At 69.6% G+C, this 56,402-nt stretch carries 53 protein-coding genes (2 of these 53 cut by a window edge); 30 read left to right on the forward strand and 23 right to left on the reverse strand.

All coding sequences use genetic code 11. The features are described from left to right. Both B0293_RS14315 and B0293_RS14320 read right to left on the reverse strand, forming a co-directional pair. Positions 1 to 249, reverse strand: the beginning of a protein-coding gene (locus B0293_RS14315; protein ID WP_005167350.1) for an ATP-binding protein. Its footprint begins 1,158 nt before the window's first position; 249 of the gene's 1,407 nt are visible here — the first part of the coding sequence; the start codon lies at positions 247 to 249; its stop codon lies beyond the left edge, outside the window. Continuing rightward, positions 246 to 980, reverse strand: a complete 735-nt coding sequence (locus B0293_RS14320; RefSeq protein WP_005167353.1) for a response regulator transcription factor — start codon at positions 978 to 980, stop codon at positions 246 to 248. Before B0293_RS14320 ends, B0293_RS14315 begins: the two co-directional genes overlap by 4 nt. 154 nt (positions 981 to 1,134) lie before the next feature. Here B0293_RS14320 and B0293_RS14325 point away from each other — a divergent pair, with 154 nt between their 5' ends. After that, positions 1,135 to 1,632: a M15 family metallopeptidase domain-containing protein gene (locus B0293_RS14325; RefSeq protein WP_005167355.1), complete on the forward strand. Its 498-nt coding sequence runs from the start codon at positions 1,135 to 1,137 to the stop codon at positions 1,630 to 1,632. Here the strand turns inward: B0293_RS14325 and B0293_RS14330 are convergent. Beyond that, a complete protein-coding gene (locus B0293_RS14330) occupies positions 1,622 to 2,623 on the reverse strand; it encodes a saccharopine dehydrogenase family protein (protein ID WP_005167358.1) in 1,002 nt (333 codons plus the stop codon). The two genes, B0293_RS14325 and B0293_RS14330, sit on opposite strands and share 11 nt — an antisense overlap. A gap of 101 nt (positions 2,624 to 2,724) precedes the next feature. Here B0293_RS14330 and B0293_RS14335 point away from each other — a divergent pair, with 101 nt between their 5' ends. Next, a complete protein-coding gene (locus tag B0293_RS14335) occupies positions 2,725 to 3,675 on the forward strand; it encodes a helix-turn-helix domain-containing protein (protein WP_209437368.1) in 951 nt (316 codons plus the stop codon). Here the strand turns inward: B0293_RS14335 and B0293_RS14340 are convergent. From B0293_RS14340 to B0293_RS14355, 4 genes are read right to left on the reverse strand one after another with little or no spacing between them, the layout of a single operon-like run. Then, positions 3,656 to 4,465: an SGNH/GDSL hydrolase family protein gene (locus B0293_RS14340; protein WP_005167362.1), complete on the reverse strand. Its 810-nt coding sequence runs from the start codon at positions 4,463 to 4,465 to the stop codon at positions 3,656 to 3,658. The two genes, B0293_RS14335 and B0293_RS14340, sit on opposite strands and share 20 nt — an antisense overlap. 10 nt (positions 4,466 to 4,475) lie before the next feature. Further along, positions 4,476 to 5,732 carry a carboxyl transferase domain-containing protein gene (locus B0293_RS14345; RefSeq protein WP_005167364.1) on the reverse strand — a complete coding sequence of 419 codons (1,257 nt, stop codon included), beginning with the start codon at positions 5,730 to 5,732 and terminating at the stop codon, positions 4,476 to 4,478. Further along, positions 5,725 to 7,140 carry an acyl-CoA synthetase gene (locus tag B0293_RS14350; protein WP_005167366.1) on the reverse strand — a complete coding sequence of 472 codons (1,416 nt, stop codon included), beginning with the start codon at positions 7,138 to 7,140 and terminating at the stop codon, positions 5,725 to 5,727. Before B0293_RS14350 ends, B0293_RS14345 begins: the two co-directional genes overlap by 8 nt. A gap of 11 nt (positions 7,141 to 7,151) precedes the next feature. Beyond that, the gene (locus B0293_RS14355; protein ID WP_005167368.1) at positions 7,152 to 8,429 is read right to left on the reverse strand and encodes an SLC13 family permease; all 1,278 of its coding nucleotides are present in this window, start codon (positions 8,427 to 8,429) and stop codon (positions 7,152 to 7,154) included. A gap of 158 nt (positions 8,430 to 8,587) precedes the next feature. Here B0293_RS14355 and B0293_RS14360 point away from each other — a divergent pair, with 158 nt between their 5' ends. After that, positions 8,588 to 9,292 carry a FadR/GntR family transcriptional regulator gene (locus tag B0293_RS14360; RefSeq protein WP_005167369.1) on the forward strand — a complete coding sequence of 235 codons (705 nt, stop codon included), beginning with the start codon at positions 8,588 to 8,590 and terminating at the stop codon, positions 9,290 to 9,292. Here B0293_RS14360 and B0293_RS14365 read toward each other — a convergent pair. Next, a complete protein-coding gene (locus B0293_RS14365) occupies positions 9,289 to 10,461 on the reverse strand; it encodes an aminotransferase-like domain-containing protein (protein ID WP_005167371.1) in 1,173 nt (390 codons plus the stop codon). The genes B0293_RS14360 and B0293_RS14365 overlap by 4 nt on opposite strands. A 111-nt stretch (positions 10,462 to 10,572) precedes the next feature. Between B0293_RS14365 and B0293_RS14370 the strand changes: the two genes are divergently transcribed. Next, positions 10,573 to 10,923 (forward strand): hypothetical protein, encoded by a 351-nt coding sequence (locus B0293_RS14370; protein ID WP_039919815.1) that lies wholly within the window; start codon positions 10,573 to 10,575, stop codon positions 10,921 to 10,923. Here the strand turns inward: B0293_RS14370 and B0293_RS14375 are convergent. Next, positions 10,920 to 12,143: an FAD-binding protein gene (locus tag B0293_RS14375; RefSeq protein WP_005167376.1), complete on the reverse strand. Its 1,224-nt coding sequence runs from the start codon at positions 12,141 to 12,143 to the stop codon at positions 10,920 to 10,922. The two genes, B0293_RS14370 and B0293_RS14375, sit on opposite strands and share 4 nt — an antisense overlap. Before the next feature lie 71 nt (positions 12,144 to 12,214). On the opposite strand from B0293_RS14375, the gene B0293_RS14380 reads away from it, so the two are divergent. Genes B0293_RS14380 through B0293_RS14390 form a run of 3 tightly spaced genes read left to right on the forward strand, consistent with a single transcriptional unit; the run spans position 12,215 to position 15,447 of the window. Continuing rightward, positions 12,215 to 13,453 (forward strand): SLC13 family permease, encoded by a 1,239-nt coding sequence (locus tag B0293_RS14380; RefSeq protein ID WP_039919817.1) that lies wholly within the window; start codon positions 12,215 to 12,217, stop codon positions 13,451 to 13,453. Positions 13,454 to 13,465: 12 nt separating this feature from the next. Further along, positions 13,466 to 14,239, forward strand: a complete 774-nt coding sequence (locus B0293_RS14385; protein ID WP_005167380.1) for an IclR family transcriptional regulator — start codon at positions 13,466 to 13,468, stop codon at positions 14,237 to 14,239. 32 nt (positions 14,240 to 14,271) lie between these two features. Further along, complete coding sequence (locus B0293_RS14390) at positions 14,272 to 15,447, forward strand: 4-hydroxybenzoate 3-monooxygenase (protein ID WP_005167382.1); 1,176 nt, start codon at positions 14,272 to 14,274, stop codon at positions 15,445 to 15,447. 12 nt (positions 15,448 to 15,459) lie between these two features. Here B0293_RS14390 and B0293_RS14395 read toward each other — a convergent pair whose 3' ends face one another. Both B0293_RS14395 and B0293_RS14405 read right to left on the reverse strand, forming a co-directional pair. Next, complete coding sequence (locus B0293_RS14395) at positions 15,460 to 15,945, reverse strand: hypothetical protein (RefSeq protein ID WP_005167384.1); 486 nt, start codon at positions 15,943 to 15,945, stop codon at positions 15,460 to 15,462. Between the two features lie 396 nt (positions 15,946 to 16,341). Next, on the reverse strand, positions 16,342 to 17,013 hold the full coding sequence (locus B0293_RS14405) for a nucleotidyltransferase family protein (protein WP_005167387.1): 672 nt from the start codon (positions 17,011 to 17,013) through the stop codon (positions 16,342 to 16,344). A 287-nt stretch (positions 17,014 to 17,300) separates the two neighbouring features. Between B0293_RS14405 and B0293_RS43530 the strand changes: the two genes are divergently transcribed. Further along, positions 17,301 to 17,684: a hypothetical protein gene (locus tag B0293_RS43530; RefSeq protein WP_158081883.1), complete on the forward strand. Its 384-nt coding sequence runs from the start codon at positions 17,301 to 17,303 to the stop codon at positions 17,682 to 17,684. A 65-nt stretch (positions 17,685 to 17,749) separates the two neighbouring features. Here B0293_RS43530 and B0293_RS14410 read toward each other — a convergent pair whose 3' ends face one another. Genes B0293_RS14410 through B0293_RS14420 form a run of 3 tightly spaced genes read right to left on the reverse strand, consistent with a single transcriptional unit; the run spans position 17,750 to position 21,626 of the window. Beyond that, the gene (locus B0293_RS14410) at positions 17,750 to 18,988 is read right to left on the reverse strand and encodes an HNH endonuclease signature motif containing protein (RefSeq protein ID WP_052014626.1); all 1,239 of its coding nucleotides are present in this window, start codon (positions 18,986 to 18,988) and stop codon (positions 17,750 to 17,752) included. A gap of 36 nt (positions 18,989 to 19,024) precedes the next feature. After that, on the reverse strand, positions 19,025 to 20,788 hold the full coding sequence (locus B0293_RS14415; protein ID WP_005167389.1) for a bifunctional sugar phosphate isomerase/epimerase/4-hydroxyphenylpyruvate dioxygenase family protein: 1,764 nt from the start codon (positions 20,786 to 20,788) through the stop codon (positions 19,025 to 19,027). Beyond that, a complete protein-coding gene (locus B0293_RS14420) occupies positions 20,778 to 21,626 on the reverse strand; it encodes a shikimate dehydrogenase (protein WP_005167390.1) in 849 nt (282 codons plus the stop codon). Before B0293_RS14420 ends, B0293_RS14415 begins: the two co-directional genes overlap by 11 nt. 115 nt (positions 21,627 to 21,741) lie before the next feature. Between B0293_RS14420 and B0293_RS14425 the strand changes: the two genes are divergently transcribed. Both B0293_RS14425 and B0293_RS14430 read left to right on the forward strand, forming a co-directional pair. Continuing rightward, positions 21,742 to 22,383 (forward strand): TetR/AcrR family transcriptional regulator, encoded by a 642-nt coding sequence (locus tag B0293_RS14425; RefSeq protein ID WP_005167391.1) that lies wholly within the window; start codon positions 21,742 to 21,744, stop codon positions 22,381 to 22,383. Positions 22,384 to 22,511: 128 nt separating this feature from the next. Continuing rightward, positions 22,512 to 23,867: an MFS transporter gene (locus B0293_RS14430; RefSeq protein ID WP_039919822.1), complete on the forward strand. Its 1,356-nt coding sequence runs from the start codon at positions 22,512 to 22,514 to the stop codon at positions 23,865 to 23,867. Here the strand turns inward: B0293_RS14430 and B0293_RS14435 are convergent. Beyond that, a complete protein-coding gene (locus B0293_RS14435) occupies positions 23,765 to 24,331 on the reverse strand; it encodes a TetR/AcrR family transcriptional regulator (RefSeq protein ID WP_245192160.1) in 567 nt (188 codons plus the stop codon). The genes B0293_RS14430 and B0293_RS14435 overlap by 103 nt on opposite strands. A gap of 80 nt (positions 24,332 to 24,411) precedes the next feature. On the opposite strand from B0293_RS14435, the gene B0293_RS14440 reads away from it, so the two are divergent. After that, a complete protein-coding gene (locus B0293_RS14440; protein ID WP_039919823.1) occupies positions 24,412 to 25,323 on the forward strand; it encodes an SDR family NAD(P)-dependent oxidoreductase in 912 nt (303 codons plus the stop codon). Here B0293_RS14440 and B0293_RS14445 read toward each other — a convergent pair. Together B0293_RS14445 and B0293_RS14450 are read right to left on the reverse strand one after the other, a co-directional pair. Next, positions 25,313 to 26,698 (reverse strand): PepSY-associated TM helix domain-containing protein, encoded by a 1,386-nt coding sequence (locus tag B0293_RS14445; RefSeq protein WP_005167395.1) that lies wholly within the window; start codon positions 26,696 to 26,698, stop codon positions 25,313 to 25,315. The two genes, B0293_RS14440 and B0293_RS14445, sit on opposite strands and share 11 nt — an antisense overlap. A 115-nt stretch (positions 26,699 to 26,813) precedes the next feature. Next, a complete protein-coding gene (locus B0293_RS14450; protein ID WP_052014627.1) occupies positions 26,814 to 27,359 on the reverse strand; it encodes a hypothetical protein in 546 nt (181 codons plus the stop codon). 58 nt (positions 27,360 to 27,417) lie between these two features. Between B0293_RS14450 and B0293_RS14455 the strand changes: the two genes are divergently transcribed. The 6 genes from B0293_RS14455 (at position 27,418) to B0293_RS14480 (ending at position 34,711) form a co-directional block, all read left to right on the forward strand. Then, on the forward strand, positions 27,418 to 28,620 hold the full coding sequence (locus tag B0293_RS14455; protein WP_005167398.1) for an MFS transporter: 1,203 nt from the start codon (positions 27,418 to 27,420) through the stop codon (positions 28,618 to 28,620). A gap of 32 nt (positions 28,621 to 28,652) precedes the next feature. Further along, on the forward strand, positions 28,653 to 29,657 hold the full coding sequence (locus tag B0293_RS14460; RefSeq protein ID WP_005167400.1) for a LacI family DNA-binding transcriptional regulator: 1,005 nt from the start codon (positions 28,653 to 28,655) through the stop codon (positions 29,655 to 29,657). 210 nt (positions 29,658 to 29,867) lie between these two features. Further along, a complete protein-coding gene (locus tag B0293_RS14465) occupies positions 29,868 to 31,247 on the forward strand; it encodes an ABC transporter substrate-binding protein (RefSeq protein ID WP_005167402.1) in 1,380 nt (459 codons plus the stop codon). Then, positions 31,225 to 32,199, forward strand: a complete 975-nt coding sequence (locus B0293_RS14470) for a carbohydrate ABC transporter permease (protein WP_005167404.1) — start codon at positions 31,225 to 31,227, stop codon at positions 32,197 to 32,199. The genes B0293_RS14465 and B0293_RS14470 overlap by 23 nt, the downstream gene beginning before the upstream one ends. Then, positions 32,196 to 33,065: a carbohydrate ABC transporter permease gene (locus tag B0293_RS14475; protein ID WP_005167406.1), complete on the forward strand. Its 870-nt coding sequence runs from the start codon at positions 32,196 to 32,198 to the stop codon at positions 33,063 to 33,065. Before B0293_RS14470 ends, B0293_RS14475 begins: the two co-directional genes overlap by 4 nt. A gap of 47 nt (positions 33,066 to 33,112) precedes the next feature. Continuing rightward, a complete protein-coding gene (locus B0293_RS14480) occupies positions 33,113 to 34,711 on the forward strand; it encodes a glycoside hydrolase family 13 protein (protein ID WP_005167407.1) in 1,599 nt (532 codons plus the stop codon). Here the strand turns inward: B0293_RS14480 and B0293_RS14485 are convergent, their stop codons facing one another. Further along, entirely contained in the window at positions 34,712 to 36,286 is a 1,575-nt protein-coding gene (locus B0293_RS14485) for a BTAD domain-containing putative transcriptional regulator (RefSeq protein WP_039919827.1), read from the reverse strand. A gap of 139 nt (positions 36,287 to 36,425) precedes the next feature. Between B0293_RS14485 and B0293_RS14490 the strand changes: the two genes are divergently transcribed. Next, positions 36,426 to 36,857, forward strand: coding sequence for an organic hydroperoxide resistance protein (locus B0293_RS14490; RefSeq protein ID WP_005167410.1), 432 nt, complete (start codon positions 36,426 to 36,428; stop codon positions 36,855 to 36,857). Between the two features lie 348 nt (positions 36,858 to 37,205). On the opposite strand, the gene B0293_RS14495 is transcribed toward B0293_RS14490, so the two are convergent. Then, a complete protein-coding gene (locus B0293_RS14495; RefSeq protein WP_005167412.1) occupies positions 37,206 to 39,908 on the reverse strand; it encodes a helix-turn-helix transcriptional regulator in 2,703 nt (900 codons plus the stop codon). 184 nt (positions 39,909 to 40,092) lie between these two features. Between B0293_RS14495 and B0293_RS14500 the strand changes: the two genes are divergently transcribed. The 4 genes from B0293_RS14500 (at position 40,093) to B0293_RS14515 (ending at position 44,980) form a co-directional block, all read left to right on the forward strand. Further along, positions 40,093 to 41,670: a tannase/feruloyl esterase family alpha/beta hydrolase gene (locus B0293_RS14500; RefSeq protein ID WP_005167414.1), complete on the forward strand. Its 1,578-nt coding sequence runs from the start codon at positions 40,093 to 40,095 to the stop codon at positions 41,668 to 41,670. A gap of 342 nt (positions 41,671 to 42,012) precedes the next feature. Then, positions 42,013 to 43,356 carry an alpha-lytic protease prodomain-containing protein gene (locus B0293_RS14505; protein ID WP_005167418.1) on the forward strand — a complete coding sequence of 448 codons (1,344 nt, stop codon included), beginning with the start codon at positions 42,013 to 42,015 and terminating at the stop codon, positions 43,354 to 43,356. Continuing rightward, a complete protein-coding gene (locus B0293_RS14510; protein WP_005167420.1) occupies positions 43,341 to 43,982 on the forward strand; it encodes a sigma-70 family RNA polymerase sigma factor in 642 nt (213 codons plus the stop codon). The genes B0293_RS14505 and B0293_RS14510 overlap by 16 nt, the downstream gene beginning before the upstream one ends. Before the next feature lie 41 nt (positions 43,983 to 44,023). Beyond that, a complete protein-coding gene (locus B0293_RS14515) occupies positions 44,024 to 44,980 on the forward strand; it encodes a LysR family transcriptional regulator (protein WP_039919833.1) in 957 nt (318 codons plus the stop codon). Here the strand turns inward: B0293_RS14515 and B0293_RS14520 are convergent. Further along, positions 44,969 to 45,967 (reverse strand): LysR substrate-binding domain-containing protein, encoded by a 999-nt coding sequence (locus B0293_RS14520; RefSeq protein WP_005167423.1) that lies wholly within the window; start codon positions 45,965 to 45,967, stop codon positions 44,969 to 44,971. The two genes, B0293_RS14515 and B0293_RS14520, sit on opposite strands and share 12 nt — an antisense overlap. A gap of 95 nt (positions 45,968 to 46,062) precedes the next feature. Between B0293_RS14520 and B0293_RS14525 the strand changes: the two genes are divergently transcribed. Further along, positions 46,063 to 46,830: a S1 family peptidase gene (locus B0293_RS14525; RefSeq protein ID WP_005167425.1), complete on the forward strand. Its 768-nt coding sequence runs from the start codon at positions 46,063 to 46,065 to the stop codon at positions 46,828 to 46,830. A gap of 87 nt (positions 46,831 to 46,917) precedes the next feature. Here B0293_RS14525 and B0293_RS14530 read toward each other — a convergent pair whose 3' ends face one another. After that, on the reverse strand, positions 46,918 to 47,163 hold the full coding sequence (locus tag B0293_RS14530) for a hypothetical protein (RefSeq protein WP_005167427.1): 246 nt from the start codon (positions 47,161 to 47,163) through the stop codon (positions 46,918 to 46,920). A gap of 158 nt (positions 47,164 to 47,321) precedes the next feature. On the opposite strand from B0293_RS14530, the gene B0293_RS14535 reads away from it, so the two are divergent. Beyond that, positions 47,322 to 47,813: a DUF6130 family protein gene (locus B0293_RS14535; protein ID WP_245820087.1), complete on the forward strand. Its 492-nt coding sequence runs from the start codon at positions 47,322 to 47,324 to the stop codon at positions 47,811 to 47,813. Between the two features lie 305 nt (positions 47,814 to 48,118). Here the strand turns inward: B0293_RS14535 and B0293_RS14540 are convergent, their stop codons facing one another. Then, the gene (locus tag B0293_RS14540) at positions 48,119 to 48,766 is read right to left on the reverse strand and encodes an alpha/beta fold hydrolase (RefSeq protein WP_063936667.1); all 648 of its coding nucleotides are present in this window, start codon (positions 48,764 to 48,766) and stop codon (positions 48,119 to 48,121) included. A gap of 9 nt (positions 48,767 to 48,775) precedes the next feature. Beyond that, positions 48,776 to 49,783, reverse strand: a complete 1,008-nt coding sequence (locus tag B0293_RS14545) for a hydroxyacid dehydrogenase (RefSeq protein WP_005166131.1) — start codon at positions 49,781 to 49,783, stop codon at positions 48,776 to 48,778. A gap of 182 nt (positions 49,784 to 49,965) precedes the next feature. On the opposite strand from B0293_RS14545, the gene B0293_RS14550 reads away from it, so the two are divergent. The 6 genes from B0293_RS14550 to B0293_RS14575 all read left to right on the forward strand — a co-directional run. Next, entirely contained in the window at positions 49,966 to 51,294 is a 1,329-nt protein-coding gene (locus B0293_RS14550; protein ID WP_005166130.1) for a sugar ABC transporter substrate-binding protein, read from the forward strand. After that, the gene (locus B0293_RS14555; RefSeq protein ID WP_005166129.1) at positions 51,291 to 52,247 is read left to right on the forward strand and encodes a carbohydrate ABC transporter permease; all 957 of its coding nucleotides are present in this window, start codon (positions 51,291 to 51,293) and stop codon (positions 52,245 to 52,247) included. The genes B0293_RS14550 and B0293_RS14555 overlap by 4 nt, the downstream gene beginning before the upstream one ends. Then, a complete protein-coding gene (locus tag B0293_RS14560; protein WP_005166128.1) occupies positions 52,244 to 53,110 on the forward strand; it encodes a carbohydrate ABC transporter permease in 867 nt (288 codons plus the stop codon). The genes B0293_RS14555 and B0293_RS14560 overlap by 4 nt, the downstream gene beginning before the upstream one ends. A gap of 29 nt (positions 53,111 to 53,139) precedes the next feature. Then, positions 53,140 to 54,438 carry an alpha-L-fucosidase gene (locus B0293_RS14565; protein WP_005166127.1) on the forward strand — a complete coding sequence of 433 codons (1,299 nt, stop codon included), beginning with the start codon at positions 53,140 to 53,142 and terminating at the stop codon, positions 54,436 to 54,438. Positions 54,439 to 54,451: 13 nt separating this feature from the next. Next, positions 54,452 to 55,894, forward strand: coding sequence for a polysaccharide lyase 6 family protein (locus B0293_RS14570; RefSeq protein ID WP_005166126.1), 1,443 nt, complete (start codon positions 54,452 to 54,454; stop codon positions 55,892 to 55,894). 82 nt (positions 55,895 to 55,976) lie between these two features. After that, positions 55,977 to 56,402, forward strand: the start of a protein-coding gene (locus tag B0293_RS14575) for a LacI family DNA-binding transcriptional regulator (protein WP_005166125.1). The gene runs 612 nt beyond the window's last position; 426 of the gene's 1,038 nt are visible here — the first part of the coding sequence; it begins with the start codon at positions 55,977 to 55,979; the stop codon falls past the right edge of the window.

The raw sequence follows: 56,402 nt of genomic DNA on the forward strand, positions 1-56,402 counted from the left end.
CGAACTCAAGTCGCGGTCGCTCAGTTCGCCGCTGATCCGGCCCAGCGTCCCGTCCCCCGGCGGCAGCGGGCCGAGCGGGTACAGGGCGGTGGCCTTGTCGACCAGGACGCGGGCGGTCGCGTCCTGCGCCTGCTGGAGGATCACGGTGCGGGCCTGGACGTAGTTGCCGCCGGCGACCGTGGCCGCGGTGATCACGACCAGCAGGCTGAACGCCAGCAGCAGCCGGGTCCGCAGACCGCCAAGCTTCACAGCGGCCCGAAACGGTAGCCGAACCCGCGGACCGTCTGGACGTAGACCGGGGCGGACGAATCGTCCTCGATCTTCGCGCGCAACCGCTGCACGCAGGCGTCGACGACCCGGGAATCGCCGAAATAGCCGTGCTCCCACACACTTTCCAGCAGATACTGGCGGCTGAGCACCCGGCCCGGCACCTGCGTGAGTTCCAGCAGCAGCCGCAGTTCGGTCGGGGCGAGGGCGACGGGCTTGCCGCCCTTGGTCACCGTCAGCGCCGCGCGGTCGACGCCGAGGTCTCCGTGCCGCTCGATCTCGGCCGGCACGGGGACCGGGGACGACGGCTGCCCGGTGCGCCGCAGGACAGCGCGGATCCGGGCCTCCAGCACCTGCGCCCTGGCGGGTTTGACCACGTAGTCGTCCGCGCCCGCGGCGAGCCCGGCGACCACGTCGATGTCCTCGTTGCGCGCGGTGAGCATGATGATCGGCAGATCACCGGCGGCCCGGATCCGGCGGCAGACCTCGAATCCGTCCAGTCCGGGCAGCATCAGGTCCAGCACGACGATGTCCGGCGGCCGCGACGCGAGCCTGGCCAGTCCCTCCTCGCCGGTGGCCACCGCGTCGACCGCGTGGCCGCGTCCGCCCAGCGCCATGCTCAGCCCGTCCCGCACGGCTTGGTCGTCTTCGATGAGCAGCACCCTGGGCATGCCGACGACTATCGCAGCGCCGGACGGAATCCGCTCGTCCATGACACGCCATCGTGCCCGCCCCGTTTCCGCGGAACGTCCACGGAACGTCTTCGTTCTGTCACGACGTGACCCGTGCGGAACGGTGACATTTTCGTCGGCGTCCGCGCACGCCGTCACGATCGGCCTCGGACAAGCGGCGTCGATTGTGGAGTGCATGAAGGAGATCGTTTACGCGGCGCTCACCCGCGTCCTGGCGGTGTTGCTGCTGATCCCGGCGTGGCTGCGGTCGCCCGGCGAGGCCCGGCGGCTGGCCTGCGGGTGGGCGCTGGCGCTGCGGTTCCCGGCCGAGGACCTCGCCGGGCTCACCGGCGGGACCCTGGCCGCGTTCACCGCCGCCAGGACAGAGGCGTTCTGGCGGCACCGCACGCTGCTCGGCGTCACCTCGGGACACCGCGACGCCGCCGAACAGCACCGGCTGTTCCTCACCGAGACCGGGAAACGCGTCCTGCCGCCGCAGGATTCCGCGCATGTCCGCGGTACCGCGCTGGACGTCCGGCCGCGCGAAGGCGCGCAATGGCTGGAAGACCATGGCGCCCGCTTCGCGCTGTACCGGATCTACGACAACGAATGGTGGCACTTCGAGTACCGGCCCGGCGAGGCCCCGCCCGCACGGCTGCCGCACCCCGGCTGGAAGGCGGGTGTCACGCGGTGACGGTCACCCTCGGGGCCAGCGCCGCCAGGAAGTCGGCCGCGTCGAAGACCTCTCCCGCCGAGACGACCCCGGTCGCCTTGGTCCGCCCGTCGAGCACCCGCTGGACGGCCTCCACCACCAGCGGTGCCGTGATCGCGTAGATGTCCTGCCCCTGCGCGACGACCCGCCGTTCCTCGCCACCGGACCGCACGACGACGTCGACCACGAACGTCTGCGCGGACGGGCCGTCCGCGGGCGGCGCCGGCGTTTCGGGCGTCACGACCTCGCGGGCCGCGTTCGTGGTCATGTACGTGACCACTTCGGGGATGGCGAGATGGCTCGGGACGGTGACGACGTCGGCCATCGAGAACTCGCCGAGCACGGCACGGGTCCCCAGCGGCGCGGGGAAATCCCAGTCCGACTCCGGCAGCGCGTCGTCGCGGTGTTCGATCCGGCCGCCGGAGAACCGGATCCGCTTCCCGTTCCGCCGATCCCGGGAGACCTTGCCCGCCGCGCGGGTCCCCTCCGTCGGGTGCCAGCTGCTCAGCCCGTAGGCGATGTGCGCTTCGTCGGCGGACGTCCAGTCGCCCAGGGCGGCGGTGACCATCAGGTCGCCAAGACCGCCGAAGAACGCCATCGCCGGGATCACCGTCGCGCCCGCCGCCTTGTCGCCGAACCGCGCGAAGGTGTCCATGTTCGCTTCGAGTTCCGCGGCCACATCCAGGTACGGGACGCCCGCCCGCAGCGCCGCTTCGATCACGGGTGCGGCGGTGTCGGCGAAGGGCCCGGCGGCGTTGATCACCGCGTCCGCGCCCTCGAAAGCGCGATCGAGCGAGGCCGGATCGTCGACCGACCCCTGCCGGATCTCCAGGTCCGGCCAGGGCAGAGCCCGGAGTTTCGCCTCGTCGCGGCCCACGGCCAGCACGCCGAAGCCTCGCTCGCGCAACTCCTCCACCACGAACCGCCCGGTGTGCCCGTAAGCCCCGAACACCGCGACGTCGTACGTACCCATGGGGTTCTCCCTGTCTTCGACCGATCCACTGTGGACCATCCTGGCTACGGGATCCGCCGTCCGACAGTGTCCGGAACGACATCATGCGTACACTTTCGGACATGACCACGGTCGCGCTCGCCGCCACGGACGGGATGCTCCAGTTCGAACTGGCCATCGCCCAGGAAGTCTTCGGCTCGCCCCTGCCGGGTTTCGGTTCCTGGTACGAACTCAGCGTCTGCGGTCCGGCCCCGGTGAAGGTCGGCCGGTTCCTCCTCGAACCGGATCACGGGCTCGACCGGCTCGCGCGCGCCGACACGGTCATCGTCCCCGGCTGGGCCGACATCGACATCGATCCGCCAGCCGACCTCGTCGACGCCGTCCGCGCCGCCCACGAAGCGGGCGCGCGGGTCGCGTCCCTCTGCACGGGCGCGTTCGTGCTGGCGGCCGCCGGTCTGCTCGACGGCCGCCGCGCCACGACGCACTGGGCGCACACCGACGTCCTCTCCGCCCGGCATCCCCTGGTGGAGGTCGATCCGGACGTCCTCTACGTCGACAACGGCAGCGTGCTCACCTCGGCGGGCAAGGCCGCCGCGATGGATCTGTGCCTGCATCTGGTCCGCGCCGACCACGGCTCGGCGGTCGCGAACACCGTCGCCCGCCGCCTGGTCGTCCCGCCGCACCGCGCGGGCGGGCAGGCCCAGTTCGTCACCGCCCCGGTGCCCGAGCAGGACGACCATCCGCTCGGCGGCCTGCTCCCCTGGATCACCGAACGGCTGGACCGGCCGCTCACCGTCGAGGACCTCGCCCGGCACGCCAACATGAGCTCTCGCAACCTGGCCCGGCACTTCCGGACTGCGACCGGGACCACCCCGCTGCGCTGGCTGCTGAACCAGCGCATCCGCCGCGCGCAGGAGCTCCTGGAGCGCACCGAAGACAGCGTCGACCTGATCGCGGAGGCCACCGGGATGGGCACCGCCGCCACCCTGCGGCGGCATTTCAACCGGACCGTCGGGGTGCCGCCGGACAGCTACCGCCGCACCTTCCGGACGGCTAAGGGATCTTTGCCGTGACCAGGTTCGCGACGGCCGCCATCCCGGCCTCGTTCGGGTGGTACGGCACGCGTCCTTGCGCGGTCGAGTACCGCTCCATCCAGGGAACGGCCGCGCAGCCGTCGTGGTTCGCGCTGGCGGCCGCCGCCGGGACCAGCGTGGCTCGCTCCTCGCGGGCCGCCCGCAGGGTCGCCGCCGCGAGCCGGTCCGCGACCTCGTTTTCAAAGGTCAGCTGCTCGGGGGTGAGCGGAACGCCGTCACAGGCGGGCCGGGTGCGCGGGACGATGGTCAGGTAGTCGACGACCAGGACCCGGGCCCGCGGCGCGCGCTGATGGACTGCCGCGATGACGGCACCGATCTTCTCGTGAACGGTGCTGAGCGCCGCGCGGACGGCGTTCCGGTCGACCTGGCCACAGTTCGTGCCGCCGGTGTTCTGGCAGCCGTAGGTGAACAGGCTGCCGACGTAGCCGACGTCGTTTCCGCCGATGGTGACCGTCACGAGCTTGGTGTCCGGCGTGACGGCCTCGATCTGCGGTGGCTGCCCGGCCTGCCCGGTGGTGAGGATGTTCGCGGTGGTCGCGCCGCCGCAGGTGACGTCGGTGAGGGCGAGCCCGCGTCTCGCGGCGACGAGGCTCGCGTAGTTCTTCGTCGAACGCCCGCAGGTGGCCGGGGTTCCCGGCTGCTGCGGCGGGATTCCCGGTCCCGCCGCGAACGAACTGCCCATCGCGACATAACGAGCTGATTCGTCGGCTTGGGCGGGTGGAGCGATCAGAAGGGCGAGCGTGACCGCGACGAGTGTTCGCTTGAGCATTTCGAACCCCTTATCTCACGAAGGAAACCGGTTCCGATCCCGCGATGCCGTCGATGGCACCGAGGCCCAGCAGATCTTCGGGGCGTGGCTTCAGCTTTCCGGCGAGAGCGGGGATCCCTCCGGGCCCCCGCTTGAGGATCCTGGCCGCCAGTTCCGGGGCGATCACGGAGAAACAGGCGTCGGGGGTGAGCCAGATCCGGTCCGCCGAACAGAACGCGAGCGCGCCGCCCGAACCTCCTTCCCCGATCACCAGCGTCGTGATCGGCACGCCCGCGGCCGCGACCGTGCCGAACAGTTCGGCGATGGCGTTTCCGGCCCCGGCCGTCTCCGCGGCCGGATCGGCGGCCGCGCCCGGGGTGTCGACGAGTGTCAGCACCGGCAGTCCCAGCCGATCGGCGAGGCGGATCAGGCGGGTCGCCGTCCGGAAACCGCCTGGTGTGGTGGCGGTCCCGGACTGCGCCGCGTAGGCGACAGACCGCCCGGCACGGTTCCCGATTCCACAAAGGACACCATCGTCGGTACCGCCCCGGAGGCTGGCACGGGTGTCGAAGTAATCGTCGAGATAGGCGCCCGCGCGAGGCCGGTCCGCCGACCGGGCGCGCTGGACCGCGTGCCAGCCGTCCCGCGCGGAGTCGAGCGCGCCGAGAGCCCTGGGCAGATCCGCCGGGCGGTTCCGGGCGCCGCCGGTCAGGAGACCGAGCCACGCCTCCAGCCGTTCGTCGAGCACGTCCTCGGTCACCAGCTCGTCGACATATCCGGCCGCGTACTGGTTTTCCGCCGTGTACGCGGGATCGTCGGCGTACCGCTCCTCCCGCACCCGGCGCCCGGCGAACCCCACCTGGGCGCCGGGAACGGCGAGCACGACGTCGGCGTCCGCGCCGAGGGACGCCCACACGCCGCCGGTCGTGGGATGCCGCGCGACGGCGATGTGCGGCAGCCCTTCTTCGCGCAGCAGCGCCAAACCTCGGGCGATCCGCTGAAGTTGTCGCAGGGCGGGAACACCCTCCTGCATCCGGGTCCCGCCCGTGGACAGCAACGAGACGACGGGCAAGCGGAGCTTGCGGGCCTGATCGAGTGCCTCCCCGATCAGGGCGCCGGTCCCGGTGCCGACCGAGCCGCCGAGGAAGCCGAACTCGAACCGGATCACCACGGCCTCGTGGACGCCGAACTTCGCGCGTTCGCAGACGACCGCCTCGTCCGTGCCCGCGCGTTCCCTCGCTCCCGCCAGGGAGGCGGTGTAACCGTCCCAGCCGAGCGGGTCAGCCATGGAGCGCCCGCTTGAGGACCTTGCCCATCTCGTTGCGGGGCAAAGCTTCCAGATAGTGGACCACCCGCGGCCGCTTGTGCGGCGACAGTAATCCGGCGACGTGGTCGGCGAGTTCGTCCGCCGTCGGCTTGACCTCGGCTGGGACGATCCAGGCGACGATGCGCTCGCCGAGGTCGTCGTCCGGCTCCCCGGTGACGGCCGCCTCGGCCACCCCGGGGTGCTCCAGGAGCGCGTTCTCGATCTCGCCCGCGCCGATCTTGTAGCCGCCGCTCTTGATCAGGTCGGTGGCCCGGCGGCCCACGATCCGCACGTAACCGTCGGCGTCGCGGACCGCCATGTCGCCGGTCCGGAACCAGCCGTCGCGCAGGGCGGCTTCCGTGGCGTCCGGCCGGTTCAGGTAGCCGAGGAACAGGTTCGGGCCGCGGACCTCGATCTCCCCCACCGAGTCCTCGGCCAGGGGCTCTCCGGCGTCGTCGACCAGCCGCAGTTCGACGCCGGGCACCGGCGGGCCGACCGCGCCGGGCCGCCGGTCCCCCGTGGCGCGGACACCGCAGTTCATCAGCGTCTCGGTCATGCCGTAGCGCTCGACGACCTGCTGCCCGGTCGCGGCGGAGATCCGCTGGTGATCGGTCGCGGGCAGCGCCGCGGATCCCGAAACGAGCAGCCGCGCCGCGCCCACCCCGGCGGCCAGCGCGGGATCGGCCTCGCAGTCGGCCGCCAGCCGGTGGTACATCGTCGGGACGCCGAAGAGCATCGTGCCCTCCCCGGCGAGTTCCTTCGCGGCCGCTTCGCTGGAGAACCGCCCGAGGTGGTGCAGTGAACCGCCCCGCCGCAGCGGGCCGACCACGCCCAGGATCAGGCCGTGCACGTGGAAGAGCGGCAGTGCGTGGACGAGGACGTCGGCGTCGGTCCAGCCCCAGATCTCCGCGAGCGCGTCGAGGTTCGACGCGACCGCGCGACGCGGGAGCAGGACACCCTTGGGCGGCCCGGTGGTCCCGGAGGTGTAGACGACGAAAGCCGGGGTCTCCGGATCCGGTTCTTCTCCGGGCCACGGTGTGCCTGAGGCGTCAAGAACGATGTCACCCCGCGACACCGCCCCGAGTTCCGCCGGCAGCGCCGCGTCCGGTTCGGCCAGCACCAGATCGGGCGCGCTGTCGGCGACGATATGCGCCAGTTCGCGCGATCCGGCCTTGGGGTTGATCGGCACCACCGGGACACCGGCGGACAGCGCGGCGACGATCGCGACGCACGTCCGCAGCGTCGGCGTCGCCCACACCGCGACCCGTGTCCGGCCCGCCAGCCCGGCGGCGATCGGGCCTGTGACGGACGCGAGTTCGCCGTAGGTCAGGGATTCGGCGCCGAACCGCAGGGCGACGCGGTCGTTTCCGGCAGTCAGTCCGGGCAGCATGGATCTCCTCCTCAGCCCCAGTTGGGCACGACGAACACGAGCCAGGCGATCAGCGGCACGACGGCCACCACGAGCGCCCCGTAGACGAGAAGCTGTTTGAAGAACTTGTCGCGGTCGACGTCCTTCGCGTTGGCGAGGACGAGCGCGCCGTTGGTGGAGAACGGGCTGACGTCCACCATCGTCGCCGAGACCGCGAGCGCGGCGATCATGCCGACCGGGCCGATCGTGCCCTGCGCCAGGAACGGCACGGCGAGCGGGATGAGCGCGCCCATCAGGCCGACCGAGGACGCGAAGGCGGACACGACGCCGCCGATGTAGCAGAGCAGAAGTGCCGCGAGCGGGGGGATCCCCACGGTGGTGACGGCGTTGCCGACGTAGTCGATGGTGCCGATCTCCTTCAGCACGGCCACGTAGGTCAGCACACCGCAGATCAGCAGGACGGTCGGCCAGGTGATCTCGGAGACGGCGGACCGGCTGGTCTTCGGCCACGCGACGCTCAGCAGGACGGCGACGGTGATCGCGGTCAGGCCCGGGTCGAGGTCGAACACCAGGGTGCCGACGACGAGCGCGACCAGGCCGGTCAGCGTCACGATCTTGGGCCCGTCCAAGGGAATGCGCTGCTCGTGCGGCAACGGTTCCTCGTCGGTCTCCGCACCGGCGGCGCCCGCCGTGACGAGCTGGCGGCGCCGCAGTTTGGTGCCGCCGAGGACGACGAAGAGGACGCCCGCGATGGCGAGGTTCATGCCCAGGCTCGCGAAGAACAGCGTCACGGGGCTGCCCGCGATGTGGTTGCGCTCGACGATCCCGTTGACGATCGAGCCGTAGACGCTGATCGGCGAGAATCCGCCGCCCTGCGCTCCGTGCACCACCATCGCGCCCATGAGCAGCGGGCTGATCTGGTAGCGGGCGGCGAATCCGAGGGCGATCGGCGCGACGATCGCGCAGGCCGCCGGGCTCACCGCGCCGATCGCGGTCAGCGCGCCGGTGACCACGAACATCACCCACGGGATGAGCGCGATCCGGCCGCCGACCAGCCGGACGGCCGCGGCCACCAGCCAGTCGGTGGTGCCGTTGGCCCTGGCGATGGCGAACAGGTAGGTGACCCCCACCAGCACGACGAAGATGTCGCCGGGGAAGCCGGCGAAGATGCCGTCGGTGTCCAGGCCACCGGCGAGGGTGCCGACGAGGAACGCGCCGGCGAAGGCGAGCGCCCCCATGTTGATCGAGCGGGTCGTGGCGAGGGCGAAGATCACCACGAGGACGAGGATCGAGATCAGCTGGGCGGACATGACCGTCCTCCTTGACGGCGGGTCCCTGGCCCCCGTGGGCGATCCGGTGGCTCAGTGGACTAGTGGCTGAGCCACTTTCCCTGTGACGGCGACCACCTGTCAACCCATGAGTGGTAAATTGGCTGAGCCACTTGTCCAGTGTCAGCGAAGGGGATCGCGTGCCGGAGGCGTTGAGCCGGTTGAACCGGGCGAAGCTCTACGAGCAGGTCGTCGAGCGGATCAAGGCGCACGTCGAAGAGTCCGGCCTGCACGCGGGCGACAAGCTCCCGAGCGAACGCGATCTCGCCGAGCGGCTCGGGGTCAGCCGCGCGTCGATCAAGCAGGCGATCGTCGTGCTGGAGGTCCAGGGGCTGCTCGAATCCCGTCATGGCGGGGGCACCTACCTGCGCAACGACCACCTCGACGTCGAACCGGTCGACGAACTCGTGGCCCGCCGCCGCCGGCTTCCGGAAGTACTCGAAGCCCGCGAGGCGATGGAGACCAAGCTCGCGGAACTGGCCGCGCTGCGCCGATCCGACGCCGATCTCACCGCGATCGACGCCGCGCTCGCGTACATGGCGGGCGAGATCGCCGACGGCGGGCACGGCGCCGAAGGTGACCGCCGGTTCCACGAAGCGATCACCGCCGCCGCGAACAACAGCCTCCTCGCCGAGTTCATGCGCTCGATCGACGCCCAGATCGCGGAAAGCCGCACCGAATCGCTGCGGCAGCCCGGACGGCCGTCCCGATCGCTGGGCCAGCACCAGAAGATCGCCGACGCCATCCGCGACGGCGATCCGAAAGCGGCCGCGAACGCGATGCGACGGCATGTCCAGACCGTCAGCAAGGTCCGGCTGCTGACCTGGGACCCGCAGGAGGACTAAAGGGCCTTCCCGAGCCGCCGCAGTCCTTCGGCGATCTTCTCCGGCGCGTGCGTGGCGAAGGAGAGCCGCAGCGCCGACCGGTCCGGCTCCCCCACCTGGAACGCCGAGCCGGGCACGAAGGCGACGTCATGGCGCAACGCCTCGGGAAGCAACCGGTCCGTGTCCGCGCCGCCGGGAAGGGTGACCCAGACGAACATCCCGCCGTCCGGATCGGTCCAAGTCGTGCCTGGCGGCGTGATCGCGGGCAGTTCGGCCAGCATCGCGTCCCGGCGCACGCGGTAGGTCGCGCACAGTGTCCGCACGTGCGCGTCGAGATCCGCGGCGGCCAGATACTCGGCCGCGGCCGCCTGGTCGACCGTCGAGGTGTGCAAGTCGTTGGCCTGCTTGAGGATCGCGACGCGGCGCAGGAGTTCGCTCGGCGCGCGAAGCCAGCCCAGCCGCATGCCCGGGGCGATCACCTTCGAGAAGCTGCCCAGATAGATGGCGCGGCCGGCGAGTTCCGGACGGGCGGACATCGGTTCTTCGCGTTCCCCGCGATACCGCAGCTCGTGATACGGATCGTCCTCCACGAGCCAGAACCCGTGACGTGCGATCACTTCCGCGAGCGTACGACGTCGCCCGGGGCTGATCGTGCGGCCGGACGGATTCGAGAACGTCGGGACGAGATACAGCAGCGCGGGTCGTTCCCTGGCCGCGATCTCTTCCAGCGCGACCGGGTCGATCCCTTCCGCGTCACCGGGAACGGGCACGATCCGCGCCTCGGCGAGCTGGAAGCACTGCAACGCGGACAAATACACCGGCTCCTCCACCAGCACGGTGGCGCCGGGATCGAGCAACGCGGTGCTCAGCAGCTGCAAACCCTGCTGTGACCCCGTGGTGACCAGCAGATCGTCCACAGTGGTCGGAAGACCGCGATCGGACAACCGCTCCGCGAGCAGCTCACGCAGTCGCGGATTCCCTTCGGTGGGCGAGTATTGCAGCGCGCGACGGCCGGACTCGCCGTCGAGCGCGCGGTCGAAGGCGGCGCGGAGGCCGTCCACATCGAACAGTTCCGGCGCGGGCATACCACCGGCGAAGGAGATCACGCCCGGGCGGGCGGTGAGCGCGAGCAGGTCGCGCACGGGAGAACTGGTGACGCCGTCCATACGACGGGCAAGAGGAAGAGACATGGAAGCTCCTCGGGAGAAACGTGCGGCCCCAGTGCAGCAGCCGGGGATCTTCCCGTGCGAGCAAGCAACTACCGCCACGATAGCAGTTCGCGCCTGCCCTAGGCTGGTGTCGTGCCTCTCGTGGAAATCACCTACTCCCCCGAACTTTCCGAAGCCAAGCTGCGCGAGCTGGGTTCGGTCCTGCCGCATCTCGTGTCCGTCGCGGTGGAATGCCCCGAGGAGCCCTACGACGGCGACCTTCAACCAGGCGACGTCGAGCTGCGCTTCCGGCAGCCGGGACCGTTCGACCGCTTCGGGCTGGACCTGCTGGTCGAGGTCCGGTCGAAGTGGTTCCCGAGCCGGGCGGACAACCGCCAGGAACGCGTGGACCTGCTACGCACGAGCATCGAATCGGCGACCGGGATCGATGACGTCGGCGTGTATCTCTCACTGCCCGTCGCCGCGTGGTCGCAGTCGGACTAAAGCTCCCCGAAGACATGGCGCCGCACGAACGGGCTCCGGAACTTCCCGTCCGGATCCAGTTCGTCGGCCAGCGCCCGGAAATCGGCCAGCTTCGGATAGTCCGCGGCGCGGTGGAAGAGCTTCCCCCAGTGCGGGCGGACCCCGAAGGGCGCCAAGCGTTCTTCCATGACGGGCAGCAGCGCGCGGACGGCGTCTTCGTCCGGCTGCCAGGTGAAATGCAGCGCCAGCCGGTCACCGCCGTGGAACGGGCTCAGCCACAGTTCGTCCCCCGCGACCGTGCGGATCTCCGAGACGAGCAGCACGGGCGCGAGCCGGTGCCCGATGCCGCGCAGGGCCTCCATCGCGGCCACCGCGTGCCTGATGGGCACGAAGTACTCGGTCTGGAGTTCGTTCCCGACGCTGGGCGTGAAGTCCAGGCGGAAATGCGGGATCCGTTCGTGCCACGGCCCCGGGACCCCGAGCTGCCGCGTGCAGTTGTCCGCCGGAATCCCCGCCGCGTGGGCCGGATGGCGTGGCGCGTCCGCCGCTTTCGCGCCGAAGAAGTCCGCGCCCGGCTGTCCTGATCCCTTGACCCAGACCTGGTCGATCGTGTCGCGGGCCCAGTTCGTGAACAGGCTGACGCTGTAGCCCGCGGCCTGGATCTCCTCGAAATGCTCGTACGCCGACTCCCAGGGCAGGCCGTCGAAGACGTCCTGACGGAGTTCGAAGGACGGCACCAGGTCGAGAGTCAGCCGGGTCACCACGCCCAGCGCGCCGAGACCGACGACCACGCCGTCGTGCCTCTCGTAGGTCCGCAGGTCGCCGTCCGCGGTGACCAGCTCCAAACCGGAAACGGCCGACGCGAGGCTCTGGTTGCGCCGCCCGGAGCCGTGGGTCGCCGTCGCGACGGTGCCCGCCACCGTGCAATGAGGCAGCGACGCGAGGTTGGCCAGCGCGAACCCGGCCTCGTACACCTGGACGGCGACGTCGCCGTACCGCGCGGCCGCCGGCACCGTGACCGTCGCGGCCTCCGCGTCGAGTTCGGTCTCGACGTCGAGCGCGGACAGATCGAGTTGGACACCACTAGGACAGTCCGCGATGTCGTTGAAGCAATGCCCGCTGCCGAGCGCCTTGACCGCGCTCGCCCCGGCGACCGCCTCCCGCACCTGCTCGATCGTGCGCGGACGGAGGAGCCGTTCCGCGGTGAAGGTCCGATTGCCCGCCCAGTTCGTCTCGCGCACCAGCCCCAGCTTAGATTGCCGAAGTCGGCTTCACACGGAGGAGGATTCCCCTGACGGGCATTCCCGGCGAGATGGTGTCCATCGCGCTCCTGCTGGTCGTCCTGGCCTTCGCGGTGATCCGGCCACGCGGCCTGCCGGAGGCGGTCGCCGCCGTGCCCGCCGCCGGGATCGTGCTGGCGGCCGGGGCGATCTCGTTCCCCGACGCCCTCGACGAGGTGGCCAGGCTCGCCCCGGTCGTCGGATTCCTCGCCGCGGTGCTCGTGCTGGCCAAGCTGTGCGACGACGAAGGCCTGTTCCAGGCGGCCGGGACGCTCATGGCCCGGTTCAGCCGGGGCAAGCCGCGACGGCTGCTGCCCGCCGTGTTCGTGGTCGCCGCGGCGGTCACCGTGGTGCTCAGCCTGGACGCCACCGTCGTCCTGCTGACGCCGGTCGTGTTCGCGACCGCCGCGCGGATGGGCGCCCGGGCCAAGCCGCACGCCTACGCCTGCACGCATCTGGCGAACTCGGCGTCGTTGCTGCTGCCGGTGTCCAATCTGACCAACCTGCTCGCCGTGGCCGCGACCGGGATCTCGTTCCTCCGGTTCACCGCGCTGATGACCTTGCCGTGGCTCGCGGCCGTGCTCACCGAGTATCTGGTGTTCCGCCGGTTCTTCGCCGCCGACCTGGCGGCCCGGCCCCGCGGCGGGCAAGCGGTCCCGGCCGGGAAGGTCCCGGCGTTCGTCCTGGTCGTGCTCGGCCTGACGCTGGCCGGGTTCGTGGTCACGTCGCTGCTGGACGTCAGTCCCGCGTGGGCCGCGTTCGCCGGTGCCGCCGTCCTCGCCTGCCGGGCCCTCGCGCAGCGCCGGACCTCCCCCGCCGCGATCGTCCGGTCGGCGAGCATCCCGTTCCTCGCGTTCGTCCTCGCCTTGGCGATCGTGGTCCGCGCCGTGGTCGACAACGGGCTGGACGAGGCGCTCAGCCACCTGGTGCCGACCTCCAGCTCGTTCCTCGCCCTGCTCGGCGCCGCCGCGGTGGCGGCCGTGCTGGCCAACCTGATCAACAACCTGCCCGCGGTGCTCGTACTGCTGCCGTTGGCCACCGCGGGCGGAACCCCGGTGGTGCTGGCCGTGCTGATCGGGGTCAACCTCGGGCCGAACCTGACCTACGTCGGCTCCCTGGCGACGCTGCTGTGGCGGCGGATCCTGCACCGGCACGACGCCCGGCCCGATCTGGGCGAGTTCACCCGGCTCGGGCTGCTGACCGTTCCGGCGTCCATCGTGCTCGCCGTCGCCGGGCTGTGGCTCGGACTCGCCCTGACTTCCACTCAGTGAGAAGCTGGGCGTATGCCCGGCAACCTGTCCACACCCGGCGCCGGTGTCGTCTCGCGGGCGTTCGCACTGCTCGGCGCCTTCGACGTCGACCACCGCGAGCTGTCGCTGACCGAGCTCGCGAGCCGAGCCGGTCTCCCACTGCCCACCGCTCACCGGCTCGCGCGCGAACTCGTGGGCCTGGGCGCGCTGGAGCGGCGCGAGGACCACTACGCCATCGGCAGGCGGCTGTGGGATCTCGGGCTGCTCGCCCCCGTCCAGTTCGAACTCCGGCAGGTCGCCGCACCCTTCCTCCAGGATCTCTACGGTGCTACCGGGGCCACCGTGCATCTCGGCGAGCGGGACGGCGGCAAGGTGCTCTACCTCGACCGGCTCTCCGGGAACGCGTCCGTGCCGGTGGTCAGCCGGATCGGCGGGCGGCTGCCGCTGCACGCCACCGGCGTCGGGAAGGTGCTGTTGGCCTGGGCTCCGGAGGACGTCCAGCGGCAGGTGCTCGCGTCGCTGACCCGCGTCACTCCGTACACCGTCACGCAGCCCGGACGGCTGCGCGAGCAGCTGCGGCGCGTCCGCCGGGAGGGTTACGCGCAGACCGTCGAGGAGATGAGCCAGGGCGCCTGCTCGGTCGCCGTCCCGATCCGGGCGTCCCCCGCCGGTGACGTCGTCGCCGCGCTCGGCCTGGTCGTCCCGGACCTGAGCCGGGGCCGGGCAAGGCTGGTCTCCGCCCTCCAGGTGGCTGCCGCCGGGATCGGCCGCAGCCTTCGGGTTTCACTGAGTGAAAGCGAACGCTAGGAGTTCGGCGGAGGCGCGGCCAGACTCCGGTCATGCGAACCCCAGTCGCCATCGTCGGCGCCGGCCCGGCCGGACTGCTCCTGTCGCATCTGCTCGATCTGGCAGGGGTCGAATCGGTGATCGTGGAGACCCGCTCGCGGGAGTACGTCGAAGCGCGGATCCGCGCGGGCATCCTCGAACAGTCCACAGTGGACCTCCTCCGCGAAACGGGCCTCGCCGACCGGCTCGACCGCGAGGGCGACGAGCATCGCGGCATCTATCTGCAATGGCCGGAGGAACGGCATCATCTCGACTTCGTGGACCTGGTCGGGCGGAGCGTCACCGTTTACGGCCAGACCGAGGTGACCAAGGACCTCGGCAAGGCGCGGGCGGCGGCCGGGCAGCAGATCCACTACAAGGTCACCGACACCGCCGTGCACGACATCGAGACCGACAAGCCCTACGTCACCTTCACCGGCCCGGACGGTACATCGCAGCGCCTGGACGCTGACGTCGTCGTCGGCTGCGACGGCTCCTTCGGCCCCTGCCGGACCGCGATCCCCGACGCCGCGAAGCAGACCTGGGAACGCACCTACCCGTACTCGTGGCTCGGCGTCCTCGCCGACGTCGCCCCGTCGACCGACGAGCTCATCTACGCCTGGCACCCTGACGGCTTCGCCATGCACTCGATGCGCTCGGCCACCGTCAGCCGCCTGTACCTGCAAGTGCCCAACGGCACCGACATCGGCACGTGGTCCGACGATCGGATCTGGGAAGCGCTCGCCACCCGGCTCGGCCACGGCCAAGGCGGCTGGACGCTCACGCCCGGCCCGATCACCGACAAGAGCGTGCTGCCCATGCGCAGTTTCGTGCAGCAGCCCATGCGGCACGGGCGCCTGTTCCTCGCCGGCGACGCCGCCCACATCGTGCCGCCCACCGGCGCCAAGGGCCTCAACCTCGCCGTCGCCGACGTCGCCCTCCTCGCACCCGCCCTGGCCTCTTTGTTGCGGGACAAGGACTCCACGCTGGCCGACGCCTACTCCGACACCGCACTACGCCGGGTCTGGCGATGCACGCACTTCTCGTGGTGGATGACCACGATGCTGCACCAGTCGGGCGATCCTTTCGACCGGCAGCTGCAGCTCTCGCAGTTGCAGTGGCTGGCGCGGAGCGAGGCGGGCAGGGCTGGGTTGGCGGAGAACTACGCGGGCCTGCCCATCGGGTTCTGATCCGGCTTGGCTTCAGCGACGCGGATCGGCCAGCAGCACCACTCGATCAACCGTTGGATCGAACCCGAGGTTCGCATGGGCTTGGCTTCCGCCTTCCGGCAGCATCAGAACCGGCTTACCCAGCTTTCGCCCGATCTCGGCGAGGAATCCGCAGAGTTTGTCGACGCCGGCCTGTCCCTGTAATTCTCGCAAGTCGACGTCGAAGTCGATCTCCTCTGCCGACATGAGACGGAAGATCACAAGCATTTCCGGAACCGGGAAGACATGGAGCTCCCCCACTTCGCCATCTTCCAGGCGCGCGAGCGCTTCAGCCGCCGAAGGCAAAGGCGGCGTCGTGTCGGCCTGACGGAACTCCCACTGCCAACCACGCGCCTTGACCAGATCGAACACCGTCTGCCAGTCCTCCGCGGAGGCGTTCGGGACGATCACGTCGGGAAGAGTGCCCATCAAATCAGGGTCGAAGAAGCTCTTGACCTCGTCCCAGTGAAGATCCGACATGCGGCCATCGTGCCTGGTTTCCGAGGCGGTCGCAGCCGAATTGTGTCGGCTCTAAGCTCGGCTCGCGGCGCTCGAAGACCTCAAGGGTCTGGATACAGGTGGTGCGCGCCAGCCAGTGCCGCATCCACCAAGCCCGCCGATCGCTCCAGCCGAACGCGTACGAGGCCAACTCACCCTGTGGTCCGATGAACTCTCCGAACGCACGCCGATCCAATCCCGTGACAGCGTCCGTCGGCACCTCGACCAGCGCACCCTCAAGCACCTGAATGTCCACGCCCGCAAGATAGCCGATCAAGAATCCTGGGTCCTCAGGCGAACCTCGTCGCCGATTTTCGGCAACGGCTCAGGACGGCAACACCTTCGGCAGAGAGTCGTGTGTCTCTGGAGCCGGCTGTCTCAGAAAGTGAGGGCCTCGGCGGGCATCACGAGGCGCTGAGCGAGTGCCTCGTCATGACGGGCGATCTCCCGTAACAGCGCCTCGATCGACAGCTTGTTCGCCCGGCGCAGTTCGTGATCGTCCGTCGTACTCGCGCGCGCCCGCATGAGCTCGTCGAGCAGTTCGGACGGGAGTTTGTCCGCGTCCCGGCCATGATGCGGATTGAGACCATGACGGACGCAGGCCAGCGCGATGATCTGGTCACGCACACCGTCGAGCATCATCAAGGCCTGCCAGCCACGACCCCGCGCGATCGCGGAGCGCGCGTGCAACCCGTACAGCCACCCCATCCCGGCGAGATGATCAGGGTCGAGGGGCGCCGGGTTCGTCGGCGTGTTCGCCGTCCCGAACACGAGCTTGAATCCTGGCTCGGTCGCCCTGAACCGATCGGCGGGCCAGAACGAAATATCGATCTGCAACGAGTCGGCCAAGAGAAACACCCGGTAAAGGACACCTCTGGCCAGGACGTCGAGATGATGCGCCACTTCGAACTCGTCATAGAGCCGGGCGGTCCAGCGGGCGCTGACGTCTCCCGGCTCCGCCGCGGACCCGATACGCAGTGCCAGATCGATATCCGACCAGGCGTCCTCACGTCCTGTCGCCGCGGAGCCGACCAACGCCGCCGCGCTCACCTCGGCATCATCACGCGCCCACGAAAGAAGAGCGTCACGGACCGCCGTCCTCTGCGTGATCGAAACATGCGACCGACCCTAGGACATCCGCGGCCGGACATTCGTTGCGACTTCGCGCCGCTTCACGCAATGGAATCTGGCGCCATGTTCCGCTACGTAAACTCGTGGCGAGCCCTTTCAGGTAAAGAGGTAGCCATGCCTGCAAGCGGACGACGACACGACTCGGGCAGTGGGGACACGTGGCTCGGTGATGCGTGGACCGACGTCTCTTGCTACTCACCACTGGCTTGGCCTCCTACACCGACTCGAAGGATCTCTTGTTCAACGGCACCTTGGGCGTTCTCACTGGGTCCGCTCTCGTGGCGTTGCTCAGCCTCAAGGGCACGCTGAAAAAGATCGCCAAGGACGGAACAGCCCCGGCCGATATCAGAGGACACGTCAATACCGGCGTCTGGATACGCGCTCCGTTCGCGCTGCTGGCCGCCGGGTTGACCGCTATGCCGGACGGTCGAGCCGCACACATCGTCGTCGGCGTCTACTGGGGCACGGTCACAGCTGGTTTTGTCGAATCACACACGGTCCTTGGAGGTGACGCCTGCCGCCGTCCTCGCTTGCGCCCTCACCTACCTCGTCGTTCTACTCGCTACCTTGACCGCTCGGCGCGTGCGTAACCACTGACGGGCCTGCAAGCCCCGAAGCACCTGAGCGAACCTCGTCGCCGCTTTTCGGCAACGGCTCAGAACGGCAGCACCTCCGGCCGGGGTTCGTGCAGGGGCGGCGGCGTGCTGGTGTGGGTCTGGCCGGTGGGTGTGGTGACGGTGAGGCTGCCATCGGGGTCGAGGCGGTAGATCCAGCCGGGTTCGTCCTTCAAGCGGTGGTCACGACGACAGTAGGTGACGAGGTCGGCCACGTTCGTTTCGCCTTGGAACTGCCACGGGATCGAGTGGTCGAGTTCGCAGGTGTGGGCGGCGCGGGTGCAGCCGGGTCTTCGGCACTCGCGGTCTCGCACCCGGACGAACTCGGCCGTTGCCGCGTCGGGGCGATAGCGCGTTCTGCCCAGATCCTGGACCTGGCCGCTGAGCGGATCGGTGATGATGCGCCGGAGCACGGTGTCCGCCCCGGAGGCGATGTGACGCCCCAGTCCGGCCGGGAGGTAGCCGTGCCCGGCCATCTTCACGGGATCGTCGTTCAGCCCCAGATACGTGGCGAGGTCCATGTACAGGAACACCTCGGTGCGTTCGGAGACACCACCCTGCCCGCCGAGGAGCAGGTCCAGCGCGATGTCGGCGCGCAGTTGGTCCATGGTCCGCGTGTCGCCCTGGTTGCGAAGGGCCCGGGCTTCCCGGTGGATTCGTTGATAGGCGGCGGTGACCTTCTCGACAGGGCCGTCCCTTACCTCGATCGAGGCGACTCCGGTCTCGCCTTGGGCCAGGGACAATCGGCGACCTTCCCTGCACTCGGCCGCCCGTCTCTCGGCACCGGATCGATCGGTCCGCATAGCCACGTAGCTCGCCGCCTTGCGGACCTGTTCGCTGTTCTTGCCCGGCAGCCGGGATTCCAGCACCGCATCCGCCGTCAAGGAGTCCTCATCGGACAGCCAGGCGGTCGCCTCGGCCACTTTCTGCGCGGCGAATCCGCTCACCTTGCCGCGGTCCATCAACGACAACGTCCGCGGCAATCGTGAGGTCAGCGCCACGCCGGTCGCCACGAGAGAACCGACGAAAGCGTCCACAAAAGACAGTTCCAGCGCCACTTCCTGTACGACACTGCCCACACCGCCCCGCACCTCACTCAATCGCGACAGCGCCCGGTAGCGCACAGCCTCAAGCCGCGCGAGCGCGACACCGACTTCCTTCGCGACGAGCAAGGATTCCTTGCCATCCAAGGATTCCACTAAAGCATTGATCTCCTCCAAACGATCCGGGTCGGTCAGTTCCTCGAGAAGAGCCGAGAGTTCGGCTTGAGAAGTAGCCATGCGACGAAGCTACAACCGACCACCGACAGAAACGGATCAAGCCAGACTGAGCCGGCGTTCCCGATGCGCCGTCATGTACACCGGCGTGTTCACGACCCCGCACCCGCGATACCCGCCGATCCGTTGCACCACCTCGAAAAACACCCGCGAGCCGACCAGTTCGGTGAAGAAGTGCAGGAACTCTCCGGACGGGTCGCGGTCGTACAGCACCGAGTTCTCCCGCAGCTCCGCGGCGAAGGGCAGATCGAACCGGGCGTCGAGATCGTCGTAGTAGTTCCCCGGAATCTCCAGCAAAGGCGCACCATTTTCCCGCAGAGTACGCGCGACGGCGAGAGCGTCTTCGCACGCGAAGGCGACATGCTGGGGCGAAGGCACTCCCGGCGCCCACTCCCCTCGCCGCACCAGGGCGCTGTCCAGCGTCAGCCGGACGTCCTGATCGCCGACCGCCCGGCTGCGCACGAGACCGAACGGCGCCGCGAACTCGGCGACGGCTTCGGGCGACAAGCCCAGTACCGACCGATAGAACAGCGTCGCCTCGTCGAAGTGGTCGAAAGGTTGTGTCAAGGCGACGTGATCGATGCCGGTTATCCCCGATCCGGCCGAAGACGCTCCGGAGGGAACGAAGTCGCGCAGCCACTCGTCGTTGCCACAGAAGAAGATCTCGGTTCCGTCCGGCGCGGCGACAGCGGCGAGATCCGCCTCTCCCGGACAGTGTTCCCGAGGCAGTACGGGCGCGAGCAACGCCTCCGCGCGCCGAGCCGATCCCCTCGGATCCGCGCTCACCAGGCCGAGTGCGCTGATCGAACCTTCCTCGGCCGCCGAGTTCACCAGCAACCGCGCGGCCCCCTGCTGCCACAGTTGGACCGGCTTCGAGCGATGCGTTCCGATGTGCGTGAAGCCGAGATCCGCGAGCACCGCGCCCGAGACGCCGAGTTCGGCGAAAGCGTGCCCATCCAACCGTGGAGCCGCAGGAACATCAAGGGTGCCAACGGATTCACGCAAGGCCAGCAGGGATCGCATGGCGTCGACGGCCGCCGGCCCCGGATCCGCCTGCCGGAAGACGTCGTTGAAGACCTCCAGCGAAAGCGGTCCTTGATAACCCGCCGCCAGCACATGCCCGGTGAACGCGGCCAGATCGAACGCGCCCTGCCCGGGAAAGAGCCGGTGATGCCTGCTCCAGTGCAGTACGTCCATGTCCAGCAAGGGCGCGTCGGCCAGTTGCAGGAAGAAGATCTTTTCCCCCGGGATCGTCCGGATGGCGCGGGGATCACTGCGTCGCGACAGGATGTGGAAGCTGTCGAGGCAGACTCCCAGGGCCGGGTGGTCGGCCCGCCGGACGATGCGCCACGCGTGCTCGTAGGTGTTCACGAACCGGCCCCACGCGAGCGCTTCGTAGGCGACGCGGATACCGCGCTCCCCCGCCAGTTCGGCCAGTTCGCGCAGCTGCTCGGCGGCGAGATCGTCGTCGTCGTCGACGGCGTCGGGCGAGACCGACGAACAGACCAGGACGGTGTCCGCCCCGAGTTCGGCCATGAGGTCGAACTTCCGCCGCGCCCGGCGGAGATTCGCCCGGAGCACGTCGGGCGGCACCGCCTCGAAGTCGCGGAAGGGCTGGTAGAGGTCGATCGTGAGCCCGAGGTCGGCGCAGAGCCGCCGGATCTCCGACGGCGACCGCCGTGACGCGATCAGGTCGTTCTCGAAGATCTCGACACCGCCGAAGCCCGCCGCGGCGGCCGCGCCGAGTTTGTCCTCGAGGGTGCCGGAGAGGCAGACGGTCGCGATGGCGGTGTCACCGGACATGTGCGGGTTTCCCTTCCAGCGCTTCGAAATGCCGGAGCATCCGGTCCGCGTCCGGTTCCGCGCCGGTGAACAGGCGGAACGAGTCCGCCGCCTGGAAGACCACCATCCCGCCGCCGTGCAGCGTCCGGCAGCCGCGCTCCCTCGCCTGCTTCAGCAGCGCGGTCTCCAGCGGCCGGTACACGATGTCGGCCACCCACATTCCCGGGCGCAACGCCTCGGCGGTAACGGGCGATCCCGGATACGCGGCCATCCCGGTCGGGGTGGCGTGCACGAGCCCGTCGGCGGTCCGCAAGTCTTCCAGCGAACCGGAAAGCGCCCGATCGTCGCCGAAACGCCTGCGCAGAGCGGTCACCAGGGTTCCGGCACGGGCGACGTCGACGTCGTGGACGATCAGCCGTCCGGTCCCCAGCGAAAGCAGGGCGTGGGCCACGGCCGCGCCCGCCCCGCCCGCGCCGAGGAGGACGACCGTGTCCATGTCGGCGTCCGGCAGGCCCTGGGTGAGATTGCGGGCGAAGCCGGTCGCGTCCGTGTTGTGCCCGGTCGCGAGCCCGCCGCGGAACACCACCGTGTTGACCGCGCCGAGCGCCGCGGCGTCCGGCGCGAGCTCGTCGAGATACGGCAGCACCCGCTGCTTCACCGGATGCGTGACGTTGAGGCCGTCGAAGCCTGCGGTCCGCGCGACGGCCAGCACGTCCCCGATCGGCATCCTCAGCACGTCGAGGTCGAGCCGCCGGTAGAGATAGCGCAACCCGAGTTCGTCGGCTTCCCGTTCGTGCAGCGCCGGGCTCAGCGACGGCCCGATGCCGGTGCCGACCAGGCCGATGAGGTAGCTGGTCACCAAGACCCTCCGAGGATTAATGTACGAACTAGTGAGTTCACTGTAGCGCGATCGAGCCGGGGCGAGAAGGGCTGCGCTAGAGTTGGGGCCCCACCAGCGGTTCGAAGGGAGTCAGGTGGCCGCACCGTCGTCCGAGGTCGAGCGCCAGCGCGACAAGGAACGCACCCGCGCCGAAATCCTCGCGGTGGCCACCAGGGAGTTCGCCGACAAGGGGTACGCCGGCGCGAGGGTCGACGAGATCGCCGCTCGCACGAGCACCACGAAGCGGATGATCTACTACTACTTCGGCGGCAAGGAACAGCTCTACGTCGCAGCGCTGGAGCGGGCGTACGCCACCATCCGCACCCTCGAACAGGATCTGGACGTCGATCACCTCGAACCCGAGGACGCGATCCGCCAGCTGGCCGAGCTCACCTTCGACCATCACGAGGCGAACCCGGACTTCATCCGCCTCGTGAGCATCGAGAACATCCACCACGGTGAGCACATCGCGCGGTCCGAAGCCTTGTCCGGCATGGCGAACCCGGCCCTCGACGTGCTCACCCGCATCCTCGACCGCGGCCGCGAGGCCGGCCGGTTCCGCGCCGACGTCGACGCGCTCGACGTGCACATGGTGATCAGCTCGTTCTGCGTGTTCCGCCTCGCGAACCGCCACACCTTCTCCGCGATCTTCGGTCGCGACATGCTCGACCCCGCGCGCCGCGCCCACTACCGCCTGATGCTGGGCGACCTGGTGATCGAGTACCTGACGGCCTGAACTCCCGGCTCTTGACAACCGGGACACCGTCTCGCACGCTGTATTAACTAACTAGATCGTACATAAACTCAATCGTACAGAAATTCAGGAGTGTCGACGTGGCCTCTCCCTCCCCTGTCACGCAAGGCATGCCCCGCAAGGCCGCACTGGCCGCCTGGATCGGCAGCGCCTTGGAGTACTACGACTTCTTCATCTACGGAACCGCCGCCGCACTGGTGTTCAACAAGGTCTTCTTCCCGTCCTCCTCCCCCGCCGCCGGAACCCTGCTCGCGCTCGCGACCTTCGGCGTCGGATACCTGGCCCGCCCGGTCGGCGCGTTCGTGCTCGGACACATCGGAGACCGGCTGGGGCGCAAGAAGGTCCTGGTGTTCACGCTGCTGCTGATGGGCGCCACGACATTCCTCGTCGGCTGCCTGCCGACCTACGCTTCCGTCGGCGTGCTCGCGCCGATCCTTCTGGTGATTCTCCGCCTGCTGCAAGGACTTTCGGCCGCCGGCGAACAGGCGGGCGCCAACTCGATGTCGATGGAGCACGCGCCACCCCACCGGCGCGGCTACTACACGAGCTTCACCCTCAGCGGGACACAGGCGGGCCAGATCCTCGCCACCGCCGTCTTCCTGCCGATCGCCGCGCTCCCCCAGGACCAGCTGCTCACCTGGGGCTGGCGGATCCCGTTCTGGTGCAGTGCCGTCGTGGTGATCGTCGGCTTCGTGATCCGCCGCAAGATCGACGAGACCCCGGTGTTCGAAAAGAACAAGTCCGACGTCGCCAAGCTACCGGTCGCCGTACTGTTCCGGACGCACTGGAAGGACGTGCTCCGCGTCATCGCGGCGGCCACGATCGCCTCCGTCAGCACGATCTTCACCGTCTACGCACTGAGCTACGCGGTCAACACGGTCGGACTGGAGCGCGGGCCGATCCTGTGGGTCGGCGTACTGGCCAACGTCGCCGCGCTGCTCGCGATCCCTTTCCTGGCCGGGCTTTCCGACCGGATCGGCCGCAAACCGGTGTTCATCGCGGGCTGCCTCGCCTGCGGTGTGCTGATCTTCCCGTACCTGTGGTCCATTTCGGACGGTTCCTACCCGCTGATCTTCACCGTCGGCATCCTGCTGTTCGGCGTCGCCTACAGCGCCGTCAACGGGGTGTGGCCGTCGTTCTACGGCGAGATGTTCAGCGCCAAGGTCCGTCTGTCGGGGATGGCGATCGGCACCCAGATCGGGTTCGCCATCGCCGGATTCGCCCCGAGCGTCGTCGCCGCGATCGGTTCGGGGAAAGAGGACTGGCTCGGCGTCGCCGTCTTCACCGCCGCGGTCTGCCTGCTCAGCGCCGCGGCCGCGCTCACCGCGCGCGAAACCCACGATGTCCCGACCGAGGAACTAGGTCAGAATCCCGGCCAGCCTCGCGACAGGAACGCGAACGCGGCGTCCAGCGCGGCGGCGGGATCCGGCTCGACTCCGGCCAAGTCCGGGATCTCCAGGACGTAGCGGGCCAGCAACCGCACCGAGAAACCGTCTTGCCCGCTCTGTTCGGCGATGACCTCCGTGAGCGCGTCCTCGCAGCCCGTCCACAATGTCCTGGCGTAGGCGCGCAGCGCCGGGGTGGCGACCACCAGGTCCGCGACACGGCGAGACAGCGGATCGGGATCCGGGTCGAACGGGCCGCGAGTCGCGAGGAAGTCCCGCAACGCCCGCAAGATCGAAACGCCCTCGGCCCGGGTGCGGACCGCGGCGGCCAAAGCCGCCTCGCGTTCGTGCCCGTGGCCGAGAACGAGCGCCTCCTTGCCACCCGGGAAGTGCGCGAACAGCGTGGACACCGCCGTGTCCGCGGCGTCCGCGATCTCCGCGACGGTGACGTCGTCGAAGCCCCGCTCCAGGAACAGCTCCCGCGCCGCCCCCGACAGGGCCTGACGGGTCGCCGCCTTCTTACGTTCGCGCCTGCCCTGCTCCATGCGAGCCACCTTACATCGAAGTCAATTCGAAATCGAAGTCGGTGTATCTTCGAAGTGACTTCGACTTTGAGAGGCACGACATGACCCACTGGGACGTCCACCACCTGCCGCGCGCCGACGGCAAGACCTTCCTGGTCACCGGCGGCAACGCGGGGATCGGCTACTTCGCCGCCGAACAACTCGCCGGGACCGGCGCCACCGTGCTCCTCGGCAGCCGGGACGCCGCCAAGGCCGAGGCCGCGATGGCGTCGATCCGGTCGCTGGTCCCGGAGGCGAAACTCGGGCACCTGAGGCTCGATCTTTCCGATCTCCCGTCCATCAAGTCCTCTGTGGACGATTTGGACATCGAACGGCTCGACGCCGTCGTCTGCAACGCGGGCGTGCTCCTGGAGGACCAGCCGAGGCGCGAGACCGCCGACGGGCACGAGCTGACGTTCGCCACCAACCACCTCGGGCATTTCGTCCTGGTTCACCATCTGATGCCCCTGCTCGAAGCGGCGGACGCCGGCCGCGTCGTCACCACGGGCAGCTTCGTGGGCAAGTCGGCGGAACTCGACCTGGACGACCTTCAGAGCAAGCGGGATTACCAGCCCAAACGCACCTACGCGCGCTCGAAGCTGGCGCAGATGCTGTTCGCCTTCGAGCTCGACAGGCGACTGCGCGCGGCCGGGAGCACGGTGCTGAGCATTGTCGACCATCCCGGCGGAGCGCTCGACTCCCTCACCCCGTCGCGTCCGGTGCACGCGGCGCCGGACGGACGGAAGTTCCCCGCCGGGCTTCTGTTGCAGGGCAAGGAAGCCGGGGCTTGGCCCGCCGTACGGGCCGCGCTCGACCCCGCCGTCCGCGGCGGCGAGATGTACGGACCCCGGATGTTCGGACTGCGCGGGGAACCCCGGCGGGAACCGGTCCGCGGAAAGCTCGCCGACACCGAGCTCGCCGCCCGGGTGTGGGCGGCGAGCGTCGGCCTCACCGGCGTCGAGGTCACACGGTGACGTCGGTGGATTCCGGTTGGGACCGGCGACGGGACCGCAGGCCCAGCAGCAGGTCGATCACCAGGAACGCCAGCAGGCTGATGCCGAACAGCGGCACGAACCAGCCGATCGCGGCGGCGAGGACGACGAGCCCCGCCACCAGCGCGGGTGGCGCCTTCCGCCACTGACCGCGCGGGATCGGCCGTCCGAAGGTCAGCCCGGTGGCCCGGGTCGGCCTGCGCTGCCACCACATCCGGTAGCCGAGCACGACCATCGTGACCAGACCGGCGCCGAGCAGGAGCAGCGCGATCTGGTTGGGCCAGCCGAAGAGCACGCCCATGTGCGCGTCGATCCCCCAGCGGGCGAGCTTCGCCATCAGCGGGTAGTCGGCGAACCGCACCTCGCCCAGGATCTGCCCGGTGGTCCCGTCGACCGCGACGGTGTCGACCTGCGTCGGCCAGCCGCGCTCGACCTCCGCCACCTGCCAGGGAGCGCCGGGTTTGGCGGGCAGCCCGATCTCCACCGAGGCCGCGTCGATCCCGGCGGCTCGGGCCGAGGCCAGCATCGCGTCGACGCTCTCGGGCCGCGCGGGTGCCGGGGTGGGCGCTTCCCCGTGGCCCGCGTGCCCGGCGTGTTCGTCCCCACCGGTCACCTTCAACGCCGGGGTGGCCCAGCCCAGGGATTCACGCAGGGCGGAGACGTTCTCGCCCGCGTACGCCGACCACGTCAGCCCGGTCGCGGACAGGAACAACGCGCCGAGCAGCACCCACAGGCCGACGGATCCGTGACGGCGCACGGTCTTTCCTCGCGCCGACTCCGCCTTTTCGGCACGGCGGGTCCGGCGGCGGCTCACCCACAGCACGAGACCGCCCAGCGCGACCACCCACAGCCACGACGCGGCGAGTTCGCTGTAGAGCCGTCCCGGCTCGCCGAGCAGCAGGGTGCGGTGCAGCTGATCGAGGGTGGTCCGGAGCGGCAGGGCGCCGCTCGAGCCGTACGCGACGAGGTCGCCGCGCACCTGCGCGGTGGCCGGGTCGACGAAGACGGCGCGTCGCTCGGACTCGCCGAGCCCGTCCTCGGTGAACAGCACGCGGGTCGTGTCACCCGGTTCGGGCGCGGGGCGGACGGCGACCAGGTCACCGCCGGGATGGGCCGCTTGCGCCGCCTTGACCTGGTCGGCGAGCGAGGCCTGGTTCAGCCCGACGGGTGCCCGTAGCTGGTCGGAGTAGATCCAAGACTCCATCTGCGGTGTCGCCGCGTAGAGGACGCCGGTGAGGGCGGCGATGAGGACGAACGGTCCGACGAGAACGCCGGCGTAGAAGTGGAGCCGGAGGAACAGCCCGCGCCAGCCGGACGCGCGTGGCGGGCTCGAGGTCGGTTCGGTTTGCGTTGCCATGGGGGAACTCCTGAGGCGTCGGTGGGGAGGCGTGCGCCTGTGCCGCGCGCCGGGATGGTCACGGCGCACGTGCTGGGCCCTGCCGCGACACGGGTCTCGGCAGGGTTGCGGGGATTCAGGCGAACGACACCGGCGGGCCGCGCCGCGAAACGACGTCTCGCAGGAGCGCCTCGGTCGCGGGGAACTTCACCGCGAGCGGGACGCGGATCCGCAGCGGTGCCGTCGCGGGCCGCGGCGTGAGGCGGCGCGGGAGGACCGAGGCGATCAGCGACAGGAGGGCGAACAGGACGCGCTCGGCGCCGGCGAGGACCGCGACCACCACGAGGGTCGCGACGCCGTGCCCGGCCGCCATGGGCAGCCCATTGCCCGGGGCGTCCGCATGGTGGGAGTGCGACTCCCAGGTCAGGAAGGTGAGGGAGGCGTGCATCGCCGCTTGGCCGCCCGCCACCAGGCAGAGGATGGCGAGTGGTCCGCGTCGCCGTCCCGCGAACGCGTAGGCCACCCAGCTCAGCAGCGCGACGAGCAGGACGACCACCCCGAGATCGGGGACGCGCCCGCTGGTACTGACGTGGGCGCCGGTCGCCAAGATACCGGTCAGGACCCCGACTACCCCACCACGAAGGCGCCTGGCGGGGCCTCGGGTCGGGGTCGTCGTGCGCACGGGAGGCAGAGTAGAGCGCGATCGGCGTTCTGTCGCGGGTCAGAAGAAGGGATTCGGGTTGAAGTACCACAAGAGCCTGCCGTTCGTCCGGCTCTGGACCGGCAACACCGCCTCCGGGCTGGCGACCTGGGCGCTGCCGTTCATCCTCGGCCTGGCGGTGCTCGAACGGTCGCTTTCCGCCGTGGACCTCGGCGTCGTCCTGGCCGCGCGCACCGCGGGTTTCCTCGTGGCCGTCCCGGTGGCCGGGGTCCTCGCCGACCGGCACTCCCGCCGCGGGGTCGTGCTCTGGGCCGGTCTCATCGCGGGTCTCGCGACGCCGGTGATCGCGGTCGGCATGGGCCGGTCCGTGCTGCTGACGGCCGCCGCGGCCGCCGTCGTCGGCGTCGGGCAGGGCGCGTGCCGCCCGGCGTTCCAGGCACTGACCGCCGAGGTCATCCCCGAGGACCGGCGACAGCAGGCCAACGCCGCGATGACGCTGGCCGTGCGGGTGACGACGCTGGTCGCGCCCGGGCTCACCGCGTTGCTCTCGCAGGTCGCCTCGACCCAGGCCCTGGTGATCGGCACCGGCGTGCTGTGGCTGGGCACGGCGCTGATCCCGCCGCGAGGCTCGTTCGCTCTGGCGCCCGCCACCGAGAGGACCCGTTTCTTCGGCGAGTTCGCCGACGGCCTCCGCGAAGCCCGTCGTCACCCGTGGTTCCTGGCCGGGCTCGGCGCGCTGACCGCCGTGATCGCGACCGGCTACTCGGCCACCGGTGTCGTGCTGCCACTGGTCAGCCGCGACCGCTACGACACCGAAGCCGTCTTGGCGGGCGGGCTCACCGCGTACACACTCGGCGCGCTCACGGGCGCCGTCGTCATCGCGCGCTGGCGTCCGAAGCGGCAGGGCTGGGCCGCGCTGATCGGACTCGGCTTCTACGGCTTCGCGCCCCTGAGCCTGCTGTTCCCGGTGCACCCGGCGCTGGTCATCGCCGCCTACGCCGTCGCGGGGCTGGGCATCGAACTGTTCAACGTCCCGTGGTTCACCGCGACCCAGCGGGAGGTCGAACCGGGGAAGCTCGCCCGCGTGTCCTCTTTGGACTTCCTGTTCTCCTATGGCCTGGCACCCGCCGGGCTGGCGTTCATCGCGCCCGCGATCGACGGGTTCGGGGCGGCGCCGGTCCTGGCGGTGTGCGCGGTCGTCTGTTTCGCCGCACCGGCGGCCGCGGCGCTCGTTCCTTCTTCGCGCGACTTTCGGATCACCGCACCGATCAAGAGTGTCTAGTTCTTGCGCTCGCTTGCGGTAAAGTTTCACCCATGACGCGTCGTCTTGCCGAAGTCGCCCGTAAGGTCGGGGTCAGTGAAGCCACGGTCAGCCGGGTGCTCAACGGCCGGTCCGGGGTTTCCGCCAGTACCCGGGCCGCCGTCCTCACCGCGCTGGACGTGATGGGCTACGAACGGCCGACCCAGTTGCGCGGCGACCGCGCCCGCCTGGTCGGCCTTGTCCTCCCCGAACTCCAGAACCCCATCTTCCCCGCACTGGCCGAGATCATGGGCAACGCCCTCGCCCAGCAGGGTTTCACCCCGGTGCTGTGCACGCGGACAGCGGGCGGCGTCTCCGAGGCGGAGTACGTCGAACTGCTGCTCCAGCAACAGGTTTCCGGCGTGGTGTTCGCCGGCGGGCTGTACGCCCAGGCCGACGCGGTGCACTCCCACTACCACCACCTCGCCGAGCGCCGCCTGCCCACGGTGCTGATCAACGCCGCCGTCGACCACCTCGGGCTGCCGCAGATCTCGTGCGACGACGCGGTCGCCGTCGAGCAGGTCGTCGGACATCTGAGCTCGCTCGGGCACGAGAAGATCGGCCTCGTCCTCGGCCCGACCGATCACGTGCCGTCCCAGCGCAAACTCGAGGCGTTCCGCGCCTATGCGGGGAAACTCGGGCTCCCGGTCCTGGACGAGCTCGTCGAGCACGGCATGTTCTCCATCGAAGGCGGGCACGCGGCCGCGGCCCGGCTCTACCCGCGCGGAGCGACGGCCGTCCTGTGCGCGAGCGATCTTCTGGCCCTCGGCGCGATCCGTGCCGCACGGCGACAGGGACTGTCGGTGCCGGACGACATCTCGGTGGTCGGCTACGACGACTCGGCACTGATGAACTGCACCGACCCGCCGCTCACCACGACCCGCCAGCCGATCGAGGCGATGGGCCGCGCCGTGGTGGAACTGCTGGTCAAGCGCATAAACGGCGGCGAAGTGGCGGCCGAGGAGCTGCTGTTCGCGCCCGAACTCGTCGTCCGGGGCTCCACCGCCCGCCGCACTTAGCACCTACTCGCGAGCCGCAAGTCCGTGAAGGCCTCCTTGAGGGACCCAGAGTCCCTCAAGGAGGCCTTCACGGATTTCAGGGACACCGTCGAAGCGGAGACTGTCGCGAAGTTGCAAGTTCTCATCCAGTTATTGCGTTGATCCGGGCCTTCACTTTAGAGTGACCGCAATCACGTGACAGCCGTCGCGATCCCGAGATGAGGCTTGAAGATGAGCAGCACTTGGTCCCCCACCGTGCGCCGCCGGATGTTCTGCCTGCTCCTCGCGGGCGGACTCACCCTGGGGGTGACCGCCTGCGGTTCCGATTCCGGCGACAGCACCGGAACCGGAGGCAAGGTCAAGATCACGGTCACCGGTCAGCCGCCGACCAGCCAGCCGTTCGAGCGCAGCGTGTTCGACGCCGACGTCAAGGAGTTCGAGGAGACCCACCCGGACATCGACATCGAGCCGCACGAAGGGTTCATGGACCCGAAGACGTTCTCCGCGAAGCTCGCCGGCGGGCAGCTGGAAGACGTCTACTACGTCTACTTCACCGACCCGGCGCAGATCATTTCGCGCCGTCAGGCAGCCGACATCACCGAAGCGGCGAAGAGCCTGAAGAATTTCAACGACATCAAGCCGGAACTTCTGGACAACTTCCGGAGCGCCGACGGCAGGCTCTACGGCCTGCCGACGATGAACTACAGCCTGGGCCTGCTCTACAGCCGTCCGCTGTTCCAGAAGGCCGGGCTGGATCCCAACAAACCGCCGCAGACCTGGGACGAGGTCCGCGAGGCCGCTAAGAAGATCGCCGCGCTGGGCAACGGCACCGTCGGGTACGCCGACTACAGCAAGAACAACCAGGGCGGCTGGCATCTGACCGGCTGGCTCTACTCCATGGGCAGTGAGGTCGCCCGCAAGGACGGCGACAAATGGGTCGCCGCCTTCGACAACGACAAGGCCAAGGCCGCCCTGAACCAACTGCGCGCCATGCGGTGGGACGACGACACCATGGGCAGCAAGCAGTTGCTGGAAGCGCAGGACGTCCAGCGGATGATGGGCGCGGGCCAGCTCGGCATGTACATGGCCGCCCCGGACAACGTCCCGGTACTGGTCAAGCAGTTCAACGGCAAGTACGAGGACTACGGCGTCGCCGGGATGCCGGGCGGCCAGGGCACGCTGCTGGGCGGCGAGGGCTACATGATCAACCCCAAGGCCTCGCCGGAGAAGATCAAGGCGGGCCTGGAATGGGTCCGCTGGAAGTACCTCAACCCGGAGCGTTTCGAGAAGCACGTCCAGCAGTACGTCGACGGCAAGCAGCCGGTCGGCCTGCCGGCCGAGCCGACGCCGGACATCTGGCAGGGCGCCGTCCGCGATCAGCAGCTCGCGGTCAAGGCCAAGCACGCCAACGTTCCCGCCGAGAACTTCCAGTCCTATGTGGACACCGGTTCGCGGATCAAGGGCAGCATCGAACCGCCGAACGCGCAGCAGGTGTACGCCATCCTCGACAGCGTGATGCAGGCGGTGCTCACCGACCGGAACGCGAACATCGATCAGCAGCTGTCGTCGGCGGAGTCGAAGGTCAACGGTGTCCTCGCCCAGGTCAAGTAGCGTCCTCGACTGGCCCGCGGCGAAGTCGTCGCGGGCCGGTCGCCCGGTCGCGTCCGCGGCCGACCGCCGCCGGACCCGTTTTCGCCGCAAGCTCAAGGAGAACGTCACCGCGTACGGGCTGCTGTGCGCCGCGCTCGTGGTGTTCGCGCTGTTCTCCTGGTACCCGATCGTGCGCGGAGTACTGCTGAGCTTCCAGCAGGTCGACTTCGTCAACCCGCCGACGTGGGTCGGATTCGACAACTTCACCCGCCTGTTCGAAGACCCGCTGTTCGGTGTCGCCTGGCGCAACACGCTGCTGTTCACCGGGCTCGCGCTGGTCTTCGGGTTCGTGGTGCCGTTCCTGACCGCGGTACTGCTCAACGAACTCCGGCACGCGAAGGCGTTCTTCCGGCTCGCCGTCTACCTGCCGGTGATGCTGCCGCCGGTGGTCACCGCGCTGATGTGGAAGTGGTTCTACGACCCGGGCGCCGGGCTGTTCAACTCCGCACTCGGCGCCGTCGGACTGCCCGGCGGCCAGTGGCTCGACTCGAGCGACACCTCCATGCTGTCTCTGGTGTTCGTCTCCACCTGGGCGAACATGGGCAGCACCACGCTGATCTACCTCGCCGCGCTCGGCACGATCCCCGGTGAGCTGTACGAAGCCGCGGAACTCGACGGCGCCGGGCTGTGGAAGCGGCTGCTCCACGTCACGCTGCCGCAGACGCGGTTCGTGCTGCTGGTGCTCCTGCTGCTGCAGGTCGTCGCGACGATGCAGGTGTTCACCGAGCCGTACGTGATGACCGGCGGCGGACCGGACGACTCCACCGTCACCGTGCTCCTGCTGCTGTACCGCTACGCCTTCGTCTACAACGACTTCGGTTCGGCCAGCGCGTTGAGCCTGTTGCTGTTCGTCGCGCTCGGGGTGTTCTCCGCGCTGTACGTGCGCCTGACCCGGAAGGCGGATCAGTCATGAGGACACTCGTCTCCCCCAGCACGCTCCGCAGTCCCGGCGGGAAGATCGGGTACGCCGTCATCTTCGGCTGCACCCTGCTCCTGTTCGTCATCGCGTTCCTGTTCCCGCTGTACTGGGCGGTGACCGGCGCGATGAAGTCACCGCAGGAGCTGGCGCAGACGCCGGCGACGTTCATTCCGGACGAATGGCATCCGGAGACCTTCGCCGACGCGTGGGACCAGCTGAGTCTCGGCAAGTACTTCCTCAACACGATCGTCGTCGCCGGTGGCGCCTGGCTCGCCCAGCTGGCCATCGACGTCCCCGCGGCGTTCGCGTTGTCGAAGCTGCGGCCGAGATTCGGCAACATCGTGCTGGGGCTGATGCTGGCGACGCTGATGCTGCCCGCCACGGCGCTGCTGGTGCCGACCTACGTGACGATCACCGATCTGCCGCTGCTGAACGTCAACCTGATCAACTCACCGGCGGCGGTCTGGCTGCCCGCCGCCGCGAACGCGTTCAACATCTATCTGCTGAAACGGTTCTTCGACCAGATCCCGGACGAGCTGATCGAAGCCGCGCGGCTCGACGGCGCCGGGCCGGTGCGCACGCTGTGGCGGATCATCCTGCCGATCTCGCGGCCGATCCTGGCCGTGGTCTCGATCCTCGCGGTGGTGGCCGCGTGGAAGGACTTCATCTGGCCGCTGCTGGTGTTCCCGGACACCGAGAAGCAGACGCTGTCGGTGATGCTGCAACGCGTCGCCATCGACATGCCGCTGAACGTGCTGGTCGCCGGCATGGTGCTGGCCAGCCTGCCGATGGTGGCGCTGTTCCTGGCGTTCCAGCGGCACATCCTGGCCGGCCTCACCGCGGGCGGCCTCAAAGGCTGATTTCCGCCGCTTTCGGGGTTTCCACAAACGATTGGGAGGGCATTTCCGTGACCGCATTGGGGCAGTCCGCCGGATGGTGGCGGAGCGCGGCGATCTACCAGGTCTACCTCCGCAGTTTCGCGGACGGGAACGGGGACGGCGTCGGCGATCTCGCCGGGGTCCGCGCGCGGCTGGACTACCTGGCCGAACTGGGGATCGACGCGATCTGGTTCACCCCGTGGTACCCGTCGCCGATGGACGACGGCGGCTACGACGTCGCCGACTTCCGGGAGATCGACCCGCTCTTCGGCACGCTCGCCGAGGCGGAGGAGCTGATCGCCGCCGCCCACGCGAAGGGCATCCGCGTGATCATCGACATCGTGCCGAACCACTGCTCCGACGAGCACCAGTGGTTCAAGGACGCGCTCGCGTCGGAGCCGGGATCGCCCGAGCGGCAACGGTTCTGGTTCAGACCGGGTCAGGGGCCGGAAGGTTCCGAACCGCCGAACAACTGGAAGTCGCGCTTCGGCGGGTCCGCGTGGACGCGGGTCCCGGACGGCGAGTGGTACCTGCACCTCTACAGCTCGCGGCAGCCGGACTTCAACTGGGACAACCAGGACATCCGCGCGGATTTCGAGGACGTGCTGCGGTTCTGGTTCGACCGCGGGGTCGACGGTTTCCGCATCGACGTCGCCGATGGGCTGGTGAAGGATCCGCGGCTGCCCGACGTCGACCCCGGTGACGAGACGCCGTTCTCCGATCAGGAGGGGCTGCACGAGATCTACCGGTCGTGGCGCAAGATCGCCGACAGCTACCCGGGTGACCGGGTGCTGGTCGGCGAGATGTGGCTGCCGGACATGTCACGGGCCGCGCGATATCTCCGCCGGGACGAGCTGCACGCGGCGTTCAACTTCGATTTCCTGGTGTGCCCCTGGGATTCCGCGCGTTTCCGGGACGTCATCGAGCGGACGCTGATGGCGCACGACGAGGTCGACGCGCCCGCGGCCTGGGTCCTGTCGAACCACGACGTCACCCGGCACGTGACCCGGTACGGACGTGCGGGCGACACCGGTTTCGCGTTCGCCGACCGGTTGCACGGCACCCCGGTCGACCGGGAACTGGGCACTCGCCGGGCCCGGGCGGCTGCGCTGCTGACCATGGCGCTGCCCGGTGGATTGTATGTCTACCAAGGGGAAGAGCTCGGCCTGTGGGAGATCGAGGACATCCCCGGCGACCTCCGCCAGGATCCGGTGTGGGCCCGCACGAACGGCGCCGATCCCGGCCGTGACGGCTGCCGGGTCCCGCTCCCCTGGTCCGGTGACGCCCCGCCGTTCGGTTTCGGCACCGGGGGAACGTGGCTGCCCCAGCCCGCGGAATGGCGTTCGAGCACGGCGGAGTCCCAGGCGGCCGAACCGGCGTCGATGCTCCGGCTCTACCGCGCCGGTCTGCGCCTGCGGGACGAGCTTCCCGCGCTCGGCCCCGGTGGTCTGGAGTGGCTGTCGCTGGGCGACGGCGTGCTCGCGTTCACGCGTGAGCCGGGGTTCACCTTCGTGCTGAACTTCTCGGACGCGCCGGTGCCGCTGCCGCCGCATCGCGAGGTGCTCATGTCCAGTGGCGCGATCGAGGACGAGCTCCCGACGGACACGGCGGTGTGGCTGCGCACCTGATCAGCGGCCGGTCGTGACCCGGCTGATCCGGCCGCGCATCCGTGCGCGGCCTGCCGGGTCACGCCACCGGAGGTGCCTGTCGAGCACTTCGCGGAGCACGCCGCCGAGGACGAGGCCGTCCGTGGCGGCTTCGACACAGGGATGTTCACGGAGCCAGTCGAACAGCTCCGAAGACCGCCCTCCCGGCAGCACCGACCGGAGGAGGTCTTCGGTGGTGTGCTCCGCTTCCGCGCACACGTACAACGCCCAGCGATGTGCTTCCGACGGCGGATTCCCGGCCAGATGCCGGTAAACCGTGTCGACCACGTAGCGTGCCGCGTCCGATCGTGGTGACCTGCTGACCTCGGCGGCCAGGGAGAGCGCGAACGGATTGCCCGCCGCGAAGTCCACAATGGACGCCCGGAGCCCCGGCTCGACATCGCGCGCTTCGAGCAGCGCAGCGGACTCGTCGTCGCTCAAGGCTTCGAGCCTCCGGAGCCTGATCCGGCCCGACCACGCCGGGTCGACCAGCAGCGCGGCGTCCGGATCCCGCCGTCCCGCGATGACGACGGTGGCGTCTTCGGGCAGGCGTCGGAGGACGTCGGCCGGATCGTCGAGGTCTTCGAACGCGTCGACCAGCCGCACCGGCTTGCGCAGGGCGGCCGCGTCGTCGGCGAACTTCCGCAGGAGTGTCGACTTCCCGATGCCGGGAGCGCCGGTGAAGAACAGCACCTCGACGCCTTTGGCCGGATCCCTGGTCAACAGCCGCCGGAACTCGGCGCGTTCGCGCTCGCGGCCGACGAACAGCGCGTCCGGTGCGCGGAGAACAGGTGTCCGCTCCTCCTCGGCTCGAAGCACCTTCTCGTGCAAGGCCCGCAGTTTCGGCCCCGGCCGGACACCGAGTTCTTCGTCGAAGAGGTCGTGGATCGCCCGGTAGAGCTCCAACGCCTCGGCCCGGCGCCCGCCCCGGTGGAGGGCGAGCAGGTAGATCTCGTACAGCGGTTCTTCGAGGCGGTTCCGCTCGATCAGCGCGGGGACCTCGGCCATCACCTCGTCGTGTTCCCCGAGCTCAAGACGCAGCCGGAGCAGCTCCTGGGTGGCGGTCAGCTTCAGCCGCTCCAGCCGTGAGCGCTCATGCTCGGCGGCTTCGCCGGGGACACCGGCCAGCGCCGTCCCGGTCCAGAGGCCGAGCGCCCGCTCCAGCAGTTTCGCCGCGACGTCGGCGGTGTTCGCCTGGCGCGCGCTCTCGATCAGCCCGGCGAACTCGACCGCGTCCACCTCGAAGGGGTCCGGGTCGAGCTGGTAGCCGCCGGACCGCGAGGTGATCGCCGATCCCAGTCCCTGCAAGGAAAGAAGCCGCCGGAGGCGGGAGATGTAGGTGCGGATGACGGCCTCGCCGGTCACCGGCGCCCGCTCGCCCCAGAGGCCGTCGATCAGCTCACCGGTCCGGACGAAACTGCCCGCGTTGGCCAGCAACAGCATCAGGACGGCCTGCTGTTGCGGCGAGCCGAGGTCCAGCCGGGTGCCGCCGCTGGTGAAACCGGGCGGGCCGAGCACGGTGAAGCGGTACCGGACTTCCTGCGGCAGGGGCGACATGAGCCGAAAGGTAGGCGGGCTCCGGCGGCCGCCGCGACCGTCGGACGACGTCGTCGGCGTACGTCGTCCACGCGTGACGTACACGAATGACGTCGTCCGACGGGCGCCGAGGTCCCGGCCGGATTCCTACGGTTGCGGCATGTCTGAAACCACGTACACCGCCGTCGCCACTTCGACCGCGGAAGGCCGCAACGGCGGCCGGGCGACCTCCGACGACGGCGCGCTCGACGTCGGCCTCGCCGTTCCGAAGGCTTTCGGTGGCGCCGGCGACGGCACGAACCCCGAGCAACTGTTCGCCGCGGGCTGGGCGTCCTGCTTCGTCGGCGCCGTCCGCCGCGTCGCGGGTGCCAAGAAGGTGCCGCTGAACGACCTCGCGGTCGTCGCCGAGGTGACGCTGCACCACGACACCGACGCGGGCGAGTTCCACCTGAGCGCCGCGCTGCACCTGGAGGCGACCGGCATCGACCAGGCCACCGCCGACGAACTGGTGCGGGGCGCCCACCAGGTGTGCCCGTACTCCAAGGCGACGCGGGGGAACGTGGAGGTCACGTTGGACGCGACGGTGGCGTAAAGAGAGGAGGTCGTGAGTGATTCGCGTCGTTCTAACGAGGCGCAACGCAGAGGTGTCCTGTCGGGTGCCAAGTCCGTGAAGGCCTCCTTGAGGGACTCTGGGTCCCTCAAGGAGGCCTTCACGGACCGGTGCTCGACGGCGAGAAGCGGGCTGAAGGGGACTTTCCTCTCAACTCATGAGCGGAAAGCCCCCTTCGCCTAGGTCTTGCGGTCTTCAGAAGTGGCGGAGATTCGAAGGTGTCGCGAAAGCCACTTTCAGGGCATCTGACGTCCTGAAAGTGGCTTTCGCGACACCCGAGGTCAGCATGTGGGCGAGCGAAGCAACACGCCACCTTTGCCTTACCCCTCACTAACGGCCCAAATCACTCACGACATCTTTCAACTCGGCCCGAGAACTCACCCCGAGTTTCGGGAAGATCCGGTGCAGATGCGTCCCCACGGTCCGGTGGGAGAGGTAGAGCCGCTGCCCGATCTCCCGGTTCGTCAGTCCCTCGGCGGCCAGTTGCACGATGCTCAGCTCGTGCGGCGTCAGCTTGTCGCGCGCGTCGGGGCCGCGGTTGGGGCTGGACTCCCCCGCGCTCCGCAGTTCACGACGCGCGCGTTCGGCCCACGCGGTCATGCCGAGCGCGTCGAAGGTCTCCCGCGCGGTGCGCAGATGCGCCCGCGAGTCGACGGCGCGCCGCTGTCGTCGCAGCCATTCGCCGTAGGCCAGGTGCAGCCGCCCGCGTTCGGCGGGCCACCCGTCCAGCTCTGCTCCCAAGGCGGTCTCGAAGAGTTCGTCGCTCGGGTCGAGCACCGCGCGGGCGTAGCGCAGTCCGATGTGCAGAGCGGGCGCCGGGGTCGACAGGGCCAGCTTCTCCATCTCCGCGACGATCTCCCGCAGCGCCTCGACCTGGCCCGCTCGGATCGCGACCTCGGTGAGGTCCGCGACGAAGTAGACGCGCAGCGCCAGCTGAAAGGCGGGATCGGCGGGGTCGAACAAGCGCCGCAGATCGGCGAACGCGTCGTCGAAGCGGCCTTCGCTCGACGCCGTGATGCCCCTGGCCAGCTGCACCGTCGCCAGTACCGGCCGGGCACCGGCGGCGAGCCCGGTCCGTTCGGCCTCGTCGGCCAGTGCCTTGGACTGTTTGTGCTCGCCCCGCAGCGCGGCGATCTCGGCCTGGACGGCGGTGGCGAGGCCGTACATGAACGGCTGCCCGGTCTCCTTGGCGAACTTGGCCGCTTCCGCCGCGACCGGTACGGCGGCGGCCAGGTCCCCGAGCCGGACCCGGCTCCACGCCTGGACGGCCAGCGCCCGCGGCAGCAAGCCGAGCCTGCCTTGCGCACGCAGCCCCGGCGCCGCGGCCGCGGAGAACCGGGCGGCCAGATCGACCGCGCCGACCTGCAATGACGCGCTGCCGAGAAAACGGTCGACCTCGGGATCGGCTCCGGTGGTGGCGGCGAGTCCGCGCAGCTCGCCGAGCACGGACTCCGCTCGTTCGAACGGCGCCACGTAGGCGGCGACGGCGACCAGACGCGGGTCCGAGTTCTCGACCGGCAGACCGTCCGCGACGGCCAGCAGCGTCCGCCGCGCCTCCGCGCCGGGTTCGGCCCAGAAGCAGCGCATGGCGGCACCCCACAGGACGCGCATCGCCGGATCCGGCTGCCCCTCCTCCGCGACCGACTCGGCCAGCCGCGCGAGTTCGCCGACCCGGGACAGATCCTCGCGGACGCCGTCCTCGAAACCGCTGAGCAGCCAGCTCGCCGTCGATCGCTGTCGTGGCGTGAGTTCTCTCGCGCGCGCGTCCCGGACGAGCCGTTCCGCCGTCTCGCGGCCGCCGGATTCGACGGCCTGCTCGGCCGCGCGCAGCAACCGGTCCGCCCGCCGTTCCGGATCGGCGCTCAACCGGGCCGCCTGCTCCAGCGCGGCGACGGCGGCCGCCGTCCCGCCACGGTGCCGCGCCCGGTCGGCGGCGTTCTCCAGTGCGCGCGCCACCTCCTCGTCGGCACCGGTCGCCGCGGCCGCCTGCTGCCAGGCCCGTCGATCCGGCTGCTCGCGGAGGATCTCGGCGAGCGCCCGGTGAGCACGGCGCCGGTCTTCGAGCGGCACCGACGCGGGGATCGCCGAACGCATCAGCGGATGCCGGAAGAAGACCGTCCGGGGTTCGAGGTCGATCAACCGGGCCTCGACCGCGGGCGCCAGTGCCGACGGCTGGACGTCTTCGCCCAGCAGCTCGCTCGCCGCCGCGAGTGTCTCGGTGAGCGAGCCGGTCTCATTGAGCGCGGCCACCAGCAACGTCGTCCGCACCGGCTCCGGCAGGGCGGTGAACCGGGCACCGAACGTGCGCTCCAGCCGTTCGGTGAGCGGCAGCACGGGATCGGGCGCCTCGGTCACGGCCGACGGCAGTTCGGTCAGGGCCAGCGGATTCCCGGCGGCCTCGGCCAGCAGACGGGACCGGACCGGGGAGGTGAGCCCGGGGGCGACGGAGTCGAGCAGCTCGGCGGCCACGTCGCCGGGCAGGCGTTCGAGGTCCATTGAGGACAGTCCCGCGTCCCGCAGCGGCGACGGCTCCCCGTCCCGGAGCGTCGCGATCAGGACGATCGGCTCCGTGTCGATCCGCCTGGCCACGAACGCGAGGACGTCGGCGCTCTCGCGGTCCATCCAGTGGACGTCCTCGGCGACGATCAGCAACGGCTTGACCGCGGCCTCCTCCGAAAGGAGCGTCAGCGCGGCGAGACCGACGAAATACGGGTTGGGCTCCGCCGACTCGGCGAGCCCCAGCGCCGCCCAGAGCGCGGAACGCTGCGGCGCGGGCAGCGTGTCCGCACCGGCCCGCACCGGGTGCAGCAGCTGGTGCAGGGCCGCGTAGGCGAAATTCCGCTCCGCCTCGACGGCGGTCGTGCGCAGCACCCGCAGGCCGCCGACCGTCGCCGCGGCCACGGCCTCCGCCACGACGGCGGACTTGCCGATACCGGGCTCCCCCTGGACGAGGACCCCGGCGCAGCCGTCGGCGGGCCCGTCGACGAGCTCGCTCAGGTCCTTCAGCTCGGCTTCCCGTCCGAAAAGCGGCATGGTGCGGCATTCCTCCCCTGGGCCGGATGGCCCAGTCCGACGATACCCAAACGGTCTGGTTTGGACTTCCCGGCGGCGTCCACAGGATGTAGACGGCGTGTCAACACGCCCGGCCTAGCTTCGGTCCCATGCACAAGGCTTCCCGGCCCGGGCTGTTCTTTCGCATAACCGACAAAGGAAAGTGATGAGACGCAAGAAGATGTTCCTGGCGGCGGCGCCGTTGGCGGCCTTGCTGCCGCTGGTGCTGACCTCGGTCACGCAGTCGGCTCCCGCCGAGGCGGCGACGTCGTCGTGCGCGGCGGTCCCCGTGCCGGCGCCCTCGGGCGCGCGGATCGAATCGGTCGAGGCGGCGCAGAAGCCGGGCGGGACCGTCACGTTCCCGCCGTCCCCGTTCGGGACGCCCGCCCCGATCACCGACGTGCCGGCCTACTGCGAAATCACCGTCACGCTGACCCACGGGAAGGCGGGCGACCACGTCAAGGTCGCCGTCGCGCTCCCGCGGACCGGGTGGACGGGCAGGCTCCAGGCGGTCGGCGGCAGCGCCTACACCGCCGGTGACTTCGGCGCCCCGCTCGTCCAGGCGGTCAAGGACGGCTACAGCGGCGTGACGACCGACGCCGGTGTCCCCCTGACCTTCCTCGACACCTCGTGGGCACTCACTCCCCAGGGCGAGATCGACAAGCCGCTGGTGACGAACTTCGCGACCCGGTCCGTGCACGAGGCCGCCGTCATCGGCAAGGACGTGACCCAGAAGTTCTATCAGCGGGCCGTCGGCTACTCGTACTGGAACGGCTGCTCGACCGGTGGCCGTCAGGGCTACTCGGAAGCGCAGCGGTACCCGGAGGACTTCGACGGCGTCCTGGCGAACGCGCCCGCCGTGCACTGGGCGGAGTTCGCGGTCGCGACCCTCTGGCCGCGCGTCGTGATGAACCAGGAGAAGACCTTCCCCTCGACCTGTGTCTTCACCGCGTTCCAGCAGGCCGCGATCAAGGCCTGCGACGGCCGGGACGGGGTCACCAACGGCATCGTGGACCGGCCGGACGAATGCAGCTACGACCCTCGCTCCCTCATCGGCACGAAGGTGCTCTGCGAGGGCAAGGAGGTCACCGTCACGGCGGCGGACGCCGAGGTCGTGCGCAAGATCTGGGCCGGGCCGACCGACGAGTACGGGCGACGGCTCTGGGCGGGTCTCCCCAAGGGCGCGGACTTCGGCCCGGTGACGACGGCTCCCGGGTTCCCTGTGGCCACGGGCTGGGTGAAGACCTTCTTGAAGAAGCAGCCCGGCTTCGACACCGAGAAGCTCACCTATCGCCAGTTCGCCGACCTGTTCCGCCAGTCGGTGCGGGAGTACGACGACGTCATCGGCACCTCCGACCCCGATCTGTCGGACTTCCGCCGCGCGGGCGGCAAGCTGATCACCTTCGTCGGCAGCGACGACCAGCTGATCCCGCCGGGCGGCACCCTCCAGTACCGCCGCGAGGTGGAGCGGGAGATGGGCGGCCCGAGGCGGGTCGACGACTTCTACCGGTTGTTCCTCGCCCCGGGTGTCGCGCACTGCTTCGGCGGCGCGGGCGCCGCGCCGACGAACGCGCTGGGCGCGCTCGTCGACTGGGTCGAACACGGCAAGGCACCGGCGACCCTGCCGGCGGCGAACGCGGACAAGACCCTGACCCGCGATCTCTGCCCGTATCCGCAGGTGTCGCGTTACCGCGGCCACGGTGATCCCGCGGTGGCCACGAGCTACCGCTGCACTGCTCACTGAGGTCCACCACACCCGTGCCCGTCGTGCCGCCGCCCCCTCCGGCACGACGGGCACTTCCTCACACTGTGAGAACTTCCGGGCTTACCTTTGCCCAACCCGTCAAAAGTACGGTATTCACAACGAGGGACATCGCGGCGGAGCAATTCGGACACCGGCGAAGACACCGTTCCCGGTGACCGAAACTCTTTGCACCGCAACGGAATCACCACGCCAGACCGTCATATCACCCCGCGTTCGAGCCGGGCGATATGACCCAAATGGTATGTACCAGTCGGGTAAGACGCCTCGTACGGTCGGGAACACATCTCCCCTCCCCCGCCCGTTTCCGAGGAAAGCGTCGACATGAACAGAAAGATCCTCGCCGCCACAGCCGCGGCCATAACCGGGGCAGGCCTGCTCACCGCCATCGCGCTCACCCCCAGCGCGAGTGCCGGTCAGGAAGCCACCTCGGGAGACCAGGCCCAGTCCGAAATGCTGGCCGCGCTGGCCCGCGACCTCAAGATCAGCCCCGAGCAGGCCAAGCTCCGGCTCGCGAGCGAACAGCGCGCCGCGGTCGCCGACAACACACTGAAGAGGCAGCTCGGCACGTCGTACGCCGGATCGTGGCTGGACGCCTCCGGGACCACGCTCACCGTGGCGGTCACCGACGCCGCCCAGGCCGACCTGGTGCGCGCAGCCGGCGCGACCCCGAAGACCGTCGCCCGCAGCGCCGCCGACCTCGACGCGGCGAAGCTGCGGCTGGACGCCAAGTCCACCAAGGCGCCGAAGACCGTGCCCGGCTGGTACACCGACATCGTCACCAACTCCGTCGTCGTGCTGGCCAACGCCGGCAGCGAGGCCGCCGCGAAGTCCTGGGCCGCTGAGTCCGGCGTGCGGGCCGACCTGCTCCGGATCGAGGCCAGCACCGAACAGCCGCGCGCGCTGATCGACATCATCGGCGGCAACGCCTACACCTTCGGCTCGGGCCGCTGCTCCATCGGCTTCGCGGTCGACGGTGGCTTCGTGACCGCGGGCCACTGCGGCACCACCGGAACCCGCACTTCGAACCCGAGCGGGTCCGTCGCCGGTTCGAGCTTCCCCGGCAACGACTACGCCTGGGTCCGCGCCGACGCGGGCAACACCCCGCGCGCGCTGGTCAACCGTTACCCGGGCACCGTGCCGGTGGCCGGTTCGACCGAAGCGGCGCTCAACTCCTCGGTCTGCCGTTCCGGCTCCACCACGGGCTGGCACTGCGGCACCATCCTGCAGAAGAACGCCTCGGTCACCTACCCCGAAGGCACCATCACCGGTCTGACCCGGACCAACGCCTGCGCCGAACCCGGCGACTCCGGCGGTTCGTGGATCAGCGGCGACCAGGCGCAGGGCGTCACCTCCGGTGGCTCCGGCAACTGCACCTCCGGCGGCACGACCTACTTCCAGCCGATCTCGGAGATCCTGAGCGTCTACAACCTGCGTCTGACCGTCAGCGGTGGCGGGCCGACCAGCACCAGCCAGCCGACGACGACCACCACCCCGACCGGGCCGACGACGTCGAACCCGCCGGGCGGCACCTGGGCGCCGTACACGTACTACGGCTCCGGCGCGACCGCCAGCTACGGCGGCAGCAACTACCGCGTGATCCAGCCGCACACCTCCATGCCCGGCTGGGAACCGCCGAACGTGCCCGCGCTTTGGGAACTCGCCTGACCTGGACCGCCCCCGGTGACCTCACCTCGCCGGGGGCGGTTCCCTCCCCTGACGACGGCGCGCTGACCTCGGATCTCGAATCCCTCGTCCCGCGCGCCAGCCGCGGCGACCCCGCGGCCACGAACGAGTTGATGTGCCTCGTCCAGCCGGTCGTCGAGGACTATTGCCGGAGCCGGATGGGTGGGACGGACGTGCGCGTGGTCGCCGCGGAGGACGTCGCGCAGGAGACCTGCCTCGCGGTCCTCGCCACCCTTCCGACGGCCCGGGCGACCGGCGGTTCCTTCCTCACCGCCGTCCTCCGGATCGCCGCCAGGAAGGTCGCCGCCGCCTTCCGGTGGCGGGCGCGGGACAGATCCGAGCCCACCCCCGATCCGCCCGACCGCGCGACCTCCGAGATCGACGAACCCGAGTGGCACGCCCTCGCCGCCGACGGTCATGAACGGTTGAGACGATTGATGACCGCACTGCCCGACATCCAGCAGGAGATCCTCCGGCTGCGGATCACCGTCGGCATGTCGGCCCCCGAGACCGGCGCGGTCCTGCGGGTGAGCCCCGGCATGGTCCGGGTCGCCCAGCACCGCGCCCTGAACAAACTCCGCACGATCATCAGCGAGGACGACCTGTGATCAGCCCCCTCATCGGCCCCGCGGACGGCCATACTTGGCCGGTGGAAATCGATGTCCGGCACCTGCGCCTCCTCGACGCGATCGCGTCGGCGGGCAGCATCGCGAAGGCCGCGACCGCGCTGGGGCTCTCCCAGCCCGCGCTGAGCGCGCAGCTCCACCGGGTCGAGCGGGCGCTGGAGCGGACCGTGTTCGAACGAGACCGGAACGGCGTGCGGCCCACCGCGCTGGGCGAGGTGCTCCTGAACCACGCGCGAAGGGTACTGGCCGCGGCGGACGAACTCGACCAGGCCATCCGCCGGTTCCATCGTGCCCCGTCCGAGGGCCTGCTCCGGATCGGCGCGCTCCCCACGGTCTTCGCCGAGACGTTGAGCGGCGTGGTCGCCGCGGCCGCTCCCGGTCGTCCGATCGAGCTGCTCGCGATGACCAGCAGGACCGCGTTGTTCTCCGCGCTTCTCGATGGCACGGTGGAACTGGCGCTGTACGTGGACCATCCCGGCCAGGAGATCGTTCCGCCGGACGGCGTCCACATGCTTCCCGTCGGGACGGAACCCGTCTTCGTGATCGTGTCCTCGAAGCATCCGGTCGCCGGGCGCGGCGAGGTGTCACTGGCGGAACTCGTCGATTCGACCTGGCTCGCGGTGGCGAGCGGGGACGACGAGTTCCACGATCACCTGACGGACGAGTGCGCCCGGGCAGGCCTTGGCACGATCACCGTGCAGGAGCTGGAACCGATGGTGCTGCGGCAGACCGTCCGGCGCGATGCCCGCGCGGTGGCGCTGGCCCAGTCCCTCGATTCCGGTTCGACGATGCCGGGTTCGGTGGTGGCCCTGCGGGGCGTGCCGCTGAGGACGCGGCATGTCCTGCTGTGGCGCGACGGATCGCCGGTCGACGTCTCCGCCGTCCGAAGTGGACTGGTGCAGGCGATCACCGAGCTGGCCGCCATCCGGCATCGACTTCCCGAGTGGGCGGCGGCCAACCCGGGCTGGCTAGGCACCTGACCTGGCCTCCTCGAAGGAGTCCACAGTGGTCGTCCATTGTGGATTGTCAGCGAGCCAGGAGCGATACAGGTCCGGGGTCTCCATCACGGCGTGTTGCGCCTGCACGAGTTCTTCCCACAACACCCGGACGGCGTCTCCGGCCAACGGCCCGCGCTCGTGCCAGTACAGCCGGGTGGTCATGCGCAACGGGTTGCCGCGCAACGGAATGATCGCGATCCCGCCGCGGTGGCGGGCCGCGGGCACCATCGGCAGGACTGCCTCGCCCAGCTCGCACAGCTGAGCGCAGACGCTCGGTGGCAGAGTACGGATCTCGGGCGTGAACCCGGCCGTCCGGCACACGTCGGAGACGTAGCCGGTGAACTCGGTGTCGGCGAGGTCCGCGGTGTCGGCGACGCTCAGCCAGCGTTCACCGGCGAGCTCCTCCAACCCGACCTCGGCGCGGCCGGCGAGCCGGTGATGCTCGGCGACCGCCACGAACAACGGTTCCACCGCGACCGTCGCCCTCCCGACATCCGGCGGCGGAGTATGGACGTAGCCAGGGAAGTCGACCACGACGAGCACTTCGAGCCGATGGTCGGCGAGCAGGTCCAGCGCCGCCGGGACGCTCAGCGCGCCCCGGACCTCGACCCCGGTGGACAGCACCCGCGGCACGGCCACCGCGAGATTCCCCACCAGCTGGCCGGGGATCCCGCAGATCCGGACTGGATCGGGCAGCGTGCCGTACCGGTTCTTGTCCAAGGCGGACTCGAGCCGGGCGAGTTCGTCCAGCACGGCGCGGGCGTGGGCCACGACCAGCTCGCCCAGCGGCGTGATCCGGGCGCCATGCCGGTCCCGGTGGAACAGCGGGCCGCACGCGACGCGTTCCGCCCGGCGCAGGCTTTCGGTGACGGTGGGCTGGGTCAGGCCGAGAGCGGCCGCGGCGGCGGACAGTGTCCCCGTCTCGGCGATGGCGCGGACCACCCGCAACTGCCGGAACCCCAGTTCCATAGACGAACGCTATACAAAGCCGGGAGTTCTCCGGAAGCCCTGGCGCGGCGAAAGTAATTCCCGCAAATCCCCTTCAACGTCGAGGAGGACTCCACATGAGACTGCGTACCCTGCTGCGCGTCGCCCTGATCCCGCTGGTCGCGGGCGCGGCGGCGCTGTCCGTGTCTTCGCCGGTGGCGGCACAGGAACCCGGACAGGTGGGCCCGGCCATCGTCGGCGGCGGACAGGCGTCCGGCGACTTCCCGTGGATCGCTTCGCTCCAGGCCAATGGCCGCCACGGCTGCGGCGGATCCCTGATCGCTTCGCAGTGGGTGGTGACCGCGGCGCACTGCATCCCCCAGCAACAGGGCCTGCAGCTGCGCATCGGCTCGAAGACCTGGCAATACGGAGGAACCCTCGCCTCGGCCTCGCGCATGATCAAGCACCCCCGCTACAGCGGACAGGCCGGACCGAACGACATCGCGCTGATCCGGCTCTCCCAGCCCGTGCAGAACACCCCGATCCAGATCGCGAGCACCTCGCCCGCGTCCGGGACCGGGGTCACGCTGTACGGCTGGGGCCAGACCTGCCCGCAGCGTGGTTGTGAGCAGCAGCCTCCCGCGAACCTGAAGCAGCTCAACACCCGCATCGATCCGGACAGCCGCTGCCAGACCATTCAGGGTTCCACCGAACTGTGCGTGGCCAGCACGACCTCCCAGACCGCCTGCTACGGCGACTCCGGCGGACCGCTGGTCGTCCAGGGCACGCTGGCCGGTGCGACCAGCCGCGCCGGGCACCAGAGTTCGACGTGCGGTACCGGCGACACCATCTACACCGACGTCACCGCGCACCGTCAGTGGATCGCCTCGGTCACCGGGGGCTGATCTTCACGGTGCGGTGACCGGTGAACCGCACCGTGAAGGGGAGCCGGGTGGGTGCGTCGCAGGGACGCCCACCCGGTTCCCGTCCGTTCACCGCTGGATGCAGTCGAGCCCCAGCCCGAACCCGGTCATCACGTACTGGCAGATATGGGTCGCGTGGACTTCGTCGGTCTCCAGGCACCCCACCGGGACGCCCAAGAGGTCGACGGCGCACGACGCGTAGAACTTGTTGGGGCTGCCGGGCACCGGATCCGCCGAAGCCGGTGCCGCGGCGACGGCGCCCGCGGAGACCAAGAGCGTGAAGGTGGCCGCCACAGCGGCGAGACGTGACTTCATCGTGCTCTCCCTTGCTTCCGCCCCCTGCTCGATGTCTCTGATATTCCCCGGATCACGCCGGTTCACCTGGTGATCACCGGAAAGTGTCACGACGACGTACAGCGATGACGTCGTCCGACGGGCGCCGCGGTCCCGAAGCCGGTCCTAGCGTGAGGTCCATGCCCGCTCTTGGGAAGTTCGCCGTCACCTCCGCCCTGTTCACCGCCGTCCTGGCGGCCGCCGCGTGCAGCGCTCCCCCGCCCGCGCCACCGGCGGCCGCCGCTCCTGCCGCCGTCGCCGCCGGCGACTGGTCGCCCGCTCCCGTGGTGCCGTTGCCGTCGCAGCCGCCGCCCTCGCTGGTCGTGGACGCGCCGTTGCCCGAACAACTCGCGATGGGCCTGGTCGTACTGCGGTACCGGGCGGAGAACCTCCGGATCGTGCCGGTGTACGGCCCGGCCGCCCTCGACGTCTCGCCCCGGATCGGCCACATCCACGTGACCGTCGACGACGCCGCCTGGCACTGGGCGGACGGCAGCGGAGAGCCGCTCATCATCCAGTCACTGCCGGCGGGTCCGCACAAGGTGTGGATCGGCCTGGCCGACCCGACGCACAAGATCCTCGACGAGAAGACGGTCAGCTTCGTCGTCCCCGTCCAAAGTGGACACCACTGAGATGACGCCCTTCACCGTCACCCTGACCCCGCGCCGGGCCGGACCGGGCCGCGCGTCAGCGGTACGGAACTGGTGACCGTCGCCGTTTCGCGGCAACACCTCCGGCCGCCCCTCGACGACAGTGGAGGCATGACGGGAAAGCCACTTTCGCAACCTTCAACGTTGCGAAAGTGGCTTTCACAACGCCATCCCCGCCCGACTCGCCGAAGCCGAGCGGTATAGGACGTTATACACGCCGGTTTCCCAATGTCGCATTCGAGACGCTGAGCGTCCCTGATGCGACATCGGGGACGTCCAGGCGGCGCCTACGCCGGGCCGAGGAACTCCCCCACCACCGCCGCGAACTCCTCCGGTCTGGCGGAGTGCACCCGATGTCCCGCATCCTCGACGGTCACCAGACGGCAGTCCGGGATCAGCCCCCGCATCCGCTCCAGCGATTCGAGCGTGACGTGACTCGACGGCCCACCGCCGACCAGCAGGGTCGGCGCGGTGATCGCGGCGAGCCGCTCCCACCAGCCGGGGTCGGGCGTGCGGAGTTCGGCCATGATCGGGTCGATCAGCCGCCAGTCGAACGGCAGCGGCTCGGACGGCTCCTGCGCGGGCGCCAACGGCTCCGAAGACACGAGAGGAGGCGGCGGGGTGTCCTCGACGACCAGCCGCCGCACGCGTCCGGGCAGGCGCTGGGCGAGCAGCACGGCGACCCGGCCGCCCATCGAATGCCCGACGAGATCCACCTCGTCGTCGAGGAGTTCGGCGACGGCGTCGGCCATCGTCTCGAGTGAGTACTTCTCCGCGTGAGCGCTGTCGCCGTGTCCCGGCAGGTCGACGGCAAGGACACGGCGGTCCAGCCGGGACGCGAAAGCGTCCCAAGTGCCGGATTTGCTGCCGAGGGCGTGCAGCAGGACCACGGGGACCCCGGTCCGGGGGCCGGTCTCTCGAAAGGCGAGGGTCACCCCGTCAGGTTAGGCCCGCAGGTGGGCCCGGTCCGGCGCGACGGCGTACCGGAGCGGCTCCCCGAGCACGAACCGCCGCAGCTCCGCCGCCACCAGCTCGCCCATCCGCGCACGCTCGGCGCCCAGCGCGCCGGCCAGATGCGGGGTGAGCACCACGTTCGGCAGCGTGTAGAGCGGCGAGTCCGGTTCCGGCGGTTCCGGCCAGGTGACGTCCAGGATCGCCGTGAGATCCGGGCGCTCGGTCAGCACGGGGATCACCGACGGCTCGTCGACCACGGCGCCGCGGGCGGTGTTGATCAGGGTCGCGCCGATTCCCATCCTGGCCACCAGCTCGCCGTTCACCAGGCCTTCGGTCTCGGGGAGCAGCGGCGCGTGCAGGCTGACCACGGGACAGGTGGCGAACAGCTCGTCGAGCCCCACCAGCCGCACACCCAGGCTCTCGGCGGTAGCCGCGTCGACGACGGGGTCGCTCGCCAGGACTTCCACGTCGAAACCGCGCAAATGCGACGCGACGAGAGCACCGATCTCGCCCAGGCCGAGCAGGCCGACCCGGGACCGGTACGCTCCGGCGACCCTCGGATCCGGCGGGTAGGCCTTCCGCTCGCGGATCTCGCGGGAGATCCGGTGCACCTGCTTCAGTCCCAAAAGGACCTGGGCCAGGGTGAACTCGGCGACCGGGACGGCGTTCGCGGCCGCGGCGGACACGATCGGCAGCTCGCGCGCCCAGAACTCGGGGGTGGTCAGCGGCCGCACCGAGCCGGCGGCCACGAGCACGGCGCACAGGTCCGGCGCGTGTCCCAAGAGGACGGAGTCCAGCACCGGGGCACCCCAGCCGGACAGCAGGATTTCGACGCCTACCAGGGCCGACGGATCCTCCGCCAGCCGCTCCCGCGTGAGCGGCTCACGCAGGTCGACCAGCGTTCCGATCTCCTTCAGCACCGCCTCGGGGTAAACGTCGTCGCGGCGGCGTTCCTCCATCACGAGAAGCGCTGTCGGGCGGTGTTGCAGCTCGGTCATCCCTACCTCCGTCGGCGACCATACATCGGATGCCTGACCCGGTCCACGCGCGGCGAGTCCCACGCAGAGGCAAACCCTGCCGATTGAAATTCGTAATCATCGGACCATTGACCGGACTACGGGAAAGCGCTTACCGTCCCCTCCGGAGTAGACAGCGTGGTCCACAGTGAACAGGAGAAGCGATGCGGAAATCGCGGTGGATCGGCGTGGGACTCACTGTCTCAGCGCTGGTCCTTTCGGGCTGCTCGGCAGGTCCCGCCGGAACGAACGTCGCGCAGGACACCAAGGCACCCTTGGAACTGTGGACCCGGACGACGCCCGGCGGCGCCGGTGAGCAGGCCACCAAGCGGCTCGCGGAAGCCTTCGAGAAGGCCACGGGATTCAAGGTGCAGGTCACCGCGATCTTCGACGACTTCGAGACGAAGCTCGCGCAGCGCGCCGCCCAGCGCGACCTGCCGGACATCGTGATGAACGACGTCACGCAGGTCGGCACGCTGAAGAGCCAGGGTCTCGTGCGCGAGATCGAACAGGGCAAGATCAAGCACGCCTCGGAACTCACCGAGCAGGCGCTGAAGTCGAACCAGATGCCGGACGGCAAGCTGTACGGCCTGCCTTACAGCGCACAGGCTTCGGCGCTGCTGATCCGCAAGGACTGGCGCGAGAAGCTCGGCAAGAGCGTCCCGCAGAACTGGGCCGAGCTGGCCGACCTCGCCAAGGCCTTCACCACCGGCGACCCCGACGGCAACGGGAAGAACGACACCGCGGGACTGACCGCGACGCTGTCGACCAAGCGGGGTTACGCCTCCTGGTACTTCTCCAACTTCCTGTGGGCCGGTGGCGGCGACTTCATCACCGAAGCCGGTGGCGGCAAGTACAAGCCGTCGATGAGCACGCCCGAATCCGTGGCGGCGGTGCAGTGGTTCCGCGACCTCGGCTGCAAGGACAACGTGATCCAGCCCGGTTCGGTCACCATGCCGACCCCGGCGACCAACGAGACCTTCGAAGCGGGCAAGGCCGGGATGTACGTCGTCGGCCCGTACCTGTTGCCGCGCTTCGACAAGTCGCTCGGCAAGGACAAGTACGAGGTCGTCCCGATGCCGCAGGGCACCAAGAACGCGGACGTCCTCGCCGAGGGCCTGTCGATCTACATGATGGCCGGTTCGCCGAACCAGGCCGGGCAGGACGCCTTCGGTGACTTCGCGATCTCGGCCGACGGCCAGAAGATCGGCATGGAAGGCGACTCGGCCTTCATCGTGCAGCTGCCGGTGAACAAGAACGTCGACATCGCCCAGGTCCGCCCGGACCCGCGCTGGAAGACCTACGCCGACATCTACGCCAAGTCCGGCCACTACGCGCCGTCCATCCCGAACTGGACGCCGGTCCGCCAGGACACCGCCGACACCGTCAGCGCACTCGTCGCCGACTGCAAGCTCGACACCAAGGCGGAACTGTCCAAACTCGACACGAAGCTCACCGCGACCTTGCAGCAACAGGGGATCAGCGCGTCATGACCGTAGATCACGCCAAGCCGGCGGCCGTCGGCGCGGACCGTCCCGCCGTCGAGCGGACGCCCGCGCCGAAGGCCCGCAGGCGCAGCGACCGCGACGGGAAGTGGTGGACGCCGTGGCTGTTCCTGGCCCCCGCCCTGATCCTGTTCGTGTACTTCAAGTTCATCCCGATGATCACCGCGGTGACGATGTCCTTCCAGGACGTCCAGCCGTACCTGGGCAACCAGTGGGTCGGCGGGGAGAACTACAGCACCGTCCTCGGTGACGAGGCGTTCCACTCCGCGATCTGGCACACCGTCGTGATCGCGATCGGCCAGACGGTCGGGTCGATGGTCATCGGCCTCGCGCTCGCCCTGCTGATGGAGGGCCAGAGCAAGCGGCTGAAGTTCCTGCGGTCGGCGGCGTTCCTGCCGGTGGTCGTGCCGATCGCGGTGGTCGCCGAACTCTGGCGGATCATGTACCACCCGACCGGGGACGGGATGCTGAACTCCATCCTCGGCCTGGTCGGGCTGGGCCCGTCGGGCTTCATCAACGATCCCGACACGTCGATGGTCTCGGTCATCGTCACCGGCATCTGGCGCGGCGCGCCATACGACATGATGATCTTCCTCGCGGGCCTGGCCGGGATCGACCGCGGGCTCTACGAAGCGGCCACTGTGGACGGTGCCTCGCGCTGGCGCAAGATCCTCCACGTGACGCTGCCGGGTCTGCGGTCGGTGTTCTCGATCCTGTTCGTCCTCGCGGCGATCCGCGGCCTGCGGGTGTTCACCGAGGTGTTCCTGCTGACCAACGGCGGGCCGAACGGCTCGACCGAGGTGGCGATGACCCTGATCTACAAACTCGGCCTGGAACAGAACCGGCTGGGCGTCGGCGCGGCGGGAGCGGTCCTGCTGTTCCTCGCGACGCTCGTGCTGACGCTGTTCGTCCAGGTGCTCCGACGGAGGCGAGACGCATGACCGCGGCCAACGATTCGGCACTCGGCCTCGACGCCGTCAAGTCGCCGGGCGGACGGATCCTGAAGTACGCCGTGTACGCCCTGGTGCTGGCGGTGTTCGCCGGCCCGCTGCTGGCGCTGCTGGTCAGCGCGTTCAGCGACGTGTCCGACCCGACGGCGCTGAGCGTCGTCCCGTCGAAGCCCACCCTGGGCAACTTCGGCATCGCGTTCGACCACGGCGTCGGGCTGTACCTGCTGAACTCCTTCCTGGTGGTCGGTTTCGGCCTGCTGCTGCAGGTCGTCATCTCGGTGCTGGCCGGATACGCGCTGGCACGCAAGAAGTTCCGCTTCATGACCTTCGTGCTGGTCGCGATCCTGGCGACGCTGATGCTGCCGGAGGAGATCCTCGCGATCCCGCTGTCGCTGATCCTGTCCGACCTTCCCGTGGTGCACCTCAACCTGATCGGCAGCCTCGCCGGGATGATCGTGCCGCTCGGCGCGTGGGCGTTCTCGATCCTGGTGATGACCGAGTTCATGAAGGACGTCCCCCGCGAACTCGAAGAGGCGGCCCGCATCGACGGCGCCGGGGACCTGCGGATCTTCGCGCAGATCATCCTGCCGATGTGCAAGCCCGCGCTCGGCGTGATCGGTGTCTTCGGCTTCACGATGATCTGGGATCAGTACCTGCTGCCGATGCTGGTCTCGTCCGACGCCTCGACCTACACGCTGCCGCTGGCCCTGCGCACTCTGCGCATCGACGCGGACGTGACGCCCGGCGTGATCATGGCGGCGTCGCTGCTGGCGCTGCTGCCCTCGGTCGCCGCGTTCCTGTTCTTCCAGCGTTCGTTCGTCCGCGGCCTGGCCTCGGGCGCGCTGAAGGGCTGACCCACCATTTTCCAAGGAGCGATCCTGAAGTGAGTTCCACCGCCTGGTTCACCCACGACCGGTTCGGGATGTTCGTCCACTGGGGACTGTATTCCCTGGCCGCCCGGCACGAATGGGTGCAGAACCGCGAAAAGCTGACCGACGAGCAGTACCGGGTCTACTTCGACCACTTCGAACCGGACAAGTACGACCCGCGTTCCTGGGCGCGGGCCGCGAAGGACGCGGGCATGACCTACGTCGTGCTCACCACCAAGCACCACGACGGTTTCTGCCTGTGGGACAGCGATCTCACCGACTTCAAGGTGACGAACACCCCCTACGGCGAGGATCTGCTCGAACCGTTCGTCGACGCGTGCCGCGAAGAAGGTTTGAAGGTCGGCTTCTACCACTCGCTGATCGACTGGCACCACCCCGCGTTCCCCGTCGACGGCACCCACCCCCGCCGCGACGACCAGGAGTACATCGCGGCGCACCAGTACGCCGACATCGCCGAGTACCAGCTGTACCTGCACGGCCAGGTCCGCGAGCTGCTCACCCGCTTCGGCACGATCGACTACCTGTTCTTCGACTTCTCCTACAAGGGCCGCAAGGAATGGTGGGGCGGCAAGGGCCCGGACGACTGGGACTCCCCCGGTCTGCTCAAGCTGGTCCGCGAACTCCAGCCCGGCATCCTGGTCAACGACCGCACCGGCGTCCCCGGCGACTTCATCACCCCGGAGCAGTACCAGCCGTCCGGGCCGATGACCCGCGACGGCGTCCCGGTGGTGTGGGAGGCGTGCCAGACCCTCAACGGCAGCTGGGGTTACGACCGCGACAACCTCGACTACAAGAGCCCCGAACTGCTCATCCGGATGCTGGTCGACGGCGTGTCCAAGGACGGGAACCTGCTGCTCAACGTCGGGCCGAACGGCCGGGGCGAGATCGACCCGCGGGCGCTCGAAGTGCTCGCCGAGCTCGGCCGCTGGATGGACCGGCACGAACGCTCCGTCCGCGGTTGCGGTCCCGCCGAATTCACCGCGCCCGCCGACGGCCGCTACACCCAGCGCGGGGACCGGCTCTACCTGCATCTCTTCAGCTGGCCGATGAACCACGTCCACCTGCCCGGGCTCGCCGGACGGGTGCGCTACGCCCAGTTGCTCGACGACGCCTCGGAAATCCGGGTGGTGCACACGGATCCCGGGCAGACCGCGCAGAACACCCAGATGGGCGGGCAGCCGGAAGGCACGCTCACCCTCAAGCTCCCCATCCGGAAACCGGACACCCCGGTCCCGGTGATCGAGTTGTTCCTCACCAGCCCCGCCGCCGCGGAAACCCTCCCCACCGATTGAGCTCGGAGGCATCATGGATCGCAGAAGGTTCCTCACCGGCGCCACTCTCGGCGCCGCGCTGGTCACCGTCCCCTGGGTCACCGCCGGAACGGCGTCGGCCAAGCCGCAAGGGCTGTGCGCGCTGAACGTCAGCTCGCTGACCGAACTGCAGAACGCCATCAACTCGGCCACCGCCGGTGCCGTCATCACCCTGAACAACGGCACCTACACCGTGCCCACGGGCAAGCCGATCAGCATCAAGGGCAGGCGCGGCACCAAGGACCAGCCGATCACCATCGTCGCCCAGTCCACCGGCGGGGTGACCCTGAACGGTGAGCAGAGCTTCGTCTTCGACGACTCGACCGGCGTCACGATCAGCGGATTCAATCTCCGGCAGAGCACCACGCTGGAGATCCCGCCGAACTGTTCCCGGATCCGCCTGACCCGCAACGATCTCCAGTTCGCCGACATCACGGACCTGCACTGGGTGATGGTCCGCGCCGACTACAGCAAGATCGACCGCAACCACTTCCACCACAAGACGACGCTCGGCGTCATGCTCTGCATCGAGGGTGCGGACGAAGACAAGATGGCGGTGGGCGTCCACGTCCTGCGGAACTACTTCTCCGACCACACCTTCGCCGGCGACAACGGCGGCGAGCCGATCCGGCTCGGCGTCAGCCCGCGCGCGCTGAGCACCGCCGGCGCCACGGTGGAGTACAACCTGTTCGAACGCGCCAACGGCGACCCGGAGGCGATCTCGGTCAAGTCGTCGGGCAACTTCATCCGCAACAACACCATCCGGAACAGCCTGGGCGGCATCGTCCTGCGCCACGGGAACAAGACCGTCGTCGAATCCAACTTCATCCTCGGCGGCAAGGAAGGCATCCGGATCTACGGCAACGACCACAAGATCCTCAACAACTACGTCGCCGGACTGTCCAGCAACGCGCTGGTCGTCGGCAGCGGCTCCGTCCGGGACCACTTCCCGGGCGAATCGAAGGAATCGCGGCGCGGCAACGACGCGGCGGACCGCGTGCTGATCGCGCACAACACGCTGCTGAACAACAGCAGCACACTCTCCGGCGAGACCAAACGGACGATCGAACCGCGCGACTGCACAATCTCGGACAACCTCTTCGTCGGCGGCAACGGCGACCTGGTCGCGATGAGCACCACGGGCAACTTCACCTGGTCCGGCAACATCCTGTGGGGTTCGGGCGGGAACGGGAACATCCCGGCCGGCACCTTCCAGCGGGTGGACCCGAAGCTCGTGCAGGGCACCGACGGCGTCTCGCGGCTCGCCGCGGGCAGCCCCGCGATCGACGCGGCGACCCTGTCGCCCGCACCGGTCACGCTCGACATCGACGGTCAGGCCCGCGGCAGCCTGCGTGACGTCGGCGCCGACGAGTACTCGACGGCCGCCATCGCGAACCGGCCGCTCACCACCGCGGACGTCGGCCCCGCCGCTCCGTAGCCAGGCGGTCGACAACAGAGCCGGGCTCACGCCGGCGTCAGCCCACGCCGGCGTGAGCCCACCGCACCACCGAGGAGGAACCATGCCGCAGCGCGCCGCGGGTTCGGCCACCCTGGCCGACGTCGCCCGTGAGGCGGGAGTGTCGCTCGCGACGGCGTCGAGAGCGCTCAACGGCGGGACCAGACAGGTCAGCGGGACGCTGCGGGAATCGGTGCTCCAGGCCGCGGAACGGTTGCAGTACACGGCGAACGTGCCCGCGCAGGCGATGGCCCGCGGCCGCGGCAACGTCGTCGGGCTGCTGGTCCACGACATCGTCGACCCGTATTTCTCCTCGATCGCCTCCGGGGTCATGCGCGTGGCCGCCCGGCACGGGCTGACGGTCACCATCGCGAGCACGGAAAACCGTCCGGAGAAGGAACTCGAGTACGTCACGACATTGCGCGGGCAACGGGCGCGGGCGGTCATCCTGGCCGGGTCGCGCAACGAGGACAGCGCCCTGCAACGGAAT

It is taken from the genome of Amycolatopsis azurea DSM 43854, from assembly GCF_001995215.1.
GTDB classification, from domain to species: Bacteria; Actinomycetota; Actinomycetes; order Mycobacteriales; family Pseudonocardiaceae; genus Amycolatopsis; species Amycolatopsis azurea.

Bases quoted from the DNA above. Each gene is read 5' to 3' on its own strand.
- B0293_RS14395 (WP_005167384.1), bottom strand. From the start codon at position 15,945: ATGTCGGATCTTCACTGGGACGAGGTCAAGAGCTTCTTCGACCCTGAT.
- B0293_RS14355 (WP_005167368.1), bottom strand. From the start codon at position 8,429: ATGTCCGCCCAGCTGATCTCGATCCTCGTCCTCGTGGTGATCTTCGCC.
- B0293_RS14385 (WP_005167380.1), top strand. From the start codon at position 13,466: ATGCCCGGCAACCTGTCCACACCCGGCGCCGGTGTCGTCTCGCGGGCG.
- B0293_RS14465 (WP_005167402.1), top strand. From the start codon at position 29,868: ATGAGCAGCACTTGGTCCCCCACCGTGCGCCGCCGGATGTTCTGCCTG.
- B0293_RS14380 (WP_039919817.1), top strand. From the start codon at position 12,215: ATGGTGTCCATCGCGCTCCTGCTGGTCGTCCTGGCCTTCGCGGTGATC.
- B0293_RS14435 (WP_245192160.1), bottom strand. From the start codon at position 24,331: ATGGAGCAGGGCAGGCGCGAACGTAAGAAGGCGGCGACCCGTCAGGCC.
- B0293_RS14505 (WP_005167418.1), top strand. From the start codon at position 42,013: ATGAACAGAAAGATCCTCGCCGCCACAGCCGCGGCCATAACCGGGGCA.
- B0293_RS14495 (WP_005167412.1), bottom strand. From the start codon at position 39,908: ATGCCGCTTTTCGGACGGGAAGCCGAGCTGAAGGACCTGAGCGAGCTC.
- B0293_RS14410 (WP_052014626.1), bottom strand. From the start codon at position 18,988: ATGGCTACTTCTCAAGCCGAACTCTCGGCTCTTCTCGAGGAACTGACC.
- B0293_RS14350 (WP_005167366.1), bottom strand. From the start codon at position 7,140: ATGCTGCCCGGACTGACTGCCGGAAACGACCGCGTCGCCCTGCGGTTC.
- B0293_RS14440 (WP_039919823.1), top strand. From the start codon at position 24,412: ATGACCCACTGGGACGTCCACCACCTGCCGCGCGCCGACGGCAAGACC.
- B0293_RS14345 (WP_005167364.1), bottom strand. From the start codon at position 5,732: ATGGCTGACCCGCTCGGCTGGGACGGTTACACCGCCTCCCTGGCGGGA.
- B0293_RS14335 (WP_209437368.1), top strand. From the start codon at position 2,725: ATGACCACGGTCGCGCTCGCCGCCACGGACGGGATGCTCCAGTTCGAA.
- B0293_RS14570 (WP_005166126.1), top strand. From the start codon at position 54,452: ATGGATCGCAGAAGGTTCCTCACCGGCGCCACTCTCGGCGCCGCGCTG.
- B0293_RS14340 (WP_005167362.1), bottom strand. From the start codon at position 4,465: ATGCTCAAGCGAACACTCGTCGCGGTCACGCTCGCCCTTCTGATCGCT.
- B0293_RS14390 (WP_005167382.1), top strand. From the start codon at position 14,272: ATGCGAACCCCAGTCGCCATCGTCGGCGCCGGCCCGGCCGGACTGCTC.
- B0293_RS14430 (WP_039919822.1), top strand. From the start codon at position 22,512: ATGCCCCGCAAGGCCGCACTGGCCGCCTGGATCGGCAGCGCCTTGGAG.
- B0293_RS14485 (WP_039919827.1), bottom strand. From the start codon at position 36,286: ATGTCGCCCCTGCCGCAGGAAGTCCGGTACCGCTTCACCGTGCTCGGC.
- B0293_RS14320 (WP_005167353.1), bottom strand. From the start codon at position 980: ATGGACGAGCGGATTCCGTCCGGCGCTGCGATAGTCGTCGGCATGCCC.
- B0293_RS14535 (WP_245820087.1), top strand. From the start codon at position 47,322: ATGCCCGCTCTTGGGAAGTTCGCCGTCACCTCCGCCCTGTTCACCGCC.
- B0293_RS14415 (WP_005167389.1), bottom strand. From the start codon at position 20,788: ATGTCCGGTGACACCGCCATCGCGACCGTCTGCCTCTCCGGCACCCTC.
- B0293_RS14475 (WP_005167406.1), top strand. From the start codon at position 32,196: ATGAGGACACTCGTCTCCCCCAGCACGCTCCGCAGTCCCGGCGGGAAG.
- B0293_RS14550 (WP_005166130.1), top strand. From the start codon at position 49,966: ATGCGGAAATCGCGGTGGATCGGCGTGGGACTCACTGTCTCAGCGCTG.
- B0293_RS14545 (WP_005166131.1), bottom strand. From the start codon at position 49,783: ATGACCGAGCTGCAACACCGCCCGACAGCGCTTCTCGTGATGGAGGAA.
- B0293_RS14525 (WP_005167425.1), top strand. From the start codon at position 46,063: ATGAGACTGCGTACCCTGCTGCGCGTCGCCCTGATCCCGCTGGTCGCG.
- B0293_RS14490 (WP_005167410.1), top strand. From the start codon at position 36,426: ATGTCTGAAACCACGTACACCGCCGTCGCCACTTCGACCGCGGAAGGC.
- B0293_RS14500 (WP_005167414.1), top strand. From the start codon at position 40,093: ATGAGACGCAAGAAGATGTTCCTGGCGGCGGCGCCGTTGGCGGCCTTG.
- B0293_RS14520 (WP_005167423.1), bottom strand. From the start codon at position 45,967: ATGGAACTGGGGTTCCGGCAGTTGCGGGTGGTCCGCGCCATCGCCGAG.
- B0293_RS14365 (WP_005167371.1), bottom strand. From the start codon at position 10,461: ATGTCTCTTCCTCTTGCCCGTCGTATGGACGGCGTCACCAGTTCTCCC.
- B0293_RS14330 (WP_005167358.1), bottom strand. From the start codon at position 2,623: ATGGGTACGTACGACGTCGCGGTGTTCGGGGCTTACGGGCACACCGGG.
- B0293_RS14530 (WP_005167427.1), bottom strand. From the start codon at position 47,163: ATGAAGTCACGTCTCGCCGCTGTGGCGGCCACCTTCACGCTCTTGGTC.
- B0293_RS14560 (WP_005166128.1), top strand. From the start codon at position 52,244: ATGACCGCGGCCAACGATTCGGCACTCGGCCTCGACGCCGTCAAGTCG.
- B0293_RS14325 (WP_005167355.1), top strand. From the start codon at position 1,135: ATGAAGGAGATCGTTTACGCGGCGCTCACCCGCGTCCTGGCGGTGTTG.
- B0293_RS14445 (WP_005167395.1), bottom strand. From the start codon at position 26,698: ATGGCAACGCAAACCGAACCGACCTCGAGCCCGCCACGCGCGTCCGGC.
- B0293_RS14460 (WP_005167400.1), top strand. From the start codon at position 28,653: ATGACGCGTCGTCTTGCCGAAGTCGCCCGTAAGGTCGGGGTCAGTGAA.
- B0293_RS14555 (WP_005166129.1), top strand. From the start codon at position 51,291: ATGACCGTAGATCACGCCAAGCCGGCGGCCGTCGGCGCGGACCGTCCC.